At 63.7% G+C, this 43,037-nt stretch carries 42 protein-coding genes and 1 riboswitch (1 of these 43 running past the window's edge); of the genes, 22 read left to right on the top strand and 20 right to left on the bottom strand.

What is annotated here, in order from left to right; translation table 11 throughout:
* Positions 1-377: 377 nt before the first annotated feature.
* The 13 genes from cobT (at position 378) to GCN78_RS26285 (ending at position 13,237) form a co-directional block, all read left to right on the top strand.
* Complete coding sequence (gene cobT, locus GCN78_RS26345) at positions 378-1,418, top strand: nicotinate-nucleotide--dimethylbenzimidazole phosphoribosyltransferase (RefSeq protein WP_152254348.1); 1,041 nt, start codon at positions 378-380, stop codon at positions 1,416-1,418.
* 4 nt (positions 1,419-1,422) lie between these two features.
* Positions 1,423-2,229 carry an adenosylcobinamide-GDP ribazoletransferase gene (locus GCN78_RS26340; protein WP_152254347.1) on the top strand — a complete coding sequence of 269 codons (807 nt, stop codon included), beginning with the start codon at positions 1,423-1,425 and terminating at the stop codon, positions 2,227-2,229.
* A 3-nt stretch (positions 2,230-2,232) separates the two neighbouring features.
* Positions 2,233-2,787, top strand: coding sequence for a histidine phosphatase family protein (locus tag GCN78_RS26335; protein ID WP_152254346.1), 555 nt, complete (start codon positions 2,233-2,235; stop codon positions 2,785-2,787).
* A 44-nt stretch (positions 2,788-2,831) separates the two neighbouring features.
* Positions 2,832-3,073: riboswitch (cobalamin riboswitch) on the top strand.
* Positions 3,074-3,201: 128 nt separating this feature from the next.
* Positions 3,202-5,064, top strand: coding sequence for a TonB-dependent receptor domain-containing protein (locus tag GCN78_RS26330; RefSeq protein WP_152254345.1), 1,863 nt, complete (start codon positions 3,202-3,204; stop codon positions 5,062-5,064).
* 88 nt (positions 5,065-5,152) lie between these two features.
* On the top strand, positions 5,153-6,178 hold the full coding sequence (locus GCN78_RS26325) for a FecCD family ABC transporter permease (RefSeq protein WP_152254344.1): 1,026 nt from the start codon (positions 5,153-5,155) through the stop codon (positions 6,176-6,178).
* 7 nt (positions 6,179-6,185) lie between these two features.
* Positions 6,186-6,953: an ABC transporter ATP-binding protein gene (locus GCN78_RS26320; protein WP_152254343.1), complete on the top strand. Its 768-nt coding sequence runs from the start codon at positions 6,186-6,188 to the stop codon at positions 6,951-6,953.
* 1 nt (position 6,954) lies between these two features.
* Positions 6,955-7,587: a cob(I)yrinic acid a,c-diamide adenosyltransferase gene (gene cobO / locus GCN78_RS26315; RefSeq protein ID WP_099665407.1), complete on the top strand. Its 633-nt coding sequence runs from the start codon at positions 6,955-6,957 to the stop codon at positions 7,585-7,587.
* A 7-nt stretch (positions 7,588-7,594) separates the two neighbouring features.
* Entirely contained in the window at positions 7,595-8,161 is a 567-nt protein-coding gene (gene cobU / locus GCN78_RS26310) for a bifunctional adenosylcobinamide kinase/adenosylcobinamide-phosphate guanylyltransferase (protein ID WP_152254342.1), read from the top strand.
* Positions 8,155-9,108: an adenosylcobinamide-phosphate synthase CbiB gene (gene cbiB / locus GCN78_RS26305; RefSeq protein WP_152254341.1), complete on the top strand. Its 954-nt coding sequence runs from the start codon at positions 8,155-8,157 to the stop codon at positions 9,106-9,108. Before cobU ends, cbiB begins: the two co-directional genes overlap by 7 nt.
* Entirely contained in the window at positions 9,101-10,087 is a 987-nt protein-coding gene (gene cobD / locus GCN78_RS26300) for a threonine-phosphate decarboxylase CobD (protein ID WP_152254340.1), read from the top strand. The genes cbiB and cobD overlap by 8 nt, the downstream gene beginning before the upstream one ends.
* Positions 10,084-10,983 carry a cobalamin-binding protein gene (locus GCN78_RS26295; RefSeq protein ID WP_152254339.1) on the top strand — a complete coding sequence of 300 codons (900 nt, stop codon included), beginning with the start codon at positions 10,084-10,086 and terminating at the stop codon, positions 10,981-10,983. The genes cobD and GCN78_RS26295 overlap by 4 nt, the downstream gene beginning before the upstream one ends.
* On the top strand, positions 10,980-11,786 hold the full coding sequence (locus GCN78_RS26290; protein ID WP_152254338.1) for an ABC transporter substrate-binding protein: 807 nt from the start codon (positions 10,980-10,982) through the stop codon (positions 11,784-11,786). Before GCN78_RS26295 ends, GCN78_RS26290 begins: the two co-directional genes overlap by 4 nt.
* Complete coding sequence (locus GCN78_RS26285) at positions 11,783-13,237, top strand: cobyric acid synthase (RefSeq protein WP_152254337.1); 1,455 nt, start codon at positions 11,783-11,785, stop codon at positions 13,235-13,237. The genes GCN78_RS26290 and GCN78_RS26285 overlap by 4 nt, the downstream gene beginning before the upstream one ends.
* 3 nt (positions 13,238-13,240) lie before the next feature.
* Here GCN78_RS26285 and GCN78_RS26280 read toward each other — a convergent pair whose 3' ends face one another.
* Entirely contained in the window at positions 13,241-14,389 is a 1,149-nt protein-coding gene (locus tag GCN78_RS26280; RefSeq protein WP_152254336.1) for a hypothetical protein, read from the bottom strand.
* A 207-nt stretch (positions 14,390-14,596) separates the two neighbouring features.
* On the opposite strand from GCN78_RS26280, the gene GCN78_RS26275 reads away from it, so the two are divergent.
* The 6 genes from GCN78_RS26275 to yacG all read left to right on the top strand — a co-directional run bounded on the left by GCN78_RS26275 (position 14,597) and on the right by yacG (position 20,023).
* Positions 14,597-16,069 carry a DHA2 family efflux MFS transporter permease subunit gene (locus GCN78_RS26275; protein WP_226939833.1) on the top strand — a complete coding sequence of 491 codons (1,473 nt, stop codon included), beginning with the start codon at positions 14,597-14,599 and terminating at the stop codon, positions 16,067-16,069.
* Positions 16,070-16,142: 73 nt separating this feature from the next.
* Positions 16,143-17,339 carry a type II secretion system F family protein gene (locus tag GCN78_RS26270; protein WP_152254335.1) on the top strand — a complete coding sequence of 399 codons (1,197 nt, stop codon included), beginning with the start codon at positions 16,143-16,145 and terminating at the stop codon, positions 17,337-17,339.
* 104 nt (positions 17,340-17,443) lie between these two features.
* Positions 17,444-18,313, top strand: coding sequence for a prepilin peptidase (locus GCN78_RS26265; RefSeq protein ID WP_152254334.1), 870 nt, complete (start codon positions 17,444-17,446; stop codon positions 18,311-18,313).
* 34 nt (positions 18,314-18,347) lie between these two features.
* Positions 18,348-18,995 (top strand): dephospho-CoA kinase, encoded by a 648-nt coding sequence (coaE, locus tag GCN78_RS26260; RefSeq protein WP_152254333.1) that lies wholly within the window; start codon positions 18,348-18,350, stop codon positions 18,993-18,995.
* A 62-nt stretch (positions 18,996-19,057) separates the two neighbouring features.
* Complete coding sequence (zapD, locus tag GCN78_RS26255) at positions 19,058-19,813, top strand: cell division protein ZapD (protein WP_152254332.1); 756 nt, start codon at positions 19,058-19,060, stop codon at positions 19,811-19,813.
* An 18-nt stretch (positions 19,814-19,831) separates the two neighbouring features.
* On the top strand, positions 19,832-20,023 hold the full coding sequence (gene yacG, locus GCN78_RS26250; protein ID WP_034785391.1) for a DNA gyrase inhibitor YacG: 192 nt from the start codon (positions 19,832-19,834) through the stop codon (positions 20,021-20,023).
* Positions 20,024-20,026: 3 nt separating this feature from the next.
* On the opposite strand, the gene GCN78_RS26245 is transcribed toward yacG, so the two are convergent.
* From GCN78_RS26245 to argJ, 5 genes are all read right to left on the bottom strand, one after another.
* Complete coding sequence (locus GCN78_RS26245; RefSeq protein WP_152254331.1) at positions 20,027-20,443, bottom strand: PIN domain-containing protein; 417 nt, start codon at positions 20,441-20,443, stop codon at positions 20,027-20,029.
* 6 nt (positions 20,444-20,449) lie between these two features.
* Positions 20,450-20,659: a FitA-like ribbon-helix-helix domain-containing protein gene (locus GCN78_RS26240; RefSeq protein WP_152254330.1), complete on the bottom strand. Its 210-nt coding sequence runs from the start codon at positions 20,657-20,659 to the stop codon at positions 20,450-20,452.
* Between the two features lie 120 nt (positions 20,660-20,779).
* Entirely contained in the window at positions 20,780-21,202 is a 423-nt protein-coding gene (locus tag GCN78_RS26235; protein WP_152254329.1) for an NUDIX domain-containing protein, read from the bottom strand.
* Positions 21,199-22,080: an ATP-binding protein gene (locus GCN78_RS26230; protein ID WP_152254328.1), complete on the bottom strand. Its 882-nt coding sequence runs from the start codon at positions 22,078-22,080 to the stop codon at positions 21,199-21,201. Before GCN78_RS26230 ends, GCN78_RS26235 begins: the two co-directional genes overlap by 4 nt.
* Positions 22,077-23,315 (bottom strand): bifunctional glutamate N-acetyltransferase/amino-acid acetyltransferase ArgJ, encoded by a 1,239-nt coding sequence (gene argJ, locus GCN78_RS26225; RefSeq protein WP_152254327.1) that lies wholly within the window; start codon positions 23,313-23,315, stop codon positions 22,077-22,079. Before argJ ends, GCN78_RS26230 begins: the two co-directional genes overlap by 4 nt.
* A gap of 228 nt (positions 23,316-23,543) precedes the next feature.
* On the opposite strand from argJ, the gene GCN78_RS26220 reads away from it, so the two are divergent.
* Positions 23,544-24,848 carry an alpha/beta hydrolase gene (locus GCN78_RS26220; RefSeq protein WP_193316881.1) on the top strand — a complete coding sequence of 435 codons (1,305 nt, stop codon included), beginning with the start codon at positions 23,544-23,546 and terminating at the stop codon, positions 24,846-24,848.
* Positions 24,849-24,923: 75 nt separating this feature from the next.
* On the opposite strand, the gene secA is transcribed toward GCN78_RS26220, so the two are convergent.
* Complete coding sequence (gene secA / locus GCN78_RS26215; RefSeq protein ID WP_152254325.1) at positions 24,924-27,692, bottom strand: preprotein translocase subunit SecA; 2,769 nt, start codon at positions 27,690-27,692, stop codon at positions 24,924-24,926.
* 279 nt (positions 27,693-27,971) lie between these two features.
* On the opposite strand from secA, the gene GCN78_RS26210 reads away from it, so the two are divergent.
* Entirely contained in the window at positions 27,972-28,481 is a 510-nt protein-coding gene (locus GCN78_RS26210) for a DciA family protein (RefSeq protein ID WP_152254324.1), read from the top strand.
* Positions 28,482-28,590: 109 nt separating this feature from the next.
* On the opposite strand, the gene lpxC is transcribed toward GCN78_RS26210, so the two are convergent.
* The 3 genes from lpxC to GCN78_RS26195 all read right to left on the bottom strand — a co-directional run bounded on the left by lpxC (position 28,591) and on the right by GCN78_RS26195 (position 31,381).
* Positions 28,591-29,526 carry a UDP-3-O-acyl-N-acetylglucosamine deacetylase gene (gene lpxC, locus GCN78_RS26205; protein ID WP_152254323.1) on the bottom strand — a complete coding sequence of 312 codons (936 nt, stop codon included), beginning with the start codon at positions 29,524-29,526 and terminating at the stop codon, positions 28,591-28,593.
* An 88-nt stretch (positions 29,527-29,614) separates the two neighbouring features.
* On the bottom strand, positions 29,615-30,457 hold the full coding sequence (locus GCN78_RS26200) for a DMT family transporter (protein ID WP_152254355.1): 843 nt from the start codon (positions 30,455-30,457) through the stop codon (positions 29,615-29,617).
* A 150-nt stretch (positions 30,458-30,607) separates the two neighbouring features.
* Positions 30,608-31,381, bottom strand: a complete 774-nt coding sequence (locus GCN78_RS26195; RefSeq protein WP_152254322.1) for a helix-turn-helix transcriptional regulator — start codon at positions 31,379-31,381, stop codon at positions 30,608-30,610.
* Between the two features lie 104 nt (positions 31,382-31,485).
* On the opposite strand from GCN78_RS26195, the gene GCN78_RS26190 reads away from it, so the two are divergent.
* Positions 31,486-32,253 carry a class I SAM-dependent methyltransferase gene (locus GCN78_RS26190; RefSeq protein WP_152254321.1) on the top strand — a complete coding sequence of 256 codons (768 nt, stop codon included), beginning with the start codon at positions 31,486-31,488 and terminating at the stop codon, positions 32,251-32,253.
* 122 nt (positions 32,254-32,375) lie between these two features.
* Here GCN78_RS26190 and GCN78_RS26185 read toward each other — a convergent pair whose 3' ends face one another.
* The 10 genes from GCN78_RS26185 to mraY form a co-directional block, all read right to left on the bottom strand.
* Positions 32,376-32,882, bottom strand: a complete 507-nt coding sequence (locus tag GCN78_RS26185) for a peroxiredoxin (RefSeq protein WP_092717091.1) — start codon at positions 32,880-32,882, stop codon at positions 32,376-32,378.
* 184 nt (positions 32,883-33,066) lie between these two features.
* Complete coding sequence (gene ftsZ, locus GCN78_RS26180; RefSeq protein WP_034784974.1) at positions 33,067-34,275, bottom strand: cell division protein FtsZ; 1,209 nt, start codon at positions 34,273-34,275, stop codon at positions 33,067-33,069.
* 154 nt (positions 34,276-34,429) lie between these two features.
* Positions 34,430-35,662: a cell division protein FtsA gene (gene ftsA, locus GCN78_RS26175; RefSeq protein ID WP_010394955.1), complete on the bottom strand. Its 1,233-nt coding sequence runs from the start codon at positions 35,660-35,662 to the stop codon at positions 34,430-34,432.
* A 45-nt stretch (positions 35,663-35,707) separates the two neighbouring features.
* Entirely contained in the window at positions 35,708-36,526 is an 819-nt protein-coding gene (locus GCN78_RS26170) for a cell division protein FtsQ/DivIB (RefSeq protein ID WP_152254320.1), read from the bottom strand.
* A 1-nt stretch (position 36,527) separates the two neighbouring features.
* Complete coding sequence (locus GCN78_RS26165; protein ID WP_226939832.1) at positions 36,528-37,496, bottom strand: D-alanine--D-alanine ligase; 969 nt, start codon at positions 37,494-37,496, stop codon at positions 36,528-36,530.
* Between the two features lies 1 nt (position 37,497).
* Entirely contained in the window at positions 37,498-38,901 is a 1,404-nt protein-coding gene (murC, locus tag GCN78_RS26160; protein ID WP_035824839.1) for a UDP-N-acetylmuramate--L-alanine ligase, read from the bottom strand.
* 10 nt (positions 38,902-38,911) lie between these two features.
* Positions 38,912-40,006 (bottom strand): undecaprenyldiphospho-muramoylpentapeptide beta-N-acetylglucosaminyltransferase, encoded by a 1,095-nt coding sequence (murG, locus tag GCN78_RS26155; RefSeq protein WP_152254319.1) that lies wholly within the window; start codon positions 40,004-40,006, stop codon positions 38,912-38,914.
* Entirely contained in the window at positions 40,003-41,214 is a 1,212-nt protein-coding gene (gene ftsW / locus GCN78_RS26150) for a putative lipid II flippase FtsW (protein WP_152254318.1), read from the bottom strand. The genes murG and ftsW overlap by 4 nt, the downstream gene beginning before the upstream one ends.
* A complete protein-coding gene (murD, locus tag GCN78_RS26145) occupies positions 41,214-42,770 on the bottom strand; it encodes a UDP-N-acetylmuramoyl-L-alanine--D-glutamate ligase (RefSeq protein ID WP_152254317.1) in 1,557 nt (518 codons plus the stop codon). The genes ftsW and murD overlap by 1 nt, the downstream gene beginning before the upstream one ends.
* Positions 42,770-43,037, bottom strand: the final stretch of a protein-coding gene (mraY, locus tag GCN78_RS26140; RefSeq protein WP_152254316.1) for a phospho-N-acetylmuramoyl-pentapeptide-transferase. 908 nt of this gene lie beyond the right edge of the window; only the last 268 of its 1,176 coding nucleotides appear in the window; its start codon lies off the right edge, out of view; its stop codon occupies positions 42,770-42,772. Before mraY ends, murD begins: the two co-directional genes overlap by 1 nt.

Raw genomic sequence — 43,037 nt, 5'->3', positions numbered from 1 at the left:
CGCCTATTTCATTATTTCTTGTGAACATTTGATATTTTAAGTTTGACAGCGATCCGAAGATCACTGCTGCACTTACATCAAATGCCCACACTTATCGACTGTTAATTGTTAAAGAACTGTATTCGGTACTGCTTTCGCGCTATCGACAAAGCGTTGTGTTTGTCAGCTGCGAAGAAGGAAGAGTATGAAGCGTTTGCAGCATTTCGTCAACCTTCTTTTTCACCCAGCTTTACTCGGCATTTGCATGCGTCGTTCAGCGAGGGGGCGAATTATAGCCCTGCCCCGCAGACCCCGCAAGCGCTATTTTGCAGTTGAGCAAATATTGCTGTGTGATATCGTAGTACTGACAATACCCTGCCTTATTCACCTTGACTCCCATGCCTATCCCACACATCAGCCCCACCGCCAACCCCGCCCTGAGCAGCGCACTCGAACATGCCATCAACAGCAAGACCAAGCCGCTGGGCAGCCTGGGGCTGCTGGAAACCCTGGCCCATCAGATCGGCCTGATCCAGCAAGGCACGCAGCTGACCTTGCAGCAGCCTGCCATCATGGTTTTCGCGGCCGACCATGGCGTCGTCGCCGAAGGCATTTCCGCTTATCCACAAAGCGTGACGTGGCAAATGGTGGAAAACTTCCTCGGCAACGGCGCCGCCATCAATGTCTTTGCCCGCCAGAACGATTGCGCCTTATATATAGTGGACGCCGGCGTGAACCATGACTTCGGACCGCGCGACGGCTTGCTTGACCGCAAGCAGGGTCCCGGCACCCGCAACTTTGCCAAGGAACCCGCCATGAGCCAGGAGCAATGTCTGGCCGCCATGCAGGCGGGGATGGACCTGGTCGCCACATTGGACGGCAATGTTCTGGGCTTTGGCGAAATGGGCATCGGCAACACCACCGCTGCCGCCGCCCTGATGCACAAGCTGACGCAAACACCGGTCGCCGACTGCGTGGGCGCCGGTACCGGCCTGTCAAAGGAAGGCATATTGCATAAACAGCAGGTTATCGAAGCGGCTGTCGCCCATCATGCGGCAACCCAAGAGCCTCTCGACGTGCTGGCCACCTTTGGCGGCTTCGAAATCGCCATGATGGCGGGCGCCATGCTCAAGGCAGCCGAACGGCGCATGATTCTGCTGATCGATGGCTTCATCGTCAGCAGCGCACTGCTGGTGGCGGCGCGCCTGCAGCCGGCCATCCTCGATTACTGCGTGTTTTCGCACTGCTCCGATGAAAACGGCCATCGCCAGTTGCTGGCCAGCCTGGGAGCGCGTCCGCTGCTGCACCTCGATTTGCGCCTCGGTGAAGGCACGGGTTCGGCGCTGGCCTTGCCGCTGCTGCATGCGGCCGTCAACTTCATGCGCGAGATGGCGACCTTCGCCTCGGCCCAGGTCAGCGAAAAATCCACGCCAGACTAAGACCATGGCCAATCCCGTTTCCGCCGCAGTCCACCAGTGCCGTCTGTTCTTCATCGCGCTGCAATTCTTCACGCGCCTGCCGATCCCGCGCTGGGTGGGATTCGAGCCGGCCTGGCTGCAGCACGCCTCGCGCTACTTTCCCCTGGTGGGTCTGGTGGTGGCGGCCATTTCCGGCGCGGTGTATCTGCTGGCCAGCTGGCTCCTGCCTTCCGCGGTGGCCGTGCTGCTGGCCGTGGCCGCCGGCATCTATCTGACGGGCGCCTTCCATGAAGACGGCTTCGCCGACATGTGCGATGGCTTCGGCGGCGGCTTGACGCGCGAGCGGGTACTGGAAATCATGAAGGACTCGCGCATTGGCGCGTATGGCGCCATCGGCATCATCTGCCTGCTGGCCATCAAGTGCACGGCGCTGGCCTCGCTGCCGCCACACATCGTCGTGGCGACACTGTTCATCGCCCACCCGCTTTCGCGCCTGGCGGCCGTCTCGCTGATCCGGTTCATGGACTATGCGCGCGACGAAGGCAAATCCAAACCGATGGCGCAGGAAATGACCACGGCAGAATTCATCATCGCCGCCGTCTGCGGCCTGCTGCCCGCCATCGCCTGCGGCGCTCTGGGGATATTCGACTGGGCCACGCTGGTCTTTGCAGTCGTGGCGGCGGCCGCCGCCGCTTTCTGGCTGGGCCGAAAATGCCAGCGCCGCCTGCAAGGTTATACGGGCGACTGCCTGGGCGCCGTGCAGCAGGTGGCGGAAGTGGCGGTCTACCTGGCCATCCTGTCCAGCTTCCAGCCGCCGATACGCTTTTATTGAATCATGCGCCTGATCCTCGTCCGCCACCCTGCGCCGCAGGTCACCAGCGGCACCTGCTATGGCCGCAGCGACGTGGCGGTGGCGCCGCACGAAATGGCGACGGTGCGCGCCAGCCTGCAAGCGACTTTGCCGGCCGGTGTGCCGCTTTACGCCAGTCCGCTGCGCCGCTGCGCCGGCCTGGCGGCGGCACTGGCGCAAGACCTGCCTTCCAGCGCACTGCGCTTCGATGCGCGGCTGGCCGAAATGGATTTCGGCGCCTGGGAAATGCAGCCCTGGCACGCGATTGCGCGCACGGAAATCGATGCCTGGGCGGCCGACCTGGCCTGGTATCGCCCCGGCGGAGGCGAGAATGTGCTGGCGATGGCCGCCCGCGTCGATGCGTTTTTAGGCGATCTGTTGCGCGAACAACACGAAACTGCCGTCATCATCTGCCATGCGGGCACCATCCGCCTGCTGTCGGCACTGCAAGCCCGGCTGCCATTGGAGGAAACGGCCCTGCTGGCCGCCCGTTCCGCCCATAAAATCGCCTATGGTGCGACGGTCGTCGTCGATTTCTGATATCGAATCGACCAGCCGGCCATTTCAGTCCACGCCCACTGCACGTATAATGACCGGGTTTTGGTGCCCGCGCTCATGTCCATGAGCGCAGTTAAACGGGAAACACGATGCCGCGACTGCGGTGAACGTGTGCTGCCCCCGCAACGGTAAGCAAGTGTCGCCCCTCCCTACAGGATGCGGACGACAAGCTATCTCTGACAACCACTGTGCTTGCAATCATCGAGCATGGGAAGGTGGGATAGCCGCACTTGCCAGCCCGGATACCGGCCAGGACAGGTGGAAGTGTGCGAACGGGGATGTTCGCGATCCGAATGGCCGACTGGCCGTCTTCGATCGTCATCGTCAGTTCCCACTTCTGTTCAATCTGGCCTACGGGGACGTCGGCTGGTTGCATATTACTTACTGAAAACTATCATGACCCATGCTGTTTCCCGCCACGCGGCGCTCACGTCGCTCGCGCTAGCCATTGCCGCGCCTGCCGCTTTCGCCCAAGCCACGCCAGACACCTTCGATCCCATCGTCGTCACCGCCAACCGTTACCCGCAGCATCTGAGCGAAGTATTGAGCGATACGCAGACCATCAGCTCGGAAGACATCGCGCGTTCTGGCGCCGGTACGCTGATCGACCTGCTGCAAAAGCAGCGCGGCATTGAAGTCAATCGCTATGGCGGCCCAGGCACTGATTCGAGCGTATTCATCCGCGGTGCGAACAGCAACCAGAATATCGTGCTGGTCGATGGTGTACGCATCGGCTCCGCCACATCTGGCACTGCCAGCTGGAACGCCCTGCCGCTGTCGAGCATCGACCACGTTGAGATCGTCTACGGCCCACTGAGCACCATGTATGGAGCCGATGCCGTCGGCGGCGTGATCCAGATCTTTACCAAGAAAGGCGACGGCGCCACGCGCTTTTCCGCCTTCGCCGGCTACGGCCGCGACAACACCCGCCAGGCGGAAGCCAGCGTTGCCGGCTCTACCGGTGGCAACAACAGTTTCAGCTACGCGCTGACCGCGGGCAAGGAAAAATCGGATGGATATTCTGCCACCAAACCTGGTAATTTTTCCTATAACGGCGATAAAGACGGCTACGACAAGGAAAGCGTCAGCGGCCAGTTTGGCTACCAGATGGCCAAGGGACATGAAGTCGGCCTGGTTTTCCTGAACAGCAAACTGGATGCGCAATACGATGCGGGCTTGAACTTCGACGCGCGCAACGACAAGAAGCAGGAAAGCATTTCGGTCTTCACGAAGAACCAGTTCTTGCCGAACTGGACCAGCGAGCTGCGCTACGCAGAATCGAAGGACAAACTGACCGCGGTATCCGCCGCAGACGCCTCCGGCAGAAGCCAGTTCGACACCAAGCAAACTGACATCAGCTGGCAAAACGATATTCTCATCGGCCGCGACACACTGCAACTTCTGGGTGAATACCGTGACGAAGATGTCGTGAGCTCGGCCGAAGGCCTGTCCGGCGGACGCAATACAAAGTCTTTCGCGGCATCGTACAATCTGGTGCGCGGTGCCCACCTGGCCAGCATCAGCGGCCGTCGCGACGACAGCTCGGCGTTTGGTACGCACAACACGGGTAGCGTCGCCTATGGCTACCGTTTCAGCAATGCCTTGCGCGCCAACGCCAGCTATGGCACCAGCTTCCGCGCACCGACCTTCAACGATCTGTACTACCCTGGCTCCGGCATTCCGACGAACAAGCCGGAAAAAGGCCGCAATGCTGAAATTGGATTGCACTACAACGACGGCCAGACGCAACTGAGCGCGATCTACTATCATAACAAGATTACCGATATGATCAACTATGTATACGCTTGCCCGGTGATTGGATGGAAACCAGGCTATGGCTGCAGCATGAATGTCGAAAAAGCTCTGCTCGAAGGCGTGACGCTGGCTGGCGCGCATAAGTTCGGCGCCTTCAACGTCAGTGGCAATCTCGACCTGCAAGATCCACGCAATGAAACGACGGACAAGCAACTGGTGCTCCGCGCGAAAAAACACGCCAACTTCGCTGTCGATTACACGACCGGTCCTTTGACCGCCGGTACGGAATGGCAGTTGTCGGGCAAGCGTTTTGCAGATACCGCCAACAAGACCACCCTCGGTGGCTATGGCTTGCTGAACCTGTACACCACCTACCAGTTCGCCCGTGACTGGTCGGTGCTGGCACGCTGGAACAACATCACCAACAAAGACTATGAACTGAGCCGTTTCTATGCGACGCCACGCTCGAACCTCTTCGTTGGCGTACGCTACGGCATGAAATAACCCCGTCGTAATGATGTAAGCTGCGGGCGATGGCATGCTGCCGTCGCCCGCAGATGCGGTTCTGCAGTCCCCGTTTTTAAGGCAGTACATGCACCCATTTTTCCGCAACATGCGCCACCGCGCCACCGTGATCCTCACGGTGCTGATCGCGTGCGCGGTTGCCAGCCTGATTTTCTCCGGCATGATCGGCTCGATCGCGATTCCGCTCGCCGACCTGCCTTCCGCCCTGTTCCACGTCGTGCAAGGCAAGACCGACACCCTCGCCGCCACCCTGCTCGACCTGCGCCTGGGCCGCGCGCTGACCGCCTTTGTCACCGGCGCGGCGCTGTCGCTGGCCGGCCTGATGATGCAGGCGCTGCTGCGCAATCCCCTGGCCGATCCTTACGTGCTGGGCATTTCCGCCGGCGCTTCCGTTGGCGCGTTGGCCGCGCTGCTGTTCATGTGCGCGCTGTGGGTGGTCGACGCGGCCGCCTTTGCCGGCGCCGTCGGCGTGTCCATGCTGCTGTACTTTTTTGCGCGCCGCGACCTGCGCGGCGGCACGGCGGCCGAAGGCGGCGCCTCGCTCTTGCTGCTGACGGGCGTGATCCTGGCCTCGGCCTGCATGGCCATCGTCACCCTGATGCTGTCCATCGCCCCGGAAAGCCGCTTGCGCAGCATGGTGTTCTGGATGATCGGCGACCTGTCTGGCGCGCCCGCGCGGCTGATGCCCTGGCTGGTCCTGGCCGGCGCCCTGGTCTTCGCCTTGCGCTGCGCACGCTCGCTGAACATCATGGCGCTGCACGCGGAAGCGGCCAGCACCCTGGGCGTGCGCGTGGGCGCCCTGCGCAAGGGACTGTTCTTCTGTTCCGGCCTGCTCACGGCCAGCGCCGTCACCAGTGCCGGCAGCGTGGGTTTTGTGGGCCTGATCGTGCCGCATGCGCTGCGCTTTGCCTGCGGCCCCGACCATCGCCTGTTGATACCGGCGGCCGCGCTGGCCGGCGGCACCTTCCTCGTACTGGCCGACACACTTGCGCGCACCGTGCTGGCGCCCTTGCAGCTGCCCGTCGGCGTGGTCACGGCCATGATAGGCGCGCCCGTCTTCCTGTACCAGTTGCACCGGTTGCGCAGGAGATGAAACAAGCATGATACGTACCTACCAACTCGGCCTGAAGGCAGGCACGCGCTCCCTCGTGGAAAACCTCATCTGGCACATCAGGGATGGCGAATGCTGGAGCGTGATCGGCCGCAATGGCGCGGGAAAAAGCACCTTGCTGCGCACCCTGGCCGGCTTGCGTGAACCGGACGCGGGCCACGTGACGATACAGGGCCGCGCCCTGGTCGACTGGCCCTTGGAAGAACTGGCGCGCGAACGGGCCTTCCTGGCGCAGGCGCGCCACGATGCGTTCTCGTACCGCGTCATCGAAACCGTGCTGTCGGCGCGCCATCCGTATCACGACAACCATTACTGGGAAGGCAGCGACGACCAGCGCATCGCCCTGGCGGCGCTGGCGTCGATGGAAGTGGAGCACCTGGCCGAGCGCGACGTGCGCAGCCTGTCGGGCGGTGAACGCCAGCGCGTGGCGATCGCCGCCATGCTGGCGCAGGATACGCCCCTGCTGCTGCTGGACGAACCGGCCAATGCGCTGGACCTGGCGCACCAGGTCAGCGTCATGGGCCTGCTGTCGACACTGTGCCGCGAACAGAATAAAACCGTGGTGATGGTGGGGCATGACCTGAACCTGGCGCACCGTGTCTCGACCCATGCGCTGCTGCTGATGGGCGACGGCGGCTGGCTGGCCGGTCCCGTGGCCGACGTGATGCAGGCGTCCATCCTGGGCGACTACCTGGGCCACCCGATCGACATCATCGATCACGGCAAACGCAAGATATTCATACCGAAAGAGAACTGACATGAGCGACAAGAAGACAATCGACGCGGACACCGCAGCCATCAACGAACGCCACCGCGTACGCATGGAACGCAAGAAAGCCATCATCGACGCGGCCATCGCCAAGGCCGACAAGGAAATCGGCATCATCATCGTCAACACGGGCAATGGCAAGGGCAAGAGTTCGAGCGGCTTCGGCATGGCCATCCGCGCCATGGGCCACGGCATGAAGGTGGGCGTGGTGCAGTTCATCAAGGGCGCCATGTCGACGGGCGAGGAGAAATTCCTGCGCCGCTTCCCCGACGAGATCAGTTTTCATGCGATGGGCGAAGGCTATACCTGGGAAACGCAGAACCGCGAACGCGACATCGAAAAAGCCGAACTGGCATGGGAGCAGGCGAAGACCTTCCTGGCAGACCCCAGCTACGGCCTGGTGCTGTTCGACGAACTCAATATCGCCCTCAAATACAACTATCTCGACGTGCACAAGGTCATCGCCGACCTGCTGGAACGCCCGGCCATGCAGCACGTGGTCATCACAGGCCGCGGCGCGCCGGACGAATTGATCGCCATCGCCGACACCGTCACCGAAATGGCCGTCGTCAAACATGCGTACGCGGCCGGCATCGGCGCACAAATCGGCACCGAGTGGTAACAGCGCCATGACGCGCACCCTGGTCTTTGGCGGCGCCCGTTCCGGCAAGAGCGCCTATGCGGAAAAGCTGGCCCGCGAGTCGGGCAAGGAAGTGGTCTACCTCGCCACCGCGCAAGCGGGCGATGAGGAAATGGCCACGCGCGTCAGGCATCACCGTGCGCAGCGCCCGGCCGAATGGACCACGCTGGAAGAACCGCTGCGCCTGGGCGACGCCATCCTGCGGCACGCACGCCCCGGCCGGCTGCTGCTGGTCGACTGCCTGACCCTATGGCTGACGAATCTGATGTTTTCCACTGGCGAGGCTTACCCGGACGTGGGCGACATCGCCCTGCCCGAACTGTTCCACAGCGAGCGCGCGCACCTGCTGTACGCGCTGGCCGAAATGGCGGACACCGATTGCGACCTCGTTCTCGTCTCGAACGAAGTGGGCATGGGCATCGTGCCCTACGGCGCCATCTCGCGCTGCTTCACCGATGAAGCGGGCCGCCTGAACCAGGCCGTGGCGGCCGTGTGCGACAAGGCTGTCCTTGTCGCCGCCGGCCTGCCGCTGTACCTGAAAGGCGGCCCATGCTGAGCGGCTTGTCGCTGCCCATGCTGGCTTCCTTGATGGCGGCCGGCGTGCTGCTCGACATGCTGCTGGGCGAAACGCGCCGCTGGCATCCGCTGGTGGGCTTTGGCCGCCTCGCCAGCGCGCTGGAACGCCTGCTGAACCGGAGCCACGGACGTTTTCTGCGCGGCGTGCTGGCCTGGTCGCTGGCCGTGCTGCCCATCAGTTATGCCGCCTACTGGCTGTGCGGCCTGGCGGGCGCCGCCCTCCACGTCTTCCTGCTGTATCTATGCCTCGGTTTGCGCAGCCTGCGCGACCACAATCAACCGATCGCCGACGCCCTGGCCATCGATGACCTGGACAACGCGCGCCTGCTGACGGCGCGCATCGTCAGCCGCGACACGGCCAACGCAGACGCGGCCAGTCTGGCCAAGGCCAGCACGGAATCCCTGCTGGAAAACGGCAACGACGCCGTCTTCGGCACCCTGTTCTGGTTTGCCGTGGCGGGCGGCCCCGGCGCCGTGCTATTCCGGCTGGCCAATACCCTCGACGCCATGTGGGGCTACCGCAACGCACGCTACGACTGGTTCGGCTGCTGCGCCGCGCGCATCGATGACATCCTCAATTACCTGCCGGCGCGCCTGACGGCCCTGTCCTATGTCTTGCTGGGCAAGAGCATGGCGGACAAGCAGCGCGCGTGGCACTGCTGGCGCAGCCAGGCCCCCAGCTGGGGCAGCCCGAACGCGGGGCCCGTGATGGCCAGCGGCGCCGGCGCCCTGGGCCTGGCCCTCGGCGGCGACGCCATCTACGACGGCGAACTGGAACGCCGCCCACCGCTGGGCAGCGGACGTCCCGCCGAAGCGCGCGACATCGACCGCGCCTGGCGCCTGGTGGCCGAAACGGCCGTGCTGTGGCTGATCTGGGTGGCGCTGCTCGCTGGCCTGTCCTACCTTCGGGAGACCTATCTTGCTTGAACATGGCGGCAACCTGCGCGACGCCGCGCGCGAATACGGCCGGCCCATCGCCGACTGGATCGACCTGTCGACGGGCATCAATCCGCACTGGTATGCGGCGCCAGCACCCGTCGCCAACGCCTGGCACCGGCTGCCGGAAGCCGATCCCGCGCTGGCGGCCGCCGCCTGCGCGTATTATGACGCGCCAGCCATGCTGCCCGTGGCCGGCACGCAGGCCGCCATCCAGGCCCTGCCCCGCCTGCGGCCACCATCGCGCGTGGTGGTGGCCGCGCCGTCGTATGCGGAACATGCGCACCACTGGGGCCAGCACGGCCACCAATTGCGCCAAGTGCCGTATGCGCGGCTGGCCGATGCAGTGGGCAGCAGCGACGTGCTGGTCGTCTGCAACCCGAACAACCCCACCGGCGAGCGCATCGCGCCCGAGGTATTGCTGGAATGGGCCGGCAAGCTGTCCGCGCGCGGCGGCTGGCTGGTGGTCGATGAAGCGTTTGGCGACACGGAAGTGCAAGCCAGCCTGGGTGCGCATACGCATCGACCAGGCCTCATCGTGCTGCGCTCCATCGGCAAATTCTTCGGCCTGGCGGGATTGCGCCTGGGCTTTGTCGCCGCCCATCCCGCCTTGCTGTCGCAACTGGCCGACATGCTGGGCCCATGGACCGTCAGCGGCCCGGCGCAGCACGTGGCGCTGGCCGCCTTGAACGATACGCACTGGCAAGAGACGATGCGCGAGCGCCTGCGCGGCGAAGGTGTTCGCCTGCACCAGTTATTGGCCGCACACGGCATCGCCAGCGGCGGCACGGCGCTGTTCCAGTGGTGGCCGGAAGAACGCGCCGAAGCGTTCTGGCGCCACATGGCGGAAGCGGGTATCTGGGTGCGCCTGTTCCGCCACGCGGCCCATGGCATCCGCCTGGGCCTGCCCCCCGACGAACACGCCTGGCTGCGCCTGCAGCAGGCCCTCACCACATGGAAGCACATATGAACCACTTGAAAACAGCACTGCTGCTGGCCGGATTGATCTCGTTGCAGGCGCATGCCGCCATCACCGTGCGCGACGACGACGGCAATACCGTCACCCTGGCAAAGCCGGCGCAGCGCATCCTGGCGCTGGCGCCGCATGTGACGGAGCTGCTGTTCGCGGCCGGCGGCGGCGAGAAGATCGCCGGCGTCGTCAGCTATAGCGATTACCCGGAAGCGGCAAAGAAGATCACGCAAGTGGGCGACAACCGCCAGTACGACATGGAGCGCATCATCGCCCTGAAGCCGGACCTGATCGTCGTGTGGATGCATGGCAGCGCCGAGCGCCAGATCGCCATGCTGCGCCAGCTGAAGGTGCCGATCTATCACAGCGAGCCGCGCAAGCTGGCCGACATCCCCGACAGCATGGAGCGCCTGGGCCAGCTGATGGGAACGGAAAAAACCGCCAGACCGGCCGCCGCCCAGCTGCGCGCCAAACTGGCCAGCTTGACGGCGCAGTACGCGCAGCGTCCGCCCGTGCGCGTGTTTTACCAGGTATGGGACAAACCTTTATATACTTTGAGCGGCGCGAGCATCATCAGCGACTCCATGCGCCTGTGCGGCGGCCAGAATGTGTTTGCCGCGATGAAGGTGGTGGCACCCGTCGTCACGCCGGAAGGCGTGCTGCAGGAAGACCCGGAAGTCATCTTCGGCACCAGCGAAAAAAGCGACCCGCGCAGCGAAGGCGGCCTGGCCATGTGGCGCGCCTTTCCGTCGATGACGGCCGTGCGCCGGAATAATCTGTTCCGCCTGAATGGCGACCTGCTCAACCGCGCCGGCCCGCGCATGATCGAAGGCACGGCCGCCATGTGCGAACAGCTGGAAGTGGCGCGCCAGCGCCGCGCCAAGTCCGCGCCATGAGCCACTACCAGCGCATCGCCTGTTTGTCGACGGAAGCCGTGGAGACGCTGTATGCGCTGGGCGCCGAAGACGTCATCGCGGGCATCTCCGGCTTTACCGTGCGCCCGCCCCGCGCGCGCGAGGAAAAAACCAAGATCAGCGGTTTTTCCTCCGCTGACCTGGCACGCATCCTGGCAGTTCGGCCCGACCTCGTGATCGGCTTTTGCGACATGCAGGCCGATATCTGCCGCGACCTGGTCAAGGCCGGCATCGAAGTACACCAGTTCAACCAGCGCACGGTGGACGGCATCCTGCGCATGATCGGCGTGCTGGCCGCGCTGGTGCGGCGCGAGGAAGCGGGCAAAGTGCTGATCGCCAGCCTGCGCGCGGACATCGCCGCCGCCCGGGCCCGCGCCGCCGCCTGGACGCGCAAGCCCGTGATCTACTTTGAAGAGTGGAACGATCCCCTGATGAGCGGCATCGGCTGGGTGGCCGAGCTGATCGACATCGCCGGCGGCACGGACGCCTTCCCGGACTTGTCCGCCCATCCTGGCGCGAAAGAGCGCATCATCGGCGATCCTCAGGAGGTGGTGCGGCGCGCGCCCGACATCATCATCGCCAGCTGGTGCGGCAAGAAGTTCCAGCCGGCGCAGTTGATGGCGCGCCCAGGCTGGGATGCGATTCCCGCCGTGCGCCATGAGATGCTGTTCGAGATCAAGTCGCCCGACATTCTGTCTCCCGGTCCGGCCGCCATCACGGAGGGCTTGCGCCAGCTCAGCGACATCATCGCGCGGTGGCAAGAGCGGCAGGAGCGGCAGGCATGAAAAGTCCCTTCCCCGCCCTGATGGTGCAGGGCACGACATCCGACGCTGGCAAGAGCACCGTCGTCGCGGCCCTGTGCCGATTGTTGAAGCGCCGTGGCGTGACGGTGGCACCGTTCAAGCCGCAAAACATGGCCTTGAATAGCGCGGTGACGAGCGACGGCGGCGAGATCGGCCGCGCGCAAGCCTTGCAGGCGCTGGCCTGCGGCATCGCGCCGCACACGGACATGAATCCGGTGCTGCTGAAACCGTCGTCGAACACGGGCGCGCAAGTGATCATCCACGGCAAGGTGCGCGCCGAGATGGATGCGCGCGACTACCAGCAATACAAGAGCATCGCCATGGGCGCCGTGCTCGAATCCTACGCGCGACTGCGCCGGCAGTACGACGCCGTCGTCGTCGAAGGCGCGGGCAGCCCCGCCGAAGTCAACCTGCGCGCGCGCGACATCGCCAACATGGGCTTTGCCGAAGCCGTCGACTGCCCCGTGATCCTGGTGGCCGACATCGACCGGGGCGGCGTCTTCGCGCACATCATCGGTACCCTGGCCTGCCTGTCCGACAGCGAACGGGCGCGCATCCTCGGCTTCGTCATCAACCGCTTCCGCGGCGACATCTCGCTGCTACAACCGGGCATCGAGTGGCTGGAACAGCAGACGGGCAAGCCCGTGCTGGCCGTGCTGCCCTACCTGCAAGGCCTGTTCCTCGACGCGGAAGACGCCGTCGAAGCGATGCAGGCCGAACGCGGCGCCTTCAAGGTGGTGGTGCCGCAACTGCCGCGCATCAGCAACCACACGGATCTCGACGCGCTGCGCGCCCACCCCGGCATCGACCTGCAATTCATCCAGCAGGGGCAGCCGATTCCGCCGGCCGACCTGGTGATACTGCCCGGCAGCAAGAACACGCGCGGCGACCTGGCCTGGCTGCGGCAGCAGGGCTGGACCGCCTACCTGGAAAAACACCTGCGCTATGGCGGCAAGGTGCTCGGCATTTGCGGCGGCTTCCAGATGCTGGGGCAAAGCGTGTGCGATCCGCTGGGCGTGGAAGGCGCGGCGGGAGAATCAACGGCACTGGGCTTGCTCGACATGGTGACGCAGCTGACGAGCGACAAGCGGCTGGAACAGGTGCACGGTCACTGCGCCTTCGCCGGTGCGGCCGATGCACCCGTGGCAGGCTATGAAATCCACATGGGCGTCTCGCATGGCGCGGCGCTGGCGCAACCGGCCTTCGTCATCGACGGCCGTCCGGAAGGGGCGGTATCGGGCGACGGACAAATCCTCGGCAGCTATTTGCACGGCATGTTCGACACGCCCGCCGCGTGTTCGGCGCTGCTGCGCTGGGCGGGGCTGGACTCCGGCCACACGGTGGACACCGCGGCCCTGCGCGAGGCCAGCCTGGAGCGCATCGCCGACGCGGCCCTTCCGCTGCTGGCCGCGCTCGACGCGCTCCCGCGCTAGACCTTACTTTTTCAGGCACGTCGTCAGGAAGGAGCGGTCGGTCGAAAACTCGACCGCCATGCTCGACGACAGCGGCATGAACATCGAATAATCGGCCGGCACGTCGGCCGGATCCTTGAACACGGCGATGCCATCGAAATCGACGGCCTGCGCACCCAGGCCCAGCTTGTTCAAGGTCACGTTTTCCGCGTGCACCTTGCCCGTGCCGTTATTTGTGATGGTCGCCACATTGCCGGCGATGTCGATCTTGCCCGTCGTGTCACCCTGCGCCGCACAGGCATAGCTGCCATTGATTTCCGTGCCGATCTTCTGCTGTTTGGCGGCCACGATGGTGCCCACGCGCAGGACGTTTTCCTGGTTGCGGCTGTAGCGGTCGATGAACAGCGCCAGCCCACGGTCCCCCGCATGCACGTGCACGATGCCGAAGTCCTGGCCGCCCTGGCGGGCGACGAGCAAGCCGTTTTTCGCATCCTTGACCAGGGTCAGGCTGGCGTTTTCCGCTTCCAGCTGCGGCGATACCGCGGAGCACACGCCTTGCGCATTGAACACGCCGCCATTGCACAGCTGGGCCGCGCCGTCGGCGGCGATCCTGAGACTGCCTTTCGGATTGAAACGGTCGCCGCCGTTCAAGGCGTTGCGCATGGCGCCCAGGAAAATATAGCTGCCGGCCAGCCTGGCCACGTCGCCCACTGCATAGCCGGTGCCGCTGACGGTCGAGACCATGCTGCCCAATTTGATATTGCCAGACAACAGTCGCGTGCGCGCATCGACAGTGACGCTGAAATCCGTTGCCGTGTAGGTCGTGAGATGGCCGGTGGTGGCCGCGGTAAACGTGCCGCTGCGGTCGCTCAAACCGAACTGCGTCGACAACACGCGGATGGCATAGGTTTTCTTGACGCTATCGAAGGTGATGCGCCACGTGTCGCCGATATCGGCCGCCACGTCATATACCGTCTCGTCCGCATTGGCGCCGGCGATCACGGCCAGGCCAGCCTGGGCCGCGACCGCTTGCGAGGCGACCGTCACGGGATCGGCGACGGGCGTGACCACGACCGGTGGCGTGACGGGTGCTGCCCGCGTGCCGCCATCGCTGCCGCCGCCGCATGCGGACAGGACCGCGCCCAGGACAAGGAAGGTAAGTGCATTTTTCATGTGGTGTGACTTTCGGGAAAGAGGAGGCCGGAGCTGTCAGAAAACACATGCTAGCCTTGCCCGCAATCTATTGCCATAGAACAAATGTTCCATGGACTGAGCCCCCGGCACGCTGCCAGAATGAGGGGCGCGGGCGGCACGCCTGCGCCATTTATGTGACAATTCGTCGTACTGTCGGCTCCGTTTCTCCTCCTCAGGCTCACATCCATGACCAGTTCCCCGATTAAAAGCTACCTTCCCTGGGTGGTTGCCACCGCCCTGTTCATGGAGCAACTCGACTCCACCATCGTCAACACCGCCATTCCCGCCATGGCCGCCAGCCTCAACGTGACGCCGCTGAGCCTGAAGGCCGTCGTCACCAGTTATATCCTGAGCCTGGCCGTGTGCATTCCCATCAGCGGCTGGATGGCCGACCGCTTCGGCACGCGGCGCGTGTTTTCCGCCGCCGTTGCCATCTTTACCATCGCTTCCATCCTGTGCGGCCTGTCCGTGAATGCGCCCATGCTGGTGGCCGCGCGCCTGCTGCAAGGGGTGGGCGCGGCCATGATGATGCCGGTGGGCAGGCTCACCATCATCCGTACCTTTCCCAAGTCGCAATTGCTGGCGGCCATGAATTTCGTCATCATCCCCGCCCTGATCGGCCCCCTGCTGGGCCCCACGGTGGGCGGGCTGATCGTGCACTGGCTGTCGTGGCGCGAGATTTTCTTCGTCAACGTGCCCGTCGGCCTGGCGGCGCTGTACCTGGCGCACCGCTACATGCCCGATTACTATGGCGACAAGCCCCGTCCGCTGGACCTGATCGGCCTGGTGCTGTTCGGCACGGGCATCGCGCTGCTGTCCTGGCTGCTGGAAATCTTCGGTGAACACCGCATCGACGGCACCTCGTTCGCCGTGCTGCTGCTCATCTCCATCAGCCTGCTGGCCGCGTATGCCTGGCATTCGAGCGAAGTGCTGCACCCGCTGCTGCGCCTGACCCTGTTCAAGATCCGCACCTTCCGCGTCTCCGTGGTGGGCGGCTTCGTCACCCGCCTGGGCGTGGGCGGCCTGCCCTTCCTGTTGCCGCTGCTGTACCAGCTGGGCCTGGGCTTGCCCGCCTGGCAGTCGGGCTTGCTGATGATGCCGTCGGCCGCGGCCGCCATGGGCATGAAATTCATTTCCGCGCGCGTGCTGGCCCGCTTCGGCTACCGTCAGGTGCTGATCGTCAACACGGTGCTGATCGGCATCACCATCGCCATGTTTTCGCAGGTGGGCGTGGGCACGCCGCTGTACGTCATCGTCGGCATCAGCCTGTGCATGGGCTTTTTCAATTCGCTGCAATTTTCCAGCATGAACACCATCGCGTATGCCGACGTCGACAAGGCCGACTCCAGCATGGCCAGCACCATCGCCAGCTCGATGCAGCAACTGTCGATGAGCTTTGGCCTCGCCTTCGGTTCGCTGATCACAGGCTGGTACCTGGGCGACATGCCGCAGTCGGACCGCGCCATGCTCAGCACGGCTCTGCACCACGCCTTCCTGACCCTCGCCGCCCTGACGGTGCTGTCCTCGCTGACCTTCTGGACCTTGCGCCGCGACGATGGCGAAAGCATCAGCAAGGGCACGGACAGCGACGAGGAAGACGCGGCCGACGTGAAGGCCCAGGCCGTTGTACAGACGGAAGTGCAAACCACGAAAGGCTGAGCCACATCAAGCTTGCCGCCAGCGTCGCTGGTGCTTTTGCCGGACGCTGCTACCGTGACGGCAGGAGGTGCACATGGCGGCCGAACGGCGCTTTGCGTGGAAGGGCAGGGACCGCCATGGCAAGGTGGTCGACGGCGTCTTGCGCGCCGCCGACGCCAGCGCCGCCAAGGCCGCGCTGAGACGCCAGGGCATCCTGGCCACCCGGGTGCAGGCGGCGCGCAGCGCACCGGGCAAGGCCATCACGCGCAGGGATATCGCGCTGTTTACGCGCCAGCTGTCGACCATGATGGCGGCCGGCGTGCCGCTGCTGCACGCCTTCGATATCGCCGGCAAGGGCCACGCCAAGCCCGCCATCACTGAGCTGATGCGCGACTTGCGCCATGATATCGAAGCGGGCAGCAGCCTGCAGCAGGCATTCCGCCAGTTCCCGCTGCTGTTTGACGAGCTGTATTGCAACCTGCTGGCGGCAGGCGAACAGGCCGGCATCGTGCAAGACTTGCTGGCACGCCTGGCCACGCACCAGGAAAAAGCCATCGCCCTGCGGCGCAAGGTACGCGGCGCGCTGATGTATCCACTGGCCATCGTGCTCGTCGCCATCGTCGTCACGGCCATCATCATGAGCGTGGTCGTGCCCGCCTTTCGCCAGGTCTTCGACAGCTTCGGCGCGCCGTTGCCGCTGCCCACCCTGGTCGTCATGGGCGTGTCCGCCTTCCTTATCCATTACTGGCTGGCCTTGCTGACGGCGCTCTTGCTCGCTTGCCTGCTGCTGTACCTGGCCTGGCGCCGCTGGCCCGGCTGGCGACGCAACATGCAACTGCGGACCTTGCGTCTGCCCGTGTTCGGCTCCCTGTTGCGCAAGGCGGCGATCGCCCGCTGGACGCGCACCTTGGCCGCCATGTTCGCCGCCGGCGTGCCGCTGCTCGACTCGCTCGGCCTGGTGGGCGCCGCCTCCGGCCATGCGCTGTACCAGGAAGCGACGGCGCGCATCGAGCGTGAAATCCGCGCCGGCGGCAGTCTGGCCCTGGCCATGGAGCACAGCGGCGTATTTCCCCCGCTGCTGACGCAACTGGCCCTGATCGGCGAGGAATCGGGCGCGCTCGACGCCATGCTGTCGCGCGCGGCCGATATCATCGAGGCCGACATCGACACTACGGTCGCCACCCTTTCCACGCTGCTGGAACCGGCGCTGATGGTGGTGCTGGGCGTGCTCGTCGGTTCGCTCGTGATCGCCCTGTATTTACCGATTTTCAAGTTGGGCACCGTGATTTGATGATGCCGTCGCGCAAAACGCCCCCATGCGCCGGCGGATGTTTTACACTGCGGCAGTGCCAGGCAATGTTTGCGCGGCAACATCTTCACCTCAGACAAACCACCATGCTGCAAGATACCCTGCTGTTCGCCGCACCCGGCAATCTGCCCGTCGCCCTCGTCGCCGCCCTGTTCGGCCTGATCGTCGGCAGCTTCCTCAACGTGGTGATCCACCGCGTGCCGAAAATGATGCAGCGCGAATCCGATAATTACGTGGCGGAAGAAAGCGGCTTGCCCTTGCCGCACACGGACCGCTACAACCTGATGCTGCCGCACTCGAACTGCACCGCTTGCGGCCACCGCATCACGGCGATGGAAAACATTCCGCTCATCAGCTATCTGCTGTTGCGCGGCAAGTGCAGCGCCTGCCAAGCGCCCATCTCCGTGCGCTATCCGCTGGTGGAGCTGCTGACGGGCGCGCTGTCGGCCCTCCTGGTCTGGCACTTCGGCAGCGGCTGGACGGGCCTGGCCACGCTCGTGTTTGCCTGGCTGCTGATCGCCATGACCTTCATCGATGCCGATACGCAAATGCTGCCGGACGACCTCACCTTCCCCCTGCTATGGGCGGGCTTGCTGGTCAACATCAACGGCACCTTCGTGCCGCTGCAGGAGGCCGTCATCGGCGCGGCCGCCGGCTACCTGGCTTTGTGGGCCGTGTACTGGGCCTTCAAGCTGGCGACAGGCAAGGAGGGAATGGGCTATGGTGACTTCAAATTGCTGGCGGCGCTCGGTGCGTGGCTGGGCTGGACCATGCTGCCGACGATCATATTATTGTCGTCGCTGGTCGGCGCCGTGGTCGGCATCGGCCTGATCGTCTTCGCCAAGCGGGGGCGCGACAAGCCGATTCCGTTCGGTCCCTACCTGGCGGCGGCAGGCCTGATCGCCCTGCTGTACGGCACGCCCCTGTCGCGCCTCACGCTGGGCCTGACCAGCTGACCCGCGCAGCACTGCGCCCCTTATGGATACACACATGCAACGACAAAACGTCCCTTATTTCAGCGTGGGTCTCACCGGCGGCATCGGTTGCGGCAAGAGCACCGTGGCCGACCTGTTCGCCGCGCGCGGCGCCTCCATCGTCGACACCGACCAGATCGCCCACAGCCTGACGGCGCCGAATGGCGCGGCGATGCCGGCCCTGGTGGCGGAATTTGGCCCCGACTACGCCGATGCGCGCGGCGCCCTCGACCGCAGCAAGATGCGCAACCTCGTGTTTTCCGACGCCGCCGCCAAGGCGAAACTGGAAGCCATCCTGCATCCGCGCATCCGCCAGGCCACGCTGGCGGCGGCCGCCGCCGCGACGGGCAGCTACGTGATCTTTGCCGTGCCCCTGCTGGTCGAGTCCGGCGGATGGGTGGAGCGGGTCAATCGGGTGCTCGTCATCGATTGCCTGGAAAGTTTGCAAATATCACGCGTAATGGCGCGCAATGGCTTATCGGAAGAACAAGTCAAAGCCATCATGGCCACGCAGGCCACGCGGGCCATGCGCCTGGCGGCGGCGGACGATGTGATCGACAACAATGGCGATTTGGCCGCGCTGGCGCCGCAGATTGCCCAGTTGCACGATTTATATCTGGCATTTTCAAAAAGAATGGCTGGAATCGGGCCGCAACGTTTGTAATTTGTCGACGCTTGGTTCAAAATCACGGGATTGTTTGCAGGTCCTTACTTAAGGGAATTATTTTGATTGTCTACGAATACCCTTTCAACGAACGCATACGTACCTTGTTGCGGCTGGAAGACCTGTACGACAAATTCAAGTTCTTCATCCAGCAAGAGCATGCAATGCAACATCATGTCGCCTTGGCAACCATTTTCGATATGCTCGAGGTGGCCGGCCGCGCCGACCTGAAGTCCGACCTGCTGCAGGAACTCGAGCGCCAGCGCCAGAGCCTGCTCGGCTACCGCAGCAATCCGAATGTGGAGCCGGAAACGCTCGACGCCATCCTCGGCGAACTCGACAGTGTCAGCGGCGCCCTGGTGGCGGCGCAAGGCAAGACGGGCCAGAATATCCGCGACAATGAATGGCTGATGAGCATCCGCGGCCGCACCATTATCCCCGGCGGTGCCTGCGAATTCGACTTGCCGTCCTACTTTGCCTGGCAAAAACGCAGCTGCGAACAGCGCCTGACCGACATCCACGCCTGGTTCGCTCCGCTGGCACCGCTGTTCGATGCGCTGGCCCTGGTCTTGCGCCTGCTGCGCGATTCCGGCGGACCCGTCAAACTGATCGCCAATGGCGGCAGCTACCAGCAAATGCTGCAAGGCAAGGTCTATCAGATGCTGCGCCTGAGCCTGGACGAGAGCAGCGGCGCCATCCCGGAAATTTCCGCCAACAAATACATGCTGTGGGTACGCTTCACTACCCAGGGCGGCGACCTGAAACCCAAGCCGCTGGAAGAAGATGTCCCGTTCGAGCTCACGCTCTGTAATTTTTAACTGTTACTTATTTGCCCCATCATGACCGTCGTTAATTGCCCTACCTGTGCCGCCAAAGTCGAATGGACTGAAGCCAACAAATACCGCCCCTTCTGCTCGGAACGCTGCAAGCAGATCGACCTGGGCGCCTGGGCCGAAGAGAAATACACGATCCCCGCCGCCGACCCGTTCGAAGATCCCCTCGCGGACGAAGACAACAAGCCGCAGTAACTCTCAGCGAAACGGATTTTCCAGGCGCAGCCCCTGCGCCGCGAAACTATCGAGCCTGCCGCTGACCACCGTCAAGCCATAGGCGATACCCATCGCCGCGATCTGCCCGTCGACGCCGTGCGCGGCGCCATCGCCATGCAGGCGCGCGCACACAAGCGCGCAATCGAGGTCGAATTCCAGCAGCCGTGGCGCATATTCCACCAGCACGGCTTCCAGCCAGCCTTCCAGCGCCAATGCTTCCAGCGCCGCCTCGCGCCGCCAGCTGCGCTGTATGCCTGCGCGCAATTGCGCGATCACCTGCACCGGCACATAGCGCATCTCCGGCGCCACGCGCGCGAAAAAATCCACGACGCCCGCCGGCGCAGCGCCGCCCATGCGCGCGGCTACGATCACATCCGTATCGACCAGGTAGGCGGGCATGGCGCGTCAGGTGCGGCGCGCGAAATCCGTGTCCAGCCCCACGTCGGGCATGCTGCGCAAGATATCGTCGAGCGGGCGCTTCGGCAGCGGCCGCAAGGCGTTGCGCAGAATGTCGCGGTGCTCCTCTTCCATGCTGCGTCCGTGCGCGCGGGCGCGCTTGTGCAAGGCGGCAATCAACAATTCATCGGTATCGGTAAAGGTCAGTGTCAGCGGCATGCGAAACTCCCCAGTGCGTGATGAAAGCACTGTAGCGCAAAGCGCCGCCGATACAAGGAAAGTCACAGGAAAGCTTGCGCCAGCACGCAGCATGACGCTGCCCGCTGGCACAAGTGGGGATCAGGCAGGCGCCAGCGATTCCCGGCGTACCTCGTCGAGCCATTCCAACAGGGGAATGGTGGCCGGCAGCAAGGGTTCCACGCCGACCGTGCCCTGCCAGGCGAACGCCTGCCCTTCCAGGCTTTGCGGCTCGCCCCGCCACTCGCGGCTGATATAGAAATGCAGGCGCACATGGGCGTGCGGATAAACATATTCGACGCCGCACCAGGCCTCGGCGCTATCGATATGCAAGCCCAGTTCCTCGACAAACTCGCGTTTCAAGGCATCAAGAATGGCTTCGCCTGGTTCGACTTTACCGCCAGGAAACTCCCAATAGCCGTCATACGGCTTGCCGGCCGGGCGCTGGCCCAGCAGCACGTCGCCATTCGGCTTCATCAGGATGCCGACGGCGACGTCCACCGGTTTGATTTTCACTTCGCTCATTGCGGCAACTTTCCCGCAGGTAGTTTCCCAGCGTAGTCGCGCGCGAATTGCCATGCCACCCGGCCCGAACGGGAACCGCGCTGCAAGGCCCAGCGCAGGGCGTCGCCGCGCGCTTGCGCGATCTGTTCCGGCGTGCAGCCGAACGAGGCCAGCCAGTGCGCGGCGATATCGAGGTAATCGTCCTGCTTGAACGGGTAGAACGACAGCCACAGGCCGAAGCGCTCGGACAGCGAGATTTTCTCTTCCACCGTCTCGCCCGGATGCAAATCGCCATCGTCGTCCGTCTTGTAGCTGCTGTTGTCCGACATGCGTTCGGGCATCAAATGACGGCGGTTCGAGGTGGCGTAGATCAGCACATTGTCCGATTGCGCGGCGATGCTGCCGTCGAGCGCCACTTTCAGCGCCTTGTAGCCGCTTTCGCCCTCTTCGAACGACAGGTCGTCGCAAAAGATGATGAAGCGCTCGGGGCGCGCTGCCACCAGGTCGACGATGTCGGGCAAGTCGGCCAGGTCGGCCTTGTCCACTTCGATCAGGCGCAGGCCCTGGCCGGCGAACTGGTTCAGGCAGGCCTTGATCAGCGACGACTTGCCCGTGCCGCGCGCGCCCGTCAGCAGCACGTTGTTGGCCGGACGGCTGGCCACGAACTGGCGCGTGTTCTGCTCGATCTGGGCTTTTTGCGTGCCGATATTGTGCAAGTCGTCCAGGGCGATGTTCGACACGTGGGCCACCGCCTGCAGATGGCTGGCCACACCCTGGCGCCGGCGCCAGCGGAAGGCGAAGCTGCTCCAGTCCGGCGCGGGCATCGGCTGCGGCAGGATCGCTTCCACGCGCGCCAGCAAGCTTTCCGCGCGCAGCAGGAATTGATCGAGACTGGTCATGAGCGGTAGTCGGCGTTGATCGACACGTAGTCATGCGACAGGTCGCACGTCCACAGGGTGGCCGTGGCATCGCCGCGCGCCAGTTTCACGCGGATGGTGATTTCGCTTTGCTGCATCACGCGCTGGCCATCCTGCTCCTGGTAGTCCGGGTTGCGGCCGCCATTCTTGGCCACCCACACGTCGTCCAGGTACAGGTTCAGCTGGCCCACGTCCAGGTCGTCCACGCCCGCATAGCCGATGGCGGCCAGGATGCGGCCCAAATTCGGGTCGGAGGCGAAGAAGGCTGTTTTCACCAGCGGCGAATGGGCGATGGAATAGGCGATCTTGCGGCACTCCTCCACGTTGCGGCCGTCTTCCACGGTCACGGTCATGAACTTGGTCGCGCCTTCGCCGTCGCGCACGATGGCTTGCGCGAGAAAAGTAGACAGTTCGGTCACGGCAGCGGCCAGTTCAGCATAGTGCGGCGAATCGATGGAATCGACGACCAGGCTGCCGGCACCGGTAGCGACCAGCATGAACGAGTCATTGGTGGAGGTGTCGCCGTCGATGGTGATGCAATTGAAGGACTTGTCGGCCGCCTGCTTCACCAGCTGGTCCAGCACCGGTTGCGCCACGGTGGCGTCGAACGCGAGGAAACCGAGCATGGTGGCCATGTTCGGCTTGATCATGCCGGCGCCCTTGCTGATGCCCGTCAGGGTCACTGCATGGCCGCCGATGGTGACGGTGCGCGAACCGGCTTTCGGCTGCGTGTCGGTGGTCATGATGGCTTCGGCGGCCGAGAACCAGTTATCCGAGGTCAGGGCGGCCACGGCTTGCGGCAAGCCGGCGACCAGGCGCTGCACGGGCAAGGGTTCGAGGATCACGCCGGTGGAAAACGGCAGGATTTGCTGCGGCGTGCAGCCCAGCAGCTCGGCCAGCGCGGCGCAACTGGCCTGCGCGTCGGCCAGGCCCGATTCGCCCGTGCCCGCATTCGCGTTGCCCGTATTGACCAGCAGCGCGCGGATCGGCGCGGCGCCGGCCGTCACGGCGGCCAGGTTGGCTTTCGCAATTTGCACGGGCGCGGCGCAGAAGCGGTTCAGGGTGAACACGCCAGCCACGGTGGCCGTCGGCGCCAGTTTCAATACCAGCAAATCCTTGCGGTTGGGTTTCTTGATGCCGGCTTCGGCAACACCGATTTCAATGCCGGCGACGGCTTTCAAGTCGGCGGCGACGGGCTTGGGGGAATTGACGGCCATATGAATTCTTCTGCGAGGGAAAAGGGAAGCGCTATTGTAGCGCCTTCGCGGCCCGGGTGAACATGCGGCAAAGGAATAGTCGCGGCGGCCACGGCGGCGCCGCGGCGGACCGGCTTGCGATTTATCAGAACCATGCCAGCGGACGGCGCTAAGGTATAGGAACAGACCTTCGCGAGTCTGGCACAAGCGCCCAGGGAGGATGTCATGGCGCATGGCAAGTCATACGGAATGCAACGCAGCGATTCAGGCCTGTTGTGCCTGTTTTGTCTGCTCACCTCGATGACGGCATGCACGGCGTCGCGCCCGCCGGCCGACAGCGCCGCCACTCCCGCCCCCATCAAGCAGGCGCGGGAAACGCCGCCGCCCGCGGTCCCGCCACCCGGCGACGCCGCATGGCCGCCACGGCCCAGCCCCGGAACCAGTACATGGTCAAGCCTGGGCGGACTGTTCGGCAACCTCGGCAAGCGTGGCGGCGGTGCCATCGGCGCCGCCACCGGCTCCATCAAGGATAAGGCCGCCCCGCCCGTCAAGAGCGACGGCGCGGCGGGCGCCACGCAAGTCACCGTATTCTATGCCACCGACAGGAAATATCAGCCGGAGAGCAACAGCTACGGCTGGCAACCCAACCGCGCGGCGCCCCACCTCAGTTATGGCAGCGTGCAAGTGAGCATTCCTGAAAAACGGGCGCCGGGCGAACTGCCCTTGCCACCCTGGTACGCCATCCTGTCCAGCAACGATGCGCAAAAATATGTGCTGATCCAGGGAGCCACGCGCCTGTCGCGCGCGGATTTTCTCGCCACCGTCAAGGCCAGAATACAAGCCGCCCCGGAACGCCGCGCCGCCTTCATCTATATCCATGGCTACAGCAATTCCTTTGACGACGCCGCCCGTCGCACGGCGCAGATGGCGGTCGACCTCGATATCGGCGCCCTGCCCGTGTTCTACAGCTGGCCATCGAAAGGCACCCTGGCCGGCTACGAGTTCGACGAAAACGCCGCCGAATGGACGCAGGCGCACCTGCAGGCCTTCCTGGCCGACTTCGCGGAACATTCTTCCGCCACGGATATCTACCTGATCGCCCACAGCATGGGCAACCGCCCGATGACCGTGGCCCTGGCCAACCTGCTGGAGCAACGCGCCGAGCTGCGGCCCCTGTTCAAGCAGGTGGTGCTGGCGGCGCCCGACATCAATGCCGATGTCTTCCGCGAGCAGATCGCTCCCCGTTTTGCCAGCCTCAAGCTTCCCGCCACCTTGTACGCCTCGGCCAACGACAAGGCCATGCGCGCTTCCTACAGTTTTGCCGACTGGGACCGGATAGGCGACATCCGTGCGCCCGTCGTCGGCATACCCGGCATGGAGCTCATCGATGCCTCGGCCGTCATCATGAACTTCATGGGACACGATTACTTCGCCAGCAACCGCGTCCTGCTGACCGACATCGCCACCATGATCAAGACGGGGCAACGGGCAAGGAACCGTGGCGGCTTGAAAGGCATTCCGGCGCAGGCGCCGCAATACTGGGCCTTTCCCTGAGCCGCCAGACGCGCGCGACGGGCAAAAAAAACGGAGACCGCAGTCTCCGTTCCTGTTCAAGCCATGCAGCCGGCTTTAAGCCAGCTTGCCGTGGCAAGCCTTGTACTTCTTGCCGCTGCCGCAAGGGCATGGATCGTTGCGGCCGACCTTGACGCCCATGCTCACGCTCATGTCGTCGACGTTGTCCATGCTGCCGCCGGCCGTCGGCGCCAGCAGTTCTTCCGGCGCCGCGTTCGGGTCGAATTCGGCGTGCTGGTAGTGCACGTTTTCCACGTGCGACTGCTGCATCGCCTGTTCGGCCGCATCGACTTCTTCGCGCGACTGGATGCGTACCGTCATCACGTGTTTCGTGACGTCGTTCTTGATCATGTCGAGCATCTGGCCAAACAGTTCAAACGCTTCGCGCTTGTATTCCTGTTTCGGGTTCTTCTGCGCATAACCGCGCAGGTGGATACCCTGGCGCAGGTGATCGAGCGCCGCCAGGTGTTCACGCCAGTGGCTGTCCACGCTTTGCAGCATGACATTGCGTTCGAAGCCGCCAAACGATTCCTTGCCGACGATATCGATCTTTGACTGGTACACGGCATCGGCCGCGACCAGCACTTTTTCCAAGATCTCGTCGTCCGTCAGGGTCGAATCGGCTTCCAGCATTTGCTGCAACGGCAAGTCGAGCTGCCATTCGCCGGACAGGGTGTTTTCCAGGCCCTTGATATCCCACTGCTCTTCCACCGATTCATGCGGCACGTACTCGTGTACCAGGTCGGTGAACACGCCATGGCGCAGCGAGCCGATCATCTCGGAAATGTCGGTCGTTTCCAGCAGCTCGTTACGCTGCTGATAGATGACCTTGCGCTGGTCGTTGGCGACGTCATCGTATTCCAGCAATTGCTTGCGGATGTCGAAGTTGCGCGCTTCCACCTTGCGCTGGGCCGATTCGATCGAACGCGAGACGATACCCGCCTCGATCGGTTCGCCTTCCGGCATTTTCAGGCGGTCCATCACGGCACGCACGCGGTCGCCGGCGAAGATGCGCAGCAGCGCGTCGTCGAGCGACAGATAGAAGCGCGACGAGCCCGGATCACCCTGGCGGCCGGCACGGCCACGCAGCTGATTGTCGACGCGGCGCGATTCGTGGCGTTCGGTGCCGATGATGTGCAAGCCGCCCGCATTGACCACGTGGTCGTGCAAGGATTGCCATTCATCGCGCAGCTTCTGCGACTGGGCGGCCTTGTCGGCGTCGCTCAGTTCAGGATTGGCTTCGATGAACTTGATCTGGTTCTCGACGTTACCGCCCAGCACGATGTCCGTACCGCGACCGGCCATGTTGGTGGCGATGGTGATGGCTTTCGGGCGGCCTGCCTGGGCGATGATTTCCGCTTCGCGCGCATGCTGCTTCGCGTTCAGCACGTTGTGCGGCAAACCGGCCTTGGTCAGGATGCCCGACAGCAGTTCCGAGTTCTCGATCGAGGTCGTGCCCACCAGCACGGGCTGGCCACGCTCATAGCAGTCGCGGATGTCGTTCAACATCGCGTTGTATTTTTCCGCCGACGATTTGTAGACCTGATCCTGACGGTCCTTGCGCTGCAGCGGACGGTTTTGCGGGATCACGACCGTTTCCAGGCCGTAGATTTCCTGGAATTCGTACGCTTCGGTATCGGCCGTACCGGTCATGCCGGCCAGCTTGGCGTACATGCGGAAGTAGTTCTGGAAGGTGATCGAGGCCAGGGTCTGGTTCTCGTTCTGGATCTTGACGCCTTCTTTCGCTTCGACGGCCTGGTGCAAGCCATCGGACCAGCGGCGGCCCGTCATCAGACGGCCCGTGAATTCATCGACGATCACCACTTCATTGTTCTGCACCACATAGTGCTGATCCTTGAAGTACAGCGCATGCGCGCGCAGGGCCGCATACAGGTGGTGCACGAGGGTGATGTTGGCCGAATCGTACAGCGACGCGCCTTCCGGCAGCAGGCCCATTTCCATCAGGATGCCTTCCGCTTTTTCGTGGCCGGCTTCCGTCAGCAGCACCTGGTGCGCCTTTTCATCCTTGGTGTAGTCGCCCGGCACTTCGACCTTGCCCTTGCCGTCCGGCGTTTCTTCGCCGATCTGCAAGGTCAGCAATGCAGGCACTTCATTGATCTTGTAATACAGGTCCGTATGGTTCTCGGCCTGGCCCGAAATGATCAGCGGCGTACGCGCTTCATCGATCAGGATCGAGTCGACTTCATCGACGATGCCGAAATTCAGGCTGCGCTGCACGCGCTCGCGCGCTTCGTAGACCATGTTGTCACGCAAGAAATCGAAACCGAATTCATTGTTCGTGCCATACGTGATGTCGGAGTTGTACGCCTGCTGCTTGGCGCTGTGCTCCATCTGCGACATGTTCACGCCCGTCGACAGACCCAGCCACGCATACAGGCGGCCCATGGTCTCGGCATCGCGCTGCGCCAGGTAATCATTGACGGTGACGATATGCACGCCCTTGCCCGACAAGGCATTCAGGTAGGCTGGCAACGTTGCCATCAGGGTCTTGCCCTCGCCCGTGCCCATCTCCGCGATCTTACCGAAATGCAAGACCATGCCGCCGATCATCTGCACATCGAAATGGCGCATGCGCAGGACGCGCTTGCTGGCCTCGCGGCAGACGGCAAAGGCTTCCGGCAACAAGGCATCGAGCGATTCGCCGGCGGCGATGCGTTCCTTGAAGGCAGGCGTCTTCGCTTGCAGCTCGGCATCCGACAGCTTTTCGATGGCCGGCTCGAGCGCATTGATCTCGCGTACCGTTTTTTGGTATTGCTTGAGCAGCCGCTGGTTGCGGCTACCGAAAATCTGGGTCAGTAATGACATGCTTGAATTCTTGAAAAAACGCCGTTAAAAAAAGCTCGGTAGGTGACAACGAGGTAACAATCGCGTGACCGCACGGAGTTCGACTATGGCAAAAGACGATGATTTTATCATGCGTTCCCGACATGGTTGGGGTAATGCTCCATATAACAATAGCTTAATGACAAACAAATGGCAGAAAATGCGGACATTTCCCATACTGTAAGGCAATACGGCTGGCCTGCCTGCACCGCACCCGCCGTCGCACTCGTCACGCGCTGGCGAGTGTGCTATGTTTCGGCCATGCGAACTCCCACTTATTCTCCGGCACCGCGCCGCGGCTACGGCTTTGCCCGTTCAAGCCCGGCCGTCACGGGCGCAACCGATTTTCTGCGCGGCAACGCCACGATGGCTTCCCTGATGCCCACCGTCACGCGCCTGGCCGCCCTGCAAAAAGATTGCGCCAAGGCCCTGCCGGCAATGTTCGAGCATTGCGACATCCTGCAATTCGAAGGCGGCCAACTGGTGCTGGCCACGCCGAACGCGGCGCTGGCGGCCAAGCTCAAGCAGCAATTGCCGAAGTTGCAAGGGGAACTGGAAAGAAAGGGCTGGCAGATTTCAGGCATCAAGCTGAAAGTGCAAGTCATCAAGAGCATCGCGCCCATCGTGCATACGCGGGCGCTGGTCTTGCCGGAAAAAGCCATGTCGGCCCTGGAAGAGCTGAGCACGGCCCTGCCGGCGTCGAAGCAGAACGAGCAACTGATCGCGGCGCTGCGAAACATGGTCCGCCATCACCGCGAACCTAAAGATTAGCAACGCCAGGCGGCAGCACGTAGGTCGGATTAGGCCCTTCGGGCCGTAATCCGACAACATTGTTGGCGCCTGCGGGGTTGTCGGATTACGGCCTGCGGCCTAATCCGACCTACGTCAACGACCACTCGCGCTCCATCTGGCGCAGGTAGGACTGCGGCGCCGCCTCGTTGGTGGCGAACGAGACGATTTCATACGACTCAGGCTGTTCCAGCAGCGCCAGAAGCAGCTGGTTGTTCAGCGCATGGCCCGACTTGTGCGCCGTGTAATAGGCCAGCAAGGGGTGGCCCACCAGATACAGGTCGCCGATGGCGTCGAGGATCTTGTGGCGCACGAACTCGTCTTCATAGCGCAAACCGTCGGCGTTGAGGATGCGGTACTCGTCCATGACGATGGCATTTTCCAGCGAACCGCCACGCGCCAGGCCCATGCCGCGCAAGCTTTCCACGTCCTGCATGAAGCCGAAGGTGCGCGCGCGCGCCACGTCGTGCACATACGACACGTCGCCGAAATCGACCGAGGCGCGCTGCATCGTGCCATCGACGGCCGGGTGATTGAATTCGATGAAGAAGTCGAGTTTGAAGCCGTCGTACGGCGACAGGCGCGCCCATTTCTCCGCGTCGCCCTTGCCGTGACGTACTTCCACAGGCTTGATGACCTTGATGAATTTCTTCGGCGCCTGCTGCTCTTCCACGCCCGCCTGCTGCAGCAGGTAGACGAAGGACGAGGCGGAACCGTCCATGATGGGAATTTCTTCCGCATTCACGTCGATATACATATTGTCGACGCCCAGGCCAGCCGCCGCCGACATCAGGTGTTCCACGGTGGACACCCTGGCGCCATCCTTGATCAGCACGGAAGCCATGCGCGTGTCGCCCACGGCCATGGCGCTGGCGGGGAATTCGACGATGGGATCGAGGTCGATGCGGCGAAACACGATGCCCGTGTCGATCGCGGCAGGACGCAGAGTCAGCTCCACCTTGGTGCCCGAGTGCAAACCGACACCGATGGTGCGGACCTGTTGTTTGATGGTGCGTTGTTTTAACATCTGTCGATTATATCTATTTGCCGGATTTTCGTTGCGGCGCGGCATGGCCCACGCCAGAAATACCACAACCATGCATTACGGCCATGCATTACGGATGTTCGCTTTCCGCATGCACGGCTTCGCGCCGCACCAGGTAAATGCCGCTGCCGATGATGATGGCCGCGCCGATCAGGGTGTATTCGTCGGGCAAGGCACGCCACAGCATCCAGTCCAGGGCCATGCCCCAGGCCAGGGCCGAGTATTCGAACGGCGCCACGCTGGACGCCTTGCCATGGCGAAACGCCTCCGTGATGGCCAGCTGTCCCAGGAAGCCGCTCAGCGACAAGCCCGCCAGCAGCCACCAGTCTTCGCGGCGGATGCCCACCCACTCGTGCGCCGACAGGGCCACGCCGCCGAGGGCCATCATCACCATCAGCCAGAAAACCATGCTTTCGCTGGCATCCGTACGGCTCAGGATGCGGCCCGTGACAGCCGAGATGGCGTAACAGGCAGCCGAACCCAGCACGGCCAGCCCGGCGACCGAAAAGAATCCCGAGCCGTCCGGGCGCAGCGCCACCAGCACGCCCAGCAGGCCCACAGCGATGGCGCACCAGCGCGCGAAGTCGACTTTTTCCTTCAGGATAAAAACCGACAGGACCGTGATCAGCAAGGGGGCAACGAAGAACAGCGCATACGTCTCGGCCAGCGACATGCGCTTCAAGCCATACGCGAACAGGGTAATCATCAGCACGCCGAGGATGCCGCGCAAGAGGTGCAGCGGCCAGCGCACCTTCAGCACGTTCTTGAAGGCGCCACGGTACAGCAGGTACAGGCACACGAGCGGCAGGGACGACAGGGCGCGCAAGGCCGTCACCTGCATGGGTGGATAATGGGCGGACAACAGCTTCATGGCCGTGTCCATCAGGGAAAACATGGCGACAGCGACCAGCATCACATAGATGCTGCGCAGGTTGGGATTGCGGGGTAACAGGACAGACTCCTGGCGAAAGAGCGGGACCGTCATCATGGCGACGGCCGGAGCCAGGACAGCGTGGCAGGGCCAGGCGGTCAGCCCGATTATAACAAGCGCGGCCGTTTTACCTTATGACAGCGGCAACAGCATCACCAGTTTCAAGTCGTGCTGGCGCGCCAGGTGCAAGGTCACCTGATTGAACGCCAGCAGCCCCTGTTGCGCGTGCTGGAACTGGCGCAAGCCGCCATCGCGGCCCTGCACCTGCTGCGCGCCCCACCACTGACGAAATTCAGCACTGGCCTCGGCCAGTTCGGCGATCAGGCCGGCCAGCGGCGCCTGGTCCGCCTGGCGGCCGATATCGGCGCGAAACTCCGCCACCAGGCGCCGCGCCCGCTCTGGCCAGCCGACGACCAGCGCGCGCGCGCCCGCGTCCTGGAACATGAAGCGCAGCTGGTTCGGCGCATCCCCGTCGCCATGCAGCCAGCCCGTGAACAGCATGGCCGCCGCGCCGTTCCACGCCACCGCGTTCCATGCGCGGTCCAGGATATACGCGGGCGCGTCGATGGCGGCGACGATGGCGGCCAGCTCGGCGGCCGCAAGCCCCCCGCCCTCGCCTGTGCCGTGACTGGGGTCATGCTTGTCGGCCACCTCGAACAGATAGGCGCGCTCGGCCGCGCTCAGTTGCAGCACCTGCGCCAGGCGCGCCAGCATCTTGGCCGAGGCCGACACGGGCCGCCCCTGCTCCAGCCACGTCAGCCAGGTGGGGCTGACGTCGCACAGCTGCGCCAGCTCTTCGCGCCGCAAGCCGGGCGTGCGCCGCCGCCCGCCACCGGGCAAGCCGGCCATGGCGGGGGTGACGGCTTCGCGCCGGGCGCGGATGAATTCAGCGAGCTTGTTTGACATCGGATGCCTGCATGGTAGTGGATATACCAGTATAAGTTATGGTCTTGTTACAGGATAATTTTATCCCTATTCTGCAGGAACTCACCCATTCACAGGAGAAAACCATGCAACAGCACGATGTCGTTACCGAACAGTTTGGCAAGACGGCGAATGCCTACCTGAGCAGCGCCGTCCACGCGCAAGGCGCCGACCTGGTGCTGATGCAGGAATGCGCGCGCCGCCACGGCAAGCCGGTGGTACTGGACCTGGGCTGCGGCGCCGGCCACGCCAGCTTCGCCGTCGCTCCCGTGGCGCAATCGGTGGTCGCCTACGACCTGGCGCAGCCCATGCTCGACGTGGTGGACTGCGCCAGGGTGCAGCGCGGCTTGCACAACATCAGCACGCAACAGGGCGACGTGGCCCGCCTGCCGTTTGCCGATGCCAGCTTCGACATGGTCGTCACGCGCTTTTCCGCGCACCACTGGAACGACGTGGCGGGCGCGCTGGCCGAAGCGTGGCGCGTGCTGCGCCCGAATGGCACCTTGTTGGTGGTCGACATCGTCGCGCCCAAGACGGCCCTGTACGACAGCACCTTGCAAGCGGTGGAAATGCTGCGCGACGCCTCGCACGTGCGCGACTACCGTACGTGCGAATGGGGCGCCAAGTTCGACAACGCGGGATTCACGCACAGCTTGCGCAGCGTGTGGAAACTGACGATGCAATTCGACGAGTGGGTGGCACGCATGCGCACGCCGAACGAGCGCGTGGCGGCCATCCGCAACCTGTTCGATGGCGCGCCCGAGGAAGCGCGCCGGTATTTCGCGCTGCAGGACGATTATTCGTTCAGCATCGATGCGGCCATGTTCGAGGCGATCAAGCCGCAGGTGCAATAAAAATGGGGTCGAACCCTTTGGGTCCGACCCCAGATTTTGATTTGGGTTGGTAGCAAGCTTTAGCTGGGCATTAACCCCACATCAATTGCTGGGGTCAGACCCCAAGGGTCTGACCCCGACCATCAAGCCAACTGACCCAGCAAGGTCTCGGCGTTCGACACTTCAAACTTGCCGCCCTGCTCGATGTTCAATTGCGTCACGACGCCATTGTCGACCAGCATCGAGTAGCGCTGCGAGCGCGTGCCCATGCCATGCTTGGAAAAATCGGCGTCCAGGCCCAGGGCCTTGCTGTAGGCGGCATTGCCGTCAGCCATCATGCGCACGACGCCGGTGGCTTTCTGATCGCGGCCCCAGGCGCCCATCACGAACGCGTCGTTGACGGAGATGCACCAGATTTCATCGACGCCCTTGGCCTTCAGGTCGGCGGCGTGCTGCACGTAGCCTGGCACGTGCTGTGCGGAGCAGGTCGGGGTGTAGGCGCCTGGCAGGCCGAAGATGGCGATCTTCTTGCCCTTGACCAGGTCTTGCACGTTGAACGTGTTCGGGCCCAGTGCGCAACCTTCGGTTTCGCTTTCGATGAATTCGGCCAGGGTGCCTTCTGGCAGGGTGTCGCCGATCTTGATGGTCATGTTGACTCCTTGTGTACTTGTCGGTTGAGGATGCTGCCGGCATGATGCCGACACTGCGCGATAGTATGCCTGACTTGCCGTATTTGTGCAGAAAACGGCCGGAAAGGCAAAGTCAAAAGTCAAAAACCGGCAAAAAAAACGGCGGCCCTCAGGCCGCCGTCATGCGTGCATACATCAAACCACCTTAGTCGGCTTGCTTGCGCAGGAACGCTGGAATGTCATACGTCTCCATGCCATTCTTTTCCATCGCGCGCACCTGCTCGGAAGCCGATTCGCGACGCCATACCGCCGGCGCCTTCATGCCGTCGAAACCGGCTGCCGGCGTGGCCACGCCTACCGTCGTCGTCGCCGCTTGCGCGCTACCCATGGCAGCCGACGGGGTCAACGGGCTGTTGTGGGTACCGGTGCGCAGCACTTGCTGCGGTACCAGCTGGATGTTTTTCTTCGCGCGGCCCAGGCCCGTGGCCACCACGGTGACGCGGATGTCGTCGCCCATGGCGTCGTCGTAGGCGATACCTTGCGCGATCGACGCGTCCGGCGCGGCAAACGCGCGCACGGCGGCCATGACTTCCTTGATCTCTTTACCTTTCAAGCCACGGCTGGCCGTGACGTTGACCAGCACGCCGCGCGCGCCAGAGAGATCAATGCCGTCCAGCAGCGGCGAAGCGACGGCCTGTTCGGCGGCGATGCGCGCGCGGTCGACGCCGGAAGCCGTCGCCGTGCCCATCATGGCCTTGCCCTGCTCGCCCATGATGGTTTTCACGTCGTTGAAGTCGACGTTGATATGGCCAGGCACGTTGATGATCTCGGCAATGCCGGCCACCGCGTTGTTGAGCACATCATCGGCGTGCTGCATCCATTCCAGCATGCTTTCGTCTTCGTAGATCTCTTCCAGTTTTTCATTGAGGATGATGATCAGCGAATCGACGTGCAGCGACAGCTGTTCCAGGCCTTCGTCGGCGATGTCCATGCACTTCTGGCCTTCGTACGAAAATGGCTTGGAAACCACGGCCACCGTCAGCGCGCCCAGTTCCTTGGCCACTTCGGCAACGATAGGAGCGGCGCCCGTGCCCGTGCCGCCGCCCATGCCGGCGGCGATGAAGACCATGTGCGCGCCGCGCAGCGAATCGGCGATGCGCGCGCGCGATTCTTCGGCCAGCTGGCGGCCGACGGCAGGCTTCATGCCGGCGCCCAGGCCGGTGTCGCCGATCTGGATGATGTTGTGGGCCTTCGATGTCGACAGGGCCTGTGCGTCGGTGTTGGCGGCAATGAACTCCACACCCGACATGCCTTTGTTGATCATGTGTTGGACTGCATTGCCACCCGCACCGCCGACGCCGACGACCTTGATGACGGTACCTAAAGCTGTGTTATCGACCATATCGAACTCCATGATGTGCTCCTATCAGATGCGGTTTCCAAGCGCCAGGCCTCATATTGGTAGGAGAACTGGAGATTGAAAACTGCGGTTAAATATAAAATAAAGTTATGTGTGTGTACCTGCGATGCTGCCAAAAAACCTGTGCTGCCGGGCGAAAATCATGCCCTTAAAAATTCCCTAAAAACCATTCCTTCATGCGCTGCCAGACCGCCTTCACCGAGCCGTCCTGACGCGTCACGATGTGGCCGCGCAGGTATTGCTTCTTCGCTTCCAGCAGCAGGCCCAAGACCGTGGCATAGCGCGGACTGCGCACCACGTCGGCCAGCTGGCCCCGATACTCTGGCGTGCCAAGGCGCGCCGGTTTCAGGAAAATGTCTTCGGCCATTTCCACCATGCCGGGCATGATGGAGGTGCCGCCCGTGAGCACGATGCCCGACGACAGCACGCCTTCGTAACCGGATTCGCGCACCACCTGGTGCACCATCGCGAACAGCTCTTCGACGCGCGGCTCGATCACTGCCGCCAGCGCCTGGCGCGACAGGTTGCGCGGGCCGCGGTCGCCCAGGCCAGGCACTTCCAGCGATTCGCCAGGGTCGGCCAGGACCTGCTTGGCCACGCCATAGCGGATCTTGATTTCTTCCGCTTCCGCGGTCGGGGTACGCAAGGCCATGGCGATGTCGTTGGTGATCTGGTCGCCGGCGATGGGAATGACTGCCGTATGGCGGATCGCGCCATCGGAGAATACCGCCACATCGGTCGTGCCGCCGCCGATGTCGATCAGCACCACGCCCAGTTCCTTCTCGTCGGGCGTGAGCACCGCATCGGCGGACGCCATCGGCTGCAGGATCAGGTCCGACACTTCCAGGCCGCAGCGGCGCACGCACTTGACGATGTTCTGCACCGCCGACACGGCGCCGGTGACGATATGCACCTTCACCTCCAGGCGGATGCCGCTCATGCCGATAGGCTCGCGCACATCTTCCTGGCTGTCGACGATGAACTCTTGCGGCACCGTGTGCAGCAATTGCTGATCGGTCGGAATGTTAACCGCTTTTGCCGTCTCGATGACGCGCGCCACGTCGGTCGCCGTCACTTCCTTGTCCTTGATGGCCACCATGCCGCTGGAATTGAAGCTGCGGATATGGCTGCCCGCAATGCCCGCGTACACATTGCGGATCTTGCAGTCGGCCATCAGCTCGGCCTCTTCCAGCGCGCGCTGGATGGACTCCACCGTGGCCTCGATATTGACCACCACGCCCTTTTTCAGGCCCTTCGATTCGTGCTGGCCCAGCCCGATCACTTCGTGGCGCCCGTCGGACATCACTTCGGCTACCACCGCCACCACTTTCGAGGTGCCGATGTCGAGGCCGACGATCAGGTTTTTCGCGTCTTTTGTCATTTCTGTCGCCTAGTTTTTTGGGCTATTGTTAAATTGATGATTCGGTTAAGCCGGTTTTTTAATCGGACTGCCATTTTTCTTCCTGATCGCCGGCGCCGGCCTGCCATCCTTGCCTTCGGCCGGTATCACCAGGCCGGCGGAACTGAGCGCCAGCCCGTTCTGGTAGCGCATATCGATCGTGTCGATATTTTCCAGCCGGCTCGCCAGCTGCGGGTAGATGCCCACCAGCCGGTCGACCCGCGCCTTCAGGGTCGTATGATTCTGCTCGCGCCCCAGCGCCACGCTCATGCCGTTATCCAGCTTCACGGTCCACGCATAGCGGCTCGACAGCGACAGGCTTTCCGGCACCATCTTCAGCGGCGCAAACCACTTTGCCAGCTGCACATAGGTGGCCAGCACTTCCTTCTCGCTGCCATCGGGGCCGGCGAAGGCGGGCAATTCATGGTCGTCTTCGGCTTCGGCCACATTGGCTGTAAACACGTCGCCCTTGACCGACAGCAATCGCCCATCCTCGCCCCAGGTGCCCAGCGCCTCGTGTTCTTCCAGCGCCACGATCAGCTGGTTCGGCCACTCGCGCCGCACGCTGGCGCGGCGTACCCAGGGTACCGATTCGAACACGCCGCGCACGCTTTCCAGGTTGGTCGTGAAGAAATTGCCCTTGATGCGGCCCAGGGTGCCGCTGCGCAGGGTCAGGTAATTCACGTGGCGCAAGCCCTTCTCGTCCGCGCTTTCCACCTTGATGGTGCGCAGGTCGAACATGGGACGCTGCGACACCCACCAGACGCCGGCCGCCACGCACACGACCAGAACCGCGGCCAGCAAGCCGTTGGCAGTCGTATTGAGGCTTTTAGCGTCATGCCACATATCAGCGCTGTCCCTTGTGCATTTTCAGGCTGGCGCCAGCGACGATTTCCAGGCACAGGTCTTCATAGCTGGTGCCTTCCGCGCGCGCCGCCATCGGCACGAGCGAATGGCCCGTCATGCCTGGCGAGGTATTGACCTCCAGCAAAAACAGCTTGCTGTCGGCCGCGCGCATCAGCACATCGACCCGTCCCCAGCCTTCGCAGCCGAGGGCGCGGTAGGCTTCCAGCGCGATGCGTTCCATCTCGGCCACGATCGCCGGGTCCAGCTGCGGCGGGCAGAAATACTGCGTATCGTCCGTAAAATACTTGTTCTGGTAATCGTAATTGCCTTGCGGCGCGACGATTTCAATCGGCGGCAGCGCGCGCGCCGTGGCGCCCTTGCCCAGGATCGCGACGGTGAATTCGCGGCCCTTGATGAATTCCTCGGCCAGCACCGCATCATCGAGGCCGGCGGCGATGTCGTAGGCGGCCTGGAAGGCCGACGCTTCGTTGACGGTCGTGATGCCGATGCTCGAGCCTTCGTGCGGCGGCTTGACGATCAGCGGCAAGCCCAGTTCCGCGGCGACCTTGGCCAGGTCGGAGCTGTCGTCCAGCACCGCATACTTCGGCGTCGGCAACGAGTGCATCAGCCAGATCATCTTGGTGTAGACCTTGTCCATGCCCACCGAGCAAGCCATCACGCCGCTGCCCGTGTACGGGATGCCCAGCTGCTCCAGCGCGCCCTGCAGGCTGCCGTCTTCGCCGAAGCGGCCGTGCAGCGCGATGAAGACGCGGTCGAATTTTTCAGCGGCCAGTTCGGCCAGGCTGCGTTCGCCCGTGTCGAAGCCATGCGCATCCACGCCGCGGCTTGTCAAAGCGGCCAGCACACCCGCGCCAGACATCAGCGACACTTCGCGCTCGGCCGAGCGGCCGCCGAACAGGACGCCGACCTTGCCCAATTGTTTAACGTCGATAGCTGAAGCTTGGTTCACGTCAGGCCTTTACAGTGTGAGATTGATACGTTGTCAGTTGTTGCGGGATGCCGCTGATGGAACCCGCGCCCATGGTCAGCACGACGTCGCCGTCGCGCGCCACGCTCATGATGGTGTCAGCCATGTCCGTCATGGACTCGACGAAGATCGGTTCGATCTTGCCGCGCGCGCGCAGCGCATGCGCCAGTGCGCGGCCGTCGGCGGCGACGATAGGCGCTTCGCCCGCCGCATACACTTCGGACAGGAGCAGCACGTCCGGTGCGCCCAGCACCTTGACGAAATCCTCGAACAGGTCGCGCGTGCGGCTGTAGCGGTGCGGCTGGAACGCCAGCACCAGGCGGCGGCCCGGATAGGCGGCGCGCGCGGCGGCCAGGGTCACTTCCGTTTCCACCGGATGATGGCCGAAATCGTCGACCAGGGCGAAGCTGCCGCCGTTCGGCAGCGCCACGTCGCCGTAGCGCGTGAAGCGGCGGCCCACGCCGGAAAACTCGGCCAGGCCCTGCTGCGTGGCGCTGTCGGCGATGCCGATTTCGCGCGCGATGGCAATCGCCGAGCAGGCATTCTGCACATTGTGCATGCCGGGCTGGTTCAGCACCACGTCGAGGTCGGGGTAGCCTTCCTGCAGCACGGTGAAATGCATTTCCAGGCCCACGGCGCGCGCATTGATGGCGCGTACCTGCGCGTCTTCCGCGAAACCGTAGGTGGTGACCGGCTTGGTGACGGACGGGATGATGGCGCGCACGTGCGGATCGTCGATGCACAGCATGGCGCGTCCATAGAACGGCAAGCGGTGCGTGAACTGCACGAAGGCCTGCTTGAGCTTTTCGAAATCGTGCTCGTAGGTGTCCATGTGATCGGCGTCGATATTCGTGATCACTTCGATCATCGGCGTCAGGTTCAGGAAGGAGGCGTCCGATTCATCGGCTTCGGCCACCAGGTAGTCGCCCGAGCCCAGCTTGGCGTTCGCGCCGGCGCTGGTCAGCCGGCCGCCGATGACGAACGTGGGGTCGAGACCGCCCTGCGCCAGCACGGAAGCGACCAGGCTGGTGGTGGTCGTCTTGCCATGCGTGCCGGCGATGGCGATGCCGCGCTTCAAACGCATCAACTCGCCGAGCATCACGGCGCGCGGCACCAGCGGAATCTTGCGCGCACGCGCGGCCGCCACTTCCGGATTGTCTTGCGGGACGGCGCCCGACGTCACGACGGCATCGGCGTCGCCGATGTTCTCGGCCGCATGGCCGAGCATGACGGTCGCGCCCAGGCTCGCCAGGCGCTGCGTCGCCGCATTGCTGCCCAGGTCGGAGCCCGACACCTTGTAGCCCAGGTTGACCAGCACTTCGGCGATGCCGCTCATGCCGCTGCCGCCAATGCCGACAAAGTGGATATTGTTTACTTTATGCTTCACAGAGCTAACCTCATGCCAGTTTTTCCAATACGTGTGCGATCGCCTCATTGGCGTCGCGCTTGCCTGCTGCCAGTGCCGCCTGCGCCATCTGCTGGCAGGTATCGCGGCTCAGCGACGCCAGCAAGGTGCTCAGCGACGCCGCACTCATTTCCGTCTGCGGCAAGTGAATCGCCGCGCCCTGCTTCGCCATCCATTGCGCGTTGTCGCGCTGGTGGCTGGTGGTCGACGCCACCAGCGGCACGAGCACGCTGGCCACGCCGGCCGCCGTCAGTTCCGACAGGGTGATCGCGCCTGCGCGGCAAATCACCAGGTCGGCCTCGGTATACGCCCTGGCCATGTCGTCGATGAAATCGACCACATTGGCTTGCACGCCCGCCTGCGCATACGCGGCATGCAGGGCGTCGATATTCTTCTTGCCCGACTGGTGCGTCACCACAGGGCGTTCGCCCTCCGGCATCAGGGCCAGCGCGGCCGGCAGGCTGTCGTTCAGCGCCTTCGCGCCCAGGCTGCCGCCCACCACCAGAATGCGCAAGGGGCCACCGCGGCCCGCGAAACGCGTGGCCGGCGGCGCCATGGCGAGGATCTCGGCGCGCACGGGATTGCCCGTGACGACGGCCTTGCCGGCGGCGCTGCCGAAATCGGCGGGAAATCCGAAACACACCTGCTGCGCCAGCGGCACCAGCGTCTTGTTCGACAGCAGCAGCGCCGCGTCGGCATTGACCAGCACCAGCGGCACGCCCTTCAGGCGCGCCATCAGGCCGCCCGGCACGGTGACGTAACCGCCCATGCCCATCACCACGTCCGGCTTGCGGCTGGCGATGAAGCGGCGGATGGCAAAGAAGCTGGCCAGCATCCTGAAGCCGCCCTGGATGGTGTGCGCCAGGCCCTTGCCGCGCATGCCGGAGAACGCGATGGCGTCCATGGGAATGCCGCTTTTCGGCACCAGGTCCTGCTCCATGCCGTGGGTCGTGCCCAGCCAGCTCACTTCCCAGCCGCGCGCGCGCATCGTCTGCGCGATCGCCAGGCCCGGGAAAATATGGCCGCCGGTGCCGGCCGCCATGATCATCAGTCTTTTCGTCGTTTTCAAGTTCGTCACGTTATTCATAGCCGGCCTCCCCGCATCAGGATCCGGTTTTCGTAATCGATGCGCAGCAAAATCGCCAGGCCGATACAGTTAATCAGTACGCCCGTGCCGCCATAACTCATCAGGGGCAAGGTCAGGCCCTTGGTCGGCAGCAGGCCCAGGTTCACGCCCATGTTGATGAAGGTCTGCACGCCGATCCAGATGGCGATGCCTTTCGCCGTCAGGCCCGCAAAGGTCTGGTCGATGGCGATCGCCTGGCGGCCGATGTCGAAGGCGCGCTTGATAATCCAGTAAAACATGCCGATCACGACCAGCACGCCGACCAGGCCCAGTTCCTCGCCGATCACGGCCAGCAAGAAGTCCGTATGCGCTTCGGGCAGGTAGTGCAGTTTTTCCACGCTGCCGCCCAGGCCCACGCCAAACAGTTCGCCGCGCCCGAAGGCGATCAAGGAGTGCGTCAACTGGTACGCCTTGTTCAGCGCATTGTCTTCCTGCCACGGATCGAGATACGCAAAAAACCGCTCGCGGCGGAATTTCGACAAGGCGATGATGGTGACGAAGATCGCCGTCAGCATGGCGCCGATGCCGCCGAACCAGATGGCGTTGACGCCGCCCAAAAACAAAATGCCCATGGCGATGCAGACGATCACGCCGAAGGCGCCCAGATCGGGCTCCATCAGCAGCAGCAGGCCGACGAAGCTGACGGCCAGCGCCATCGGCATGAAGCCCTTGGTCAGCTTGTGCATGTATTCCTGCTTGCGCACCGTGTAGTCGGCCGCGTACAGCACCATCACCACCTTCATCAGCTCGGACGGCTGCGGCCGCAGGCCCGGCAGGTTCAGCCAGCGGCGCCCGCCGTTGACCGACACGCCCAGGCCCGGTATCAGCACCATCACCAGCAGCACCAGGGTGCCGATGAACAGCCACGGCGCAATCTTTTGCCAGGTGGCGACGGGGATGCGGAACACCAGCGCGCCGACGACGATCGACACGCCGATGAACAGCGCCTGGCGCACGACGAAGTAATTGTTCGTGTAGGCGGCGAACTTGCGCGCGTCCGACAGCGAGATCGACGCCGAATACACCATCACCATGCCCAGCAACATGAGCAGCAGGACGACCCACACCAGCGGCTTGTCATAGTCCATCATCTTCGACTGCCGCGCGCGGCTATCCAGCGGCTTGGCAGCCGAGCCGGAACCGAAGCGGAAGGGCAGTTGGAAGGCCATCAGAGATCCTGTCCGTTTTCCAGGGCGATGTCGCGCACGGCGTCAACAAACACCTGCGCGCGGTGCGCATAGTTCTTGAACATGTCCAGGCTGGCGCACGCGGGCGACAGCAGCACGGCATCGCCGGCCTGCGCCAGGCTGCTGGCGCGCTTGACGGCTTCCGGCAAGGTGGCGCAGTCGACGATGTCCACCCCGGCCGGCTCCAGCGCCGCGCGCAAGGCCGGCGCATCGCGGCCGATCAGCACCACGGCGCGCACATAGCGCGACACGGGTTCGGCCAGCGGCGAGAAATCCTGTCCCTTGCCGTCGCCGCCGGCGATCAGCACCAGACGCTGCTGCGCGCCGCCGAAGGCCTTGCCCAGGCCGGACAGGGCCGCCACGGTCGCGCCCACATTCGTGCCCTTGCTGTCGTCGTAGTACTCGACTTCATTGACCGCCGTGATCAGCTCCACACGGTGCGGCTCGCCCTGGTATTCGCGCAAGCCATGCAGCAGCGGCGCGAATGGCAGGCCGATGGCGCGGCACAGGGCCAGCGCCGCCAGCGCGTTCGCGGCATTGTGCTGGCCGCGGATTTTCAGCGCGTCGGCCGGCATCAGCTTTTTCGCCATCGTCGGCACCGGTTCCGGCGCCGGATCGTTCTTCCTGCGTTTTTTCTCGATCACTTCTTCGCTGGGCACGGCTTGCGCCAGCCAGAAGATGCCGCGTTCATTGACCAGGCCAAAGCTGTCCACCTCCGCCGGCTCGCCCGTGCCGAAGGTGATGGTCTCGGCCAGCGGATCGGCCATGTGCATGACCAAGGCATCGTCGCGGTTCAGGATACGCACGGTCTGGTCGCCGAAGATGCGCGCCTTGTCGGCAGCATAGGCAGCCATGTCGCCATGCCAGTCCAGGTGGTCCTGCGACAGATTCAAGACCGTGGCCGCATCGGCCTGCAGGCTGAACGTCGTGTGCAATTGGAAGCTGGACAGCTCCAAAATCCACGCCTGCGGCAAGGTGCTGGCGACGGCTTCCGCCACGTCAGCTTGCGCCTCCACCGGCTGCGGCGCAGGCTCGGCATCGAGCACTTCGCGCAGCACGTCCAGCGCGGCCGGGCTGATATTGCCGGCCACGCGCGTGGCCAGACCCGCGCGTTCGCACAGCAAGCCTACCAGGCTGGTGACGGTCGTCTTGCCATTCGTGCCCGTGATGGCGATGACTTTCGGCGCATAGCCGCGTTCCGCCTTGAGCGCGGCCAGCGCCTGCGCGAACAGTTCGATCTCGCCCCACACGGGGATATCTTTCTCCAGAGCGGCCGGCGCAATATGCGCCAGTTCGCGCTGCGGCGCCAGGCCAGGACTGACGGCGACGAAATCGACGCCCTCGAGCAGGTCGGCCGTGAAGGCGCCGGCGATAAACTGCGCCTGCGGCACGGCGGCCTGCAAGGCGGCCAGGCGCTCCGGCGCCTCGCGCGTGTCGGCCACGCGCACGCAAGCACCGCTGCGGGCCAGCCACAGGGCCATCGCCAGCCCCGATTCGCCGAGGCCCAGTACCAGTGCGGTTTTAGCGTCGTACATCATCAGCGCAGCTTCAAGGTGGTCAGGCCGAGCAGCACCAGCATCATGGTGATGATCCAGAAACGCACGACAACCTGCGTCTCTTTCCAGCCTTTTTGTTCAAAATGGTGGTGCAAGGGCGCCATCAGGAAGACGCGGCGGCCCACGCCATAGCGCTTCTTCGTATACTTGAACCAGACGACCTGGATGATCACGGACAGCGTTTCGACGACGAAGATGCCGCCCATGATGAACAGGACGATTTCCTGGCGCACGATGACGGCGACGGTG

Source organism: Janthinobacterium rivuli, assembly GCF_009208735.1.
Classification (GTDB): domain Bacteria; phylum Pseudomonadota; class Gammaproteobacteria; order Burkholderiales; family Burkholderiaceae_D; genus Janthinobacterium.
This window is presented reverse-complemented; position numbering and strand designations above follow the sequence as displayed.

Excerpts from the sequence above, each read along its gene's own strand:
- GCN78_RS26170 (WP_152254320.1), bottom strand. The coding sequence starts at position 36,526 with ATGTGGCATGACGCTAAAAGCCTCAATACGACTGCCAACGGCTTGCTG.
- ftsA (WP_010394955.1), bottom strand. The coding sequence starts at position 35,662 with ATGACAAAAGACGCGAAAAACCTGATCGTCGGCCTCGACATCGGCACC.
- GCN78_RS26280 (WP_152254336.1), bottom strand. The coding sequence starts at position 14,389 with ATGAAAAATGCACTTACCTTCCTTGTCCTGGGCGCGGTCCTGTCCGCA.
- ftsZ (WP_034784974.1), bottom strand. The coding sequence starts at position 34,275 with ATGGAGTTCGATATGGTCGATAACACAGCTTTAGGTACCGTCATCAAG.
- GCN78_RS26295 (WP_152254339.1), top strand. The coding sequence starts at position 10,084 with ATGAACCACTTGAAAACAGCACTGCTGCTGGCCGGATTGATCTCGTTG.
- murG (WP_152254319.1), bottom strand. The coding sequence starts at position 40,006 with ATGAATAACGTGACGAACTTGAAAACGACGAAAAGACTGATGATCATG.
- cobT (WP_152254348.1), top strand. The coding sequence starts at position 378 with ATGCCTATCCCACACATCAGCCCCACCGCCAACCCCGCCCTGAGCAGC.
- GCN78_RS26265 (WP_152254334.1), top strand. The coding sequence starts at position 17,444 with ATGCTGCAAGATACCCTGCTGTTCGCCGCACCCGGCAATCTGCCCGTC.
- murD (WP_152254317.1), bottom strand. The coding sequence starts at position 42,770 with ATGATGTACGACGCTAAAACCGCACTGGTACTGGGCCTCGGCGAATCG.
- cobO (WP_099665407.1), top strand. The coding sequence starts at position 6,955 with ATGAGCGACAAGAAGACAATCGACGCGGACACCGCAGCCATCAACGAA.
- argJ (WP_152254327.1), bottom strand. The coding sequence starts at position 23,315 with ATGGCCGTCAATTCCCCCAAGCCCGTCGCCGCCGACTTGAAAGCCGTC.
- lpxC (WP_152254323.1), bottom strand. The coding sequence starts at position 29,526 with ATGTTAAAACAACGCACCATCAAACAACAGGTCCGCACCATCGGTGTC.
- GCN78_RS26340 (WP_152254347.1), top strand. The coding sequence starts at position 1,423 with ATGGCCAATCCCGTTTCCGCCGCAGTCCACCAGTGCCGTCTGTTCTTC.
- GCN78_RS26285 (WP_152254337.1), top strand. The coding sequence starts at position 11,783 with ATGAAAAGTCCCTTCCCCGCCCTGATGGTGCAGGGCACGACATCCGAC.
- secA (WP_152254325.1), bottom strand. The coding sequence starts at position 27,692 with ATGTCATTACTGACCCAGATTTTCGGTAGCCGCAACCAGCGGCTGCTC.
- coaE (WP_152254333.1), top strand. The coding sequence starts at position 18,348 with ATGCAACGACAAAACGTCCCTTATTTCAGCGTGGGTCTCACCGGCGGC.
- GCN78_RS26270 (WP_152254335.1), top strand. The coding sequence starts at position 16,143 with ATGGCGGCCGAACGGCGCTTTGCGTGGAAGGGCAGGGACCGCCATGGC.
- cbiB (WP_152254341.1), top strand. The coding sequence starts at position 8,155 with ATGCTGAGCGGCTTGTCGCTGCCCATGCTGGCTTCCTTGATGGCGGCC.
- GCN78_RS26325 (WP_152254344.1), top strand. The coding sequence starts at position 5,153 with ATGCACCCATTTTTCCGCAACATGCGCCACCGCGCCACCGTGATCCTC.
- GCN78_RS26220 (WP_193316881.1), top strand. The coding sequence starts at position 23,544 with ATGCAACGCAGCGATTCAGGCCTGTTGTGCCTGTTTTGTCTGCTCACC.
- GCN78_RS26235 (WP_152254329.1), bottom strand. The coding sequence starts at position 21,202 with ATGAGCGAAGTGAAAATCAAACCGGTGGACGTCGCCGTCGGCATCCTG.
- GCN78_RS26190 (WP_152254321.1), top strand. The coding sequence starts at position 31,486 with ATGCAACAGCACGATGTCGTTACCGAACAGTTTGGCAAGACGGCGAAT.
- ftsW (WP_152254318.1), bottom strand. The coding sequence starts at position 41,214 with ATGGCCTTCCAACTGCCCTTCCGCTTCGGTTCCGGCTCGGCTGCCAAG.
- GCN78_RS26200 (WP_152254355.1), bottom strand. The coding sequence starts at position 30,457 with ATGCTGGTCGCTGTCGCCATGTTTTCCCTGATGGACACGGCCATGAAG.
- GCN78_RS26320 (WP_152254343.1), top strand. The coding sequence starts at position 6,186 with ATGATACGTACCTACCAACTCGGCCTGAAGGCAGGCACGCGCTCCCTC.
- GCN78_RS26330 (WP_152254345.1), top strand. The coding sequence starts at position 3,202 with ATGACCCATGCTGTTTCCCGCCACGCGGCGCTCACGTCGCTCGCGCTA.
- GCN78_RS26195 (WP_152254322.1), bottom strand. The coding sequence starts at position 31,381 with ATGTCAAACAAGCTCGCTGAATTCATCCGCGCCCGGCGCGAAGCCGTC.
- GCN78_RS26245 (WP_152254331.1), bottom strand. The coding sequence starts at position 20,443 with ATGCCCGCCTACCTGGTCGATACGGATGTGATCGTAGCCGCGCGCATG.
- GCN78_RS26210 (WP_152254324.1), top strand. The coding sequence starts at position 27,972 with ATGCGAACTCCCACTTATTCTCCGGCACCGCGCCGCGGCTACGGCTTT.
- cobU (WP_152254342.1), top strand. The coding sequence starts at position 7,595 with ATGACGCGCACCCTGGTCTTTGGCGGCGCCCGTTCCGGCAAGAGCGCC.
- GCN78_RS26230 (WP_152254328.1), bottom strand. The coding sequence starts at position 22,080 with ATGACCAGTCTCGATCAATTCCTGCTGCGCGCGGAAAGCTTGCTGGCG.
- GCN78_RS26290 (WP_152254338.1), top strand. The coding sequence starts at position 10,980 with ATGAGCCACTACCAGCGCATCGCCTGTTTGTCGACGGAAGCCGTGGAG.
- GCN78_RS26240 (WP_152254330.1), bottom strand. The coding sequence starts at position 20,659 with ATGCCGCTGACACTGACCTTTACCGATACCGATGAATTGTTGATTGCC.
- GCN78_RS26335 (WP_152254346.1), top strand. The coding sequence starts at position 2,233 with ATGCGCCTGATCCTCGTCCGCCACCCTGCGCCGCAGGTCACCAGCGGC.
- GCN78_RS26275 (WP_226939833.1), top strand. The coding sequence starts at position 14,597 with ATGACCAGTTCCCCGATTAAAAGCTACCTTCCCTGGGTGGTTGCCACC.
- GCN78_RS26185 (WP_092717091.1), bottom strand. The coding sequence starts at position 32,882 with ATGACCATCAAGATCGGCGACACCCTGCCAGAAGGCACCCTGGCCGAA.